At 67.5% G+C, this 57,109-nt stretch carries 51 protein-coding genes and 2 pseudogenes (2 of these 53 cut by a window edge); 16 read left to right on the top strand and 37 right to left on the bottom strand.

Features of this window, described 5'->3' with window-relative positions; all coding sequences use genetic code 11:
• The 4 genes from ACT2FV_RS10610 to ACT2FV_RS10595 form a co-directional block, all read right to left on the bottom strand.
• Positions 1-93 carry the 5' portion of a YbdD/YjiX family protein gene (locus ACT2FV_RS10610; RefSeq protein ID WP_444503818.1) on the bottom strand. The gene continues 114 nt to the left of window position 1, outside the view, so the window shows 93 of its 207 coding nt (coding positions 1-93); it begins with the start codon at positions 91-93; the stop codon falls past the left edge of the window.
• A 12-nt stretch (positions 94-105) separates the two neighbouring features.
• Entirely contained in the window at positions 106-2,184 is a 2,079-nt protein-coding gene (locus tag ACT2FV_RS10605) for a carbon starvation CstA family protein (protein WP_151050533.1), read from the bottom strand.
• 282 nt (positions 2,185-2,466) lie between these two features.
• The gene (locus tag ACT2FV_RS10600) at positions 2,467-2,895 is read right to left on the bottom strand and encodes a PRC-barrel domain-containing protein (RefSeq protein ID WP_059598897.1); all 429 of its coding nucleotides are present in this window, start codon (positions 2,893-2,895) and stop codon (positions 2,467-2,469) included.
• Positions 2,896-3,187: 292 nt separating this feature from the next.
• On the bottom strand, positions 3,188-3,865 hold the full coding sequence (locus ACT2FV_RS10595) for a response regulator transcription factor (RefSeq protein WP_311768934.1): 678 nt from the start codon (positions 3,863-3,865) through the stop codon (positions 3,188-3,190).
• A 464-nt stretch (positions 3,866-4,329) separates the two neighbouring features.
• Between ACT2FV_RS10595 and ACT2FV_RS10590 the strand changes: the two genes are divergently transcribed.
• Together ACT2FV_RS10590 and ACT2FV_RS10585 are read left to right on the top strand one after the other, a co-directional pair.
• Entirely contained in the window at positions 4,330-4,800 is a 471-nt protein-coding gene (locus ACT2FV_RS10590; RefSeq protein WP_444503817.1) for a transporter substrate-binding domain-containing protein, read from the top strand.
• A gap of 109 nt (positions 4,801-4,909) precedes the next feature.
• Positions 4,910-5,113 carry an ATP-binding protein gene (locus ACT2FV_RS10585; RefSeq protein ID WP_059598894.1) on the top strand — a complete coding sequence of 68 codons (204 nt, stop codon included), beginning with the start codon at positions 4,910-4,912 and terminating at the stop codon, positions 5,111-5,113.
• Here ACT2FV_RS10585 and ACT2FV_RS10580 read toward each other — a convergent pair.
• From ACT2FV_RS10580 to ACT2FV_RS10570, 3 genes are all read right to left on the bottom strand, one after another.
• Entirely contained in the window at positions 5,088-7,466 is a 2,379-nt protein-coding gene (locus ACT2FV_RS10580; RefSeq protein ID WP_444503816.1) for an ATP-binding protein, read from the bottom strand. The two genes, ACT2FV_RS10585 and ACT2FV_RS10580, sit on opposite strands and share 26 nt — an antisense overlap.
• A 493-nt stretch (positions 7,467-7,959) precedes the next feature.
• Positions 7,960-9,090, bottom strand: coding sequence for a 3-deoxy-7-phosphoheptulonate synthase (locus tag ACT2FV_RS10575; RefSeq protein WP_059528867.1), 1,131 nt, complete (start codon positions 9,088-9,090; stop codon positions 7,960-7,962).
• 165 nt (positions 9,091-9,255) lie between these two features.
• Positions 9,256-10,563 (bottom strand): lipase family protein, encoded by a 1,308-nt coding sequence (locus tag ACT2FV_RS10570; protein ID WP_444503815.1) that lies wholly within the window; start codon positions 10,561-10,563, stop codon positions 9,256-9,258.
• A gap of 237 nt (positions 10,564-10,800) precedes the next feature.
• Here ACT2FV_RS10570 and ACT2FV_RS10565 point away from each other — a divergent pair.
• Positions 10,801-11,064, top strand: a pseudogene (locus tag ACT2FV_RS10565) (hypothetical protein); the annotation flags it as partial.
• 32 nt (positions 11,065-11,096) lie between these two features.
• Positions 11,097-11,519, top strand: coding sequence for a hypothetical protein (locus ACT2FV_RS10560; RefSeq protein ID WP_124901747.1), 423 nt, complete (start codon positions 11,097-11,099; stop codon positions 11,517-11,519).
• A gap of 81 nt (positions 11,520-11,600) precedes the next feature.
• Here ACT2FV_RS10560 and ACT2FV_RS10555 read toward each other — a convergent pair whose 3' ends face one another.
• A complete protein-coding gene (locus ACT2FV_RS10555; RefSeq protein ID WP_124901748.1) occupies positions 11,601-12,311 on the bottom strand; it encodes a YceH family protein in 711 nt (236 codons plus the stop codon).
• A 410-nt stretch (positions 12,312-12,721) separates the two neighbouring features.
• Between ACT2FV_RS10555 and ACT2FV_RS10550 the strand changes: the two genes are divergently transcribed.
• A complete protein-coding gene (locus tag ACT2FV_RS10550) occupies positions 12,722-13,486 on the top strand; it encodes an SDR family oxidoreductase (RefSeq protein ID WP_444503814.1) in 765 nt (254 codons plus the stop codon).
• 44 nt (positions 13,487-13,530) lie between these two features.
• Positions 13,531-14,268, top strand: a complete 738-nt coding sequence (gene hutC, locus ACT2FV_RS10545) for a histidine utilization repressor (protein WP_059604799.1) — start codon at positions 13,531-13,533, stop codon at positions 14,266-14,268.
• Between the two features lie 106 nt (positions 14,269-14,374).
• On the opposite strand, the gene ACT2FV_RS10540 is transcribed toward hutC, so the two are convergent.
• On the bottom strand, positions 14,375-15,223 hold the full coding sequence (locus ACT2FV_RS10540) for a phytanoyl-CoA dioxygenase family protein (protein ID WP_059604797.1): 849 nt from the start codon (positions 15,221-15,223) through the stop codon (positions 14,375-14,377).
• Positions 15,224-15,268: 45 nt separating this feature from the next.
• Complete coding sequence (locus ACT2FV_RS10535; protein ID WP_124901752.1) at positions 15,269-16,054, bottom strand: ABC transporter substrate-binding protein; 786 nt, start codon at positions 16,052-16,054, stop codon at positions 15,269-15,271.
• 592 nt (positions 16,055-16,646) lie between these two features.
• Between ACT2FV_RS10535 and ACT2FV_RS10530 the strand changes: the two genes are divergently transcribed.
• Positions 16,647-17,513: a LysR family transcriptional regulator gene (locus tag ACT2FV_RS10530; protein ID WP_059604793.1), complete on the top strand. Its 867-nt coding sequence runs from the start codon at positions 16,647-16,649 to the stop codon at positions 17,511-17,513.
• A gap of 59 nt (positions 17,514-17,572) precedes the next feature.
• Here the strand turns inward: ACT2FV_RS10530 and ACT2FV_RS10525 are convergent, their stop codons facing one another.
• The 3 genes from ACT2FV_RS10525 to ACT2FV_RS10515 all read right to left on the bottom strand — a co-directional run bounded on the left by ACT2FV_RS10525 (position 17,573) and on the right by ACT2FV_RS10515 (position 20,554).
• Positions 17,573-18,046 (bottom strand): nuclear transport factor 2 family protein, encoded by a 474-nt coding sequence (locus ACT2FV_RS10525; protein ID WP_151049881.1) that lies wholly within the window; start codon positions 18,044-18,046, stop codon positions 17,573-17,575.
• A gap of 67 nt (positions 18,047-18,113) precedes the next feature.
• The gene (locus ACT2FV_RS10520) at positions 18,114-19,298 is read right to left on the bottom strand and encodes an amidohydrolase family protein (RefSeq protein ID WP_444503813.1); all 1,185 of its coding nucleotides are present in this window, start codon (positions 19,296-19,298) and stop codon (positions 18,114-18,116) included.
• A gap of 68 nt (positions 19,299-19,366) precedes the next feature.
• Positions 19,367-20,554 (bottom strand): amidohydrolase family protein, encoded by a 1,188-nt coding sequence (locus tag ACT2FV_RS10515; protein ID WP_444503812.1) that lies wholly within the window; start codon positions 20,552-20,554, stop codon positions 19,367-19,369.
• Between the two features lie 430 nt (positions 20,555-20,984).
• Between ACT2FV_RS10515 and ACT2FV_RS10510 the strand changes: the two genes are divergently transcribed.
• Both ACT2FV_RS10510 and ACT2FV_RS10505 read left to right on the top strand, forming a co-directional pair.
• On the top strand, positions 20,985-21,599 hold the full coding sequence (locus ACT2FV_RS10510) for an outer membrane lipoprotein (RefSeq protein ID WP_059604781.1): 615 nt from the start codon (positions 20,985-20,987) through the stop codon (positions 21,597-21,599).
• A gap of 479 nt (positions 21,600-22,078) precedes the next feature.
• Positions 22,079-22,585, top strand: a complete 507-nt coding sequence (locus ACT2FV_RS10505; protein WP_124901758.1) for a GNAT family N-acetyltransferase — start codon at positions 22,079-22,081, stop codon at positions 22,583-22,585.
• Positions 22,586-22,644: 59 nt separating this feature from the next.
• Here ACT2FV_RS10505 and ACT2FV_RS10500 read toward each other — a convergent pair whose 3' ends face one another.
• Positions 22,645-22,824, bottom strand: a complete 180-nt coding sequence (locus ACT2FV_RS10500) for a twin-arginine translocation signal domain-containing protein (RefSeq protein WP_279608086.1) — start codon at positions 22,822-22,824, stop codon at positions 22,645-22,647.
• A 383-nt stretch (positions 22,825-23,207) separates the two neighbouring features.
• On the opposite strand from ACT2FV_RS10500, the gene ACT2FV_RS10495 reads away from it, so the two are divergent.
• Positions 23,208-24,566 carry an aspartate aminotransferase family protein gene (locus ACT2FV_RS10495; protein ID WP_151049876.1) on the top strand — a complete coding sequence of 453 codons (1,359 nt, stop codon included), beginning with the start codon at positions 23,208-23,210 and terminating at the stop codon, positions 24,564-24,566.
• Between the two features lie 57 nt (positions 24,567-24,623).
• Here the strand turns inward: ACT2FV_RS10495 and ACT2FV_RS10490 are convergent, their stop codons facing one another.
• The 5 genes from ACT2FV_RS10490 to ACT2FV_RS10470 form a co-directional block, all read right to left on the bottom strand.
• Entirely contained in the window at positions 24,624-25,841 is a 1,218-nt protein-coding gene (locus tag ACT2FV_RS10490; protein WP_444503811.1) for a serine hydrolase domain-containing protein, read from the bottom strand.
• 71 nt (positions 25,842-25,912) lie between these two features.
• Positions 25,913-27,109: a serine hydrolase domain-containing protein gene (locus ACT2FV_RS10485; RefSeq protein WP_444503810.1), complete on the bottom strand. Its 1,197-nt coding sequence runs from the start codon at positions 27,107-27,109 to the stop codon at positions 25,913-25,915.
• Positions 27,110-27,173: 64 nt separating this feature from the next.
• Positions 27,174-28,589 carry a dihydropyrimidinase gene (hydA, locus tag ACT2FV_RS10480; RefSeq protein ID WP_444503809.1) on the bottom strand — a complete coding sequence of 472 codons (1,416 nt, stop codon included), beginning with the start codon at positions 28,587-28,589 and terminating at the stop codon, positions 27,174-27,176.
• A 10-nt stretch (positions 28,590-28,599) separates the two neighbouring features.
• Entirely contained in the window at positions 28,600-29,328 is a 729-nt protein-coding gene (locus ACT2FV_RS10475; protein WP_444503808.1) for a maleate cis-trans isomerase family protein, read from the bottom strand.
• Positions 29,329-29,379: 51 nt separating this feature from the next.
• Entirely contained in the window at positions 29,380-30,678 is a 1,299-nt protein-coding gene (locus tag ACT2FV_RS10470; RefSeq protein ID WP_124624587.1) for an MFS transporter, read from the bottom strand.
• A 172-nt stretch (positions 30,679-30,850) separates the two neighbouring features.
• On the opposite strand from ACT2FV_RS10470, the gene ACT2FV_RS10465 reads away from it, so the two are divergent.
• Positions 30,851-31,564 carry a GntR family transcriptional regulator gene (locus ACT2FV_RS10465; protein ID WP_444503807.1) on the top strand — a complete coding sequence of 238 codons (714 nt, stop codon included), beginning with the start codon at positions 30,851-30,853 and terminating at the stop codon, positions 31,562-31,564.
• A gap of 103 nt (positions 31,565-31,667) precedes the next feature.
• Positions 31,668-31,790 (top strand): annotated as a pseudogene (locus tag ACT2FV_RS10460) (AsnC family transcriptional regulator); the annotation flags it as partial.
• A gap of 9 nt (positions 31,791-31,799) precedes the next feature.
• On the opposite strand, the gene ACT2FV_RS10455 reads toward ACT2FV_RS10460, so the two are convergent.
• The 16 genes from ACT2FV_RS10455 to ACT2FV_RS10380 all read right to left on the bottom strand — a co-directional run bounded on the left by ACT2FV_RS10455 (position 31,800) and on the right by ACT2FV_RS10380 (position 51,988).
• Positions 31,800-32,417, bottom strand: a complete 618-nt coding sequence (locus tag ACT2FV_RS10455; protein ID WP_059604755.1) for a 3'-5' exonuclease — start codon at positions 32,415-32,417, stop codon at positions 31,800-31,802.
• A gap of 227 nt (positions 32,418-32,644) precedes the next feature.
• Positions 32,645-34,369 (bottom strand): tannase/feruloyl esterase family alpha/beta hydrolase, encoded by a 1,725-nt coding sequence (locus ACT2FV_RS10450; RefSeq protein WP_444503806.1) that lies wholly within the window; start codon positions 34,367-34,369, stop codon positions 32,645-32,647.
• 28 nt (positions 34,370-34,397) lie between these two features.
• Positions 34,398-35,546, bottom strand: coding sequence for a porin (locus ACT2FV_RS10445; protein WP_059604750.1), 1,149 nt, complete (start codon positions 35,544-35,546; stop codon positions 34,398-34,400).
• A gap of 66 nt (positions 35,547-35,612) precedes the next feature.
• Positions 35,613-36,818, bottom strand: coding sequence for a 3-(3-hydroxy-phenyl)propionate transporter MhpT (gene mhpT / locus ACT2FV_RS10440; RefSeq protein ID WP_174920101.1), 1,206 nt, complete (start codon positions 36,816-36,818; stop codon positions 35,613-35,615).
• 142 nt (positions 36,819-36,960) lie between these two features.
• Positions 36,961-38,868: a feruloyl-CoA synthase gene (locus ACT2FV_RS10435; protein ID WP_444503805.1), complete on the bottom strand. Its 1,908-nt coding sequence runs from the start codon at positions 38,866-38,868 to the stop codon at positions 36,961-36,963.
• Positions 38,865-40,313, bottom strand: coding sequence for an aldehyde dehydrogenase (locus tag ACT2FV_RS10430; RefSeq protein ID WP_174920099.1), 1,449 nt, complete (start codon positions 40,311-40,313; stop codon positions 38,865-38,867). The genes ACT2FV_RS10435 and ACT2FV_RS10430 overlap by 4 nt, the downstream gene beginning before the upstream one ends.
• 47 nt (positions 40,314-40,360) lie before the next feature.
• Positions 40,361-41,191, bottom strand: a complete 831-nt coding sequence (locus ACT2FV_RS10425; protein WP_444503804.1) for a p-hydroxycinnamoyl CoA hydratase/lyase — start codon at positions 41,189-41,191, stop codon at positions 40,361-40,363.
• Between the two features lie 231 nt (positions 41,192-41,422).
• Entirely contained in the window at positions 41,423-41,926 is a 504-nt protein-coding gene (locus ACT2FV_RS10420) for a MarR family winged helix-turn-helix transcriptional regulator (protein ID WP_444503803.1), read from the bottom strand.
• Positions 41,927-42,097: 171 nt separating this feature from the next.
• On the bottom strand, positions 42,098-42,997 hold the full coding sequence (locus ACT2FV_RS10415; protein WP_444503802.1) for an SMP-30/gluconolactonase/LRE family protein: 900 nt from the start codon (positions 42,995-42,997) through the stop codon (positions 42,098-42,100).
• Positions 42,998-43,048: 51 nt separating this feature from the next.
• Positions 43,049-44,068 carry an L-arabinose ABC transporter permease AraH gene (gene araH, locus ACT2FV_RS10410; protein ID WP_059604732.1) on the bottom strand — a complete coding sequence of 340 codons (1,020 nt, stop codon included), beginning with the start codon at positions 44,066-44,068 and terminating at the stop codon, positions 43,049-43,051.
• A 32-nt stretch (positions 44,069-44,100) separates the two neighbouring features.
• The gene (gene araG / locus ACT2FV_RS10405; RefSeq protein ID WP_444503801.1) at positions 44,101-45,642 is read right to left on the bottom strand and encodes an L-arabinose ABC transporter ATP-binding protein AraG; all 1,542 of its coding nucleotides are present in this window, start codon (positions 45,640-45,642) and stop codon (positions 44,101-44,103) included.
• A gap of 20 nt (positions 45,643-45,662) precedes the next feature.
• Positions 45,663-46,676 carry an arabinose ABC transporter substrate-binding protein gene (locus tag ACT2FV_RS10400; protein WP_059604729.1) on the bottom strand — a complete coding sequence of 338 codons (1,014 nt, stop codon included), beginning with the start codon at positions 46,674-46,676 and terminating at the stop codon, positions 45,663-45,665.
• An 83-nt stretch (positions 46,677-46,759) separates the two neighbouring features.
• On the bottom strand, positions 46,760-47,689 hold the full coding sequence (locus ACT2FV_RS10395; protein WP_059604726.1) for a Gfo/Idh/MocA family protein: 930 nt from the start codon (positions 47,687-47,689) through the stop codon (positions 46,760-46,762).
• 24 nt (positions 47,690-47,713) lie between these two features.
• Complete coding sequence (locus ACT2FV_RS10390) at positions 47,714-48,643, bottom strand: dihydrodipicolinate synthase family protein (protein WP_444503800.1); 930 nt, start codon at positions 48,641-48,643, stop codon at positions 47,714-47,716.
• A gap of 50 nt (positions 48,644-48,693) precedes the next feature.
• Complete coding sequence (locus ACT2FV_RS10385; protein ID WP_059604721.1) at positions 48,694-50,052, bottom strand: MFS transporter; 1,359 nt, start codon at positions 50,050-50,052, stop codon at positions 48,694-48,696.
• Between the two features lie 184 nt (positions 50,053-50,236).
• A complete protein-coding gene (locus ACT2FV_RS10380) occupies positions 50,237-51,988 on the bottom strand; it encodes an IlvD/Edd family dehydratase (protein WP_059604718.1) in 1,752 nt (583 codons plus the stop codon).
• 114 nt (positions 51,989-52,102) lie between these two features.
• Between ACT2FV_RS10380 and ACT2FV_RS10375 the strand changes: the two genes are divergently transcribed.
• Positions 52,103-53,053, top strand: coding sequence for a LysR family transcriptional regulator (locus ACT2FV_RS10375; protein WP_059604715.1), 951 nt, complete (start codon positions 52,103-52,105; stop codon positions 53,051-53,053).
• A gap of 117 nt (positions 53,054-53,170) precedes the next feature.
• Here ACT2FV_RS10375 and ACT2FV_RS10370 read toward each other — a convergent pair whose 3' ends face one another.
• Complete coding sequence (locus tag ACT2FV_RS10370) at positions 53,171-53,647, bottom strand: OsmC family protein (protein ID WP_444503799.1); 477 nt, start codon at positions 53,645-53,647, stop codon at positions 53,171-53,173.
• 135 nt (positions 53,648-53,782) lie between these two features.
• On the opposite strand from ACT2FV_RS10370, the gene ACT2FV_RS10365 reads away from it, so the two are divergent.
• Positions 53,783-54,424 (top strand): GntR family transcriptional regulator, encoded by a 642-nt coding sequence (locus ACT2FV_RS10365; protein ID WP_151049206.1) that lies wholly within the window; start codon positions 53,783-53,785, stop codon positions 54,422-54,424.
• A 105-nt stretch (positions 54,425-54,529) separates the two neighbouring features.
• On the opposite strand, the gene ACT2FV_RS10360 is transcribed toward ACT2FV_RS10365, so the two are convergent.
• Complete coding sequence (locus ACT2FV_RS10360) at positions 54,530-55,564, bottom strand: LacI family DNA-binding transcriptional regulator (protein WP_059604706.1); 1,035 nt, start codon at positions 55,562-55,564, stop codon at positions 54,530-54,532.
• Positions 55,565-55,755: 191 nt separating this feature from the next.
• On the opposite strand from ACT2FV_RS10360, the gene ACT2FV_RS10355 reads away from it, so the two are divergent.
• Together ACT2FV_RS10355 and ACT2FV_RS10350 are read left to right on the top strand one after the other, a co-directional pair.
• Complete coding sequence (locus ACT2FV_RS10355; RefSeq protein WP_124901773.1) at positions 55,756-56,904, top strand: ABC transporter ATP-binding protein; 1,149 nt, start codon at positions 55,756-55,758, stop codon at positions 56,902-56,904.
• 9 nt (positions 56,905-56,913) lie between these two features.
• Positions 56,914-57,109 carry the start of a beta-galactosidase gene (locus ACT2FV_RS10350; protein WP_444503798.1) on the top strand. Its footprint extends 1,796 nt past the window's final position, so only the first 196 of its 1,992 coding nucleotides appear in the window; its start codon is at positions 56,914-56,916; its stop codon lies off the right edge, out of view.

Raw genomic sequence — 57,109 nt, 5'->3', positions numbered from 1 at the left:
GGTGTCGTAGTCGGGCAGGCCGACCATCATCCGCAACGCCTGCCCGAGGTAACGCCCCGCACTGCGCAGGTCGCTGCCGAGATCGGTGAACATCGCGGCCTCCCGTTATCGCCCGCTGCCGAGCGCCTGCGCGGCCGGCATCGCTTCGTACGGCGTCTCGCGCACGGTCGGCTTCGACTCGCGACGCGCGCGCTGCACGGCGAGCAGGCCGTACCCCGCGATCGCCACGACGACGAAGATGAACAGGCCGGCCAGCGCCGCATCGATGTAGTCGTTGAAGATGATCCGCTGCATCTGCGCGATCGACTTCGCCGGCGCGAGCACCTTGCCTTCGTCCACCGCGGCCTGCAGCTTCGCCGCGTGCGCGAGGAAGCTGACCTTCGGATTCGAATCGAAGATCTTCTGCCAGCCGGCCGTCAGCGTGCAGATCAAGAGCCATGCGGTCGGCACGATCGTCACCCATGCGTAGCGCTCGCGCTTCATCTTGAACAGCACGACGGTGCCGAGCACCAGCGCGATCGCGGCGAGCATCTGGTTCGAGATCCCGAACAACGGCCACAGCGTGTTGATGCCGCCGAGCGGATCGACCACGCCCTGATACAGGAAATAGCCCCACGCGGCCACGCACAGCGCCGTGGCGACGAGGTTTGCCGGCAGCGACTCGGTGCGCTTGAGCGCCGGGTGGAACGTGCCGAGCAGGTCCTGCAGCATGAAGCGGCCCGCGCGCGTGCCGGCGTCGACGGCCGTCAGGATGAACAGCGCCTCGAACAGGATCGCGAAGTGATACCAGAACGCCATCATCGCTTCGCCGCCGATCACCTGGTGCAGGATGTGCGCCATGCCGACGGCCAGCGTCGGTGCGCCGCCCGCGCGCGCGATGATCGTCGTTTCGCCGACGGCCTTCGCGGTCTGCGTCAGCATGTCGGGCGTCAGCACGAAGCCCCATTGCGTGACCGTGTTCGCGACAGCTTCGGGCGTCGAGCCGAGCACGGCGGCCGGCGCGTTCATCGCGAAGTAGATGCCCGGCTCGATCACGCACGCGGCCACCAGCGCCATGATCGCGACGAACGATTCCATCAGCATCGCGCCGTAACCGATGAAGCGCGCGTTGGTTTCGTTGTCGATCAGCTTCGGCGTCGTGCCCGACGAGATCAGCGCGTGGAAGCCCGACACCGCGCCGCATGCGATCGTGATGAACAGGAACGGGAACAGGTTGCCCGACCACACAGGGCCCGTGCCGTCGACGAACTTCGTCAGCGCGGGCATCTTCAGTTCCGGCGCGACGACCAGGATGCCGATCGCGAGGCCGAGGATCGTGCCGATCTTCAGGAACGTCGACAGGTAGTCGCGCGGCGCGAGCAGCAGCCACACCGGCAGCACCGATGCGACGAAGCCGTAGCCGATCAGGATCCACGTAAGCTGCGTGCCGCTGAACGTGAACCATGCGGCGAGCGCGGGCGAATCGTGCACGGTCTGGCCGAACGCGATCGACGCCATCAGCAGCACGAAGCCGATGATCGACACTTCGCCGATGCGGCCCGGACGGATGTAGCGCGTGTAGACGCCCATGAACAGCGCGATCGGAATCGTCGCGGCGACGGTGAACGTGCCCCACGGCGAATTCGTCAGCGCCTTCACGACGATCAGCGCGAGTACCGCGAGGATGATCACCATGATCAGGAATGCGCCGAACAGCGCGATCACGCCGGGCACCGTGCCGAGCTCCATCTTGACGAGGTCGCCGAGCGAGCGGCCGTCGCGGCGCGTCGAGATGAACAGCACGATGAAGTCCTGCACCGCGCCGGCGAACACGACGCCGGCCAGGATCCACAGCATGCCGGGCGTGTAGCCCATCTGCGCGGCGAGCACCGGTCCGACGAGCGGCCCGGCGCCGGCGATCGCGGCGAAGTGATGGCCGAACAGAACGTACTTGTTGGTCGGCACGTAGTCGAGGCCGTCGTTGTGCCGGACGGCCGGCGTCATCCGCAGCCCGTCGAGCTGCATGACCTTGCTGGCGATGAAACGGCTGTAGAAGCGATATGCGATCAGATATACGCAGACTGCGGCGATCACGATCCAGAGCGCGCTGACGCGTTCGCCGTGCGCAAGTGCGATCGTCCCGAACGCGAACGCGCCGAGCAGCGCGACCGCAATCCAGAGCAGGGTACTGGAAGCCCGATTCATGGCGTCTCCTGGTCTCCAATGTGTTTTTGAGTGGATCCGGCGAGGCGCCGGACCCGCGTGACGTCGATGCGTCGTGCCGCGTCTCGCGGAAGACACGGCGGTGGGCCGTAGTATTCCGCGCGACGGGGGAGGCTTACAAGCGCACAACTACGTATGCGTGGCTACGTAGAATTACGTAGCCGTGGGGCGAGAACTCGGGTTGAGGCCGTGATTGACCGACGCGCGACCGAACACGCCCCTCGGTTGGCCATGCCCGGTGCATTGCGCGCCGGGCCGCATGCATCAGTGCTTGTCGTCGAGCTTCTTCGGCTTCGGCGGCGACGGTACCTTCGCGTACTGGAACGCCGGCGTCGCCTTCAGCGCGGCCTTCGTCGCGCCCGGCAGGTAGATGTTGCCATTGCGCACGTCGAGCGATGCGATCGGCACCGCGACGTCATGCGCCGCGACGCCCAGGAAACCGCCAGCCGACACGATCGCGGCCGACACCGAGCCGTCAGGCGCGACGATCAGGTCGCGCACCGTGCCGACTTTCTGGTTCTGGTCGTTGTACACGGCCTTGCCGAGCACGCTCTTCTTCACGCTCCAGCCTTCGAGCAGCGCCTGCGATTGCTCGACGGTGACGCTGAGTGGCTGGGCGCCCGCGATCTGCGCATGAACGTTGATGCTCGATACGAGAACGGCGGCTGCGACGATTGTCTTGGTGAAAGCCATGCTGATTGCACTCCGGTTAGGTTGTAGTTGGTGCCGGGAGCGAAGCGGCGCAGGTGCGGTGGTGAATCGGTGAGCACCCCGCGCTTCGTCGATGCAGCAGCGGCCGGCCGCGCCACCGCTGCGTGTGCGCGCAACGGGCCCGGACGGGCGCGTCGGGTAACGCAACACGGGTCATGGTAGCGCCAGTCGAGAAGTGCTGCCATCAGGCTGCACTACACAGCGGCGTGCGGAAATGAACGAAGATCAATGTCGGCGTAGAAAATGCCGAGCGAGATTCGGAATCAGACGACGTTCACTGCTTCTCGAGCAGCTTGCGGGACGCGAACAATTCGGCATCGCTGCGGATGCCGAGCTTGCGATACGCCGATTGCTTTTGCGCGCTGATCGTCTTGCGGCTGCGGGAAAATTTCAATGCGATATCGGATACCGACATGCCCGCCAGATAACAGCGCAGCACCTCGTGCTCGCGCGGGCTCAGGCGCAGGTCGGCGGATGATTCCGATTCGGCCGCCGGTGCGTCCTCGCTGACCGCCGGTTTCGGTGCCGCCACACTCTGGACAGGCGTCGCACTCGCCATCACCCTGCCTGCCAATTCGGTGCTGATATACGAGCGTCCCTCTGCGACCACACGGATTGCATGTACCAGTTCGCGAAGATTTTCGCTCTTGCCGAAGAAACCGAGCGCGCCTGCGCGCATGGTCATGTTGACGGTTGCGGGCGTATCGCTGCTCGACGTCATCAGGATCCTGCAATCCGGGAAGCGCGTACTCACCAGCTTGACGAGATTGAGGCCGTCGATCTCGTCTGGGCCCAGCGTGTAGTCGAGCAGCACGACGTCCGCGTGATTCGACTCGAGCCAGCTGATCAGGTCGCGCGACCTTGCAAAGCTCGCCGCCACTTCGATGCCGGTCCTCTCCGTCAAATAACTGGCGATCCCGTGCTGAACGACGGCATGGTCGTCCAGGATCACGACGCGGATCGGTTGGAGCTCTGGTCTCATTGCTACCCCTTTTCTTTCTGGCGATACGGCCATCAACGGTTGGCGCATTCTTGCCATCGCAAACCGGAGCGGATTATTCGAATTAGCTTACCGGCTTTCTGGATAATTTTTAACCCCGCCAGCTAAACAGCCTATGTGCGAGCAGTCGTGGCGGGCACCATGCAATCTGATTCGGCATTCGCGGTAGCGATAGCATGGGGAACGGCCCGCGCGCCCCGTCTCCGCCGCCAGAACGGCGTATGGCGCCGGGCGCTGGCCCGACCCGCAACGAATCGCCTGGACCTTGGCGCTCGCGTCGTCGAAAGGCACTGTTGACGCCGTTGCTCTCGTCCGCACCGCGTTGCGTCGACGCAACAGACCATCTGTGATGACGCCCTCGCTCTGCATTTCTCACGCCACTGCATCGCCTGATACAGATCATCCCACGTGCAAAGTTGACGCCTGAGGAGAAAGCATGGATCGCCGCGCATCCGGTCGTGCACACCTATGCCGACACGCATTGGCGTCCGTTCGAATTTCGCAAACGGGGGAAGGTCGTTGGCGTCGTGCCGTCATGTCTCGATGCGATTTCGCGAATCAGCGGACTGCGCTTCGAGTATGTCGACAACGTATCACGGGCCAATTCATACCAGGCTCTCATGTCGGGGAAGATCGACACGGCGCCGGGCGCGTCAAGAAGCGCCGACATCTCGCAATACCGCAGCGGCACCATTTGCCAGCCTGCCGTACTTCGTCGACACATTGGTCGTGGCCACACCGGAACGCTTGACTCCCTTTCCAGCAACGCGATCCGCACGCTGATCGTACGATCCGGTCGCCGCTCGAGCTGCTGCAGCGCTCGCAATTGCCACCGAAACAGGCTGGCCGTGCGGATGCGGCGGTTGCTGCTTCGGAATCGCTGCTGATGCTGCTCGACGACGTCCTCGAATATTAACGTCTCGAGTCTCGAAACGTGACGCTCGCGCCCGAGTCTGACGGCACATCCACGCATGGACGTAGCGCAGCGCCGACATAGTGCGCTGGCGCGTCGACGAGAAAAACCTGAGCCTGGCGCTCCAACTCGCGTGCCAGACCGAGCTGTGCGTGCTGATCGATCCGGTGCGCACGCGGCAGATCGTGCTGAACCTGCTTGTCAACGCCATCAAGTCCACGTCCGCCGGCTCGCCACCGCGTGAACGGCAGTGGACTGGGTCTATTGATCTGTCGCGAACGGGTTGACTTGATGAACGCCGTGGAGTTCGCGAAGCCGCGTTTCGGCTTGCAACGCGACATCGGCGATATCGCCCAGTTTGGTCAGATTCGATGCCCCCGCAATCCGGTGCGCGGCCCGTGCGGCTGCGGCGAAATCGCGCGATAGCAATCCGTTGACAAGGGCATCGAGATCCTTCGCCACTTCGCGGTCATAGACCGCGCTGAGATCGGCGGCATGCGGCGCCGCCGGTTTGGTCTCGGCATACGCTGGGCACCACATTGCGATCAACTCCCGCAATGTTTCGAGCCGCAGCGGCTTGCCCAGCACGCCGTCCATGCCGCTGTCGAAGCAGCGCTCGCGATGCGCGTCGCCGGACACCGCCGAAATCGCGATGATCGGAACATGTCTGGCTTCGCGTGCCGACTCATCCTGACGGATCATCTTCGCGAGCGCATAACCGTCGAAGTCCGGCAGATCGCCGTCGAGCAGCACGAGGTCGACACGGTCGTGCGCCAGTTGACGCAGCGCGTCCTCGCCGGTGCCGGCGACGATGCCGACGCAGCCGAGCTCGTCGCATTGCTGCTGCAGCGCCAACTGCACGGTTTCGTGATCGTCGACAATCAGGATGCGCGGCGAGTCGGGATGAGCGTGTCCAGGCTGTGCGTCGACCGGCACGGGCATCGACGCGGCAGGCCGCACCGGCAACGGCTCGTCCACTGCCGTGACGGGCAATCGCACCGTCATCGTCGTTTCGACGTGCGGGAGGCTTTGGACGGTGATCGTGCCATGCATCAATGCGACCAGTTCACGGCAGATCGCGAGGCCAAGCCCGCTGCCGTTGACGTCCTGGTGAAGCGAGGCAGGCCCCTGCCAGTATGCGTCGAAGATGTGCTCGAGCCGCTCGGGCGCAATGCCGATGCCGGTATCGCGCACTTCGAGGGTCAGCGTGCCATTTTGCCCGTGGCGGCTCGACACATACTCGACGCGCAGCGTCACCGAGCCTGCGGATGTGAATTTGATTGCGTTGACGAGCAGATTCAGCACGATCTGGCGCACACGGACCGGATCAATTGAAACACGCACCGCCGGCGGACAAGCAAAGTCGAGCACCAGCCCCACCATCTTCTCGTCGGCGCGCCAGCGCACCATGTCGACCGTATGTCGCGCCCACGACTCAAGCTCGACTGCCTGCGTGGCAAGCTGGACCTTGCGCGATTCGAGGCGAGAATATTCGAGGATATCGTCGAGCAGCGTCAGAAGCGTCTCGGATGCCGAAATCGCGGCATCCGCGCGATTCGCCTGTTGCTCGGTCAACCGGGAGCGCTGCAGCAATTCCAGTGACGACAGGATCGTGTGCATCGGCGTGCGGATTTCGTGACTGACGAACGCGAGAAACGTCGCCTTGTCGCGCTCGCTACGGATCGCGGCCAGGCGCGACTTCCACGACAGGAATGCGAGCATCGCGAACGCCAGCAGCGCGGCGACAATCGCGACCACCTGGGGTGCCCGGTAATGCAGGATCGAACGGATCGTCGGCTTGCCGTAATCGGCCATCTCGACCCAGTCGCGGGTGAGCTCCGCCGTCTTGCTCACGGGAATGGCCGCGAGAGACTTGTCGATGATCGATGCGAGTATCGGCAGGTCTGCCCGCGTGAGCATCGCCAGCGATACGGGGCGGTCTGCAAGCATCCCCGACATGTAAAGCTGCCCGGGAAACTGCCGCTGCACGATCGGCAGAACCGTGACGTCGACGCCGAGCGCGGCATCGGCCTCGCCGTTGGCAACCGCGGCGAGCGCGAGTTCCTCGGTGTCGAACGTAAGCACGTCGAGCATCACGCCGCTGTTGCGCGTGAAATACTCGACCGCGCCTCGCCCCTTGATCGCGACGCGCCGGCCTTCGAGCCGCTTCAGGTTGAAGATCATCGCGGAGTCGTTGCGCGTGACGGCGGTCAGCCGCCCGACCAGGTAGGGCGCACTGACGAGAGCACCGGTGCCGGCGCGGTCCGGCACCAGTTCGCGCCACACGCCCGGCAGCAGATCGACCTTGTGCGCCGCAAGCGCAGCGTACGCGTGACCCCATTCCGTGCCCGGCACTGTCTCGAACGTCAGCCCGGTCATTTTCGAGATTGCGTTCAGGTACCCCGCGACAAGGCCGGCATGGTTGCCGTTGCGCATGTATTCGATCGGATGCCAGTTCGCCTCGACTGCGATATTGACAACCGGGTGCGCGCGCATCCACTGCAGCTCCTCGTCAGTGAAAGTGGGCTTCCAGCAGGCGGTCGCGCCGTTCGCAGGGAGCGACGAGGCAACGAGCAAAAGGAACATTGCGCGCAGGAGCAGGCGCGGTGCGGTGCGATACGCGATAGGACGTCCTTCCATGTACGATGGGGCGGCCGGAGCAGGTGCATCGGAGACCATGCACGGCATGCGCCGTCGGTTGAGGTTTGCAGATGTGTCGACTCTATCCGACGATTCGCAAATCAACCGTCCATCCAATCCTATTTCAGACAGATGCCTTAAGAATTGGCCTAAATTTTGCCGGCGGCAATCGGGTTCGTATCAGCAGGATCGCCCACAGCGCGGCCGCACGCGGCACGGCGGCTCGGGGACACGCGCCTGGCAATTTGCGCCGCGCCGGTGAGCGGTCGGCGCAACGGTCACGGCACGACTGGACGTATGTCTCGCCGGCGTCGCCGCGATTCAAGTAGTTCGGATGGATACCGCCGATATGCGACGTGCCGCGGGCAGAACACGCGCGCGCGAGGTTTACGCGTGGCGCGGCACACGGGAAAAATGAAACAACTTGCTCGGCACCCGTCTTCGTCGATGGGCCAACTATGACGGCGGCAGGCATCAACCCGCCGCCGTCACCTCACGCGTTGCGCGAGTACACGCGCCGATGCCGCACCGCTTCCGCCAGCACGTCCAGCACCGGCTCCGTCTGCGTCCAGCTCAAACATGCATCCGTAATCGACACGCCATACTGCAACGGCACGCCGGGCTTCAGATCCTGACGCCCGGCCTCGAGATGACTCTCCACCATCACGCCGACGATCCGGTGCTCGCCCTGCGACAGTTGCCGCGCAAGATCCTGCGCGACTTCGATCTGCCGCTCATGCGACTTGTTCGAGTTCGCGTGCGAGCAATCGACCATCACCTGCTCGCGCAACCCGCTCTTGCGCAGCACCGCGCAGCTCGCCTCGACGTGCTCCGCATCGTAGTTCGGCCCGTTCTTGCCACCGCGCAGGATCACGTGCGCGTCGTCGTTGCCGCGCGTCTCGAAGATCGCGGCCATGCCCATCTTCGTCATCCCCATGAACGCGTGGCTCGCGCGCGCGGCGACGATCGCGTCCGACGCGACCTGCACGCCGCCGTCGGTGCCGTTCTTGAAGCCGATCGGGCAGCTGAGCCCCGACGCGAGCTGGCGATGACTCTGGCTCTCGGTCGTGCGCGCGCCGATCGCGCCCCACGCGATCAGGTCCGCGATGTACTGCGGGCTCAGCAGGTCGAGGAATTCGGTCGACGCGGGGAGGCCGAGCGCATTGATGTCGAGCAGCAGTTGCCGCGCCGCGCGCAGCCCTTCGTTGATGCGGAAGCTGCCGTCCAGGCGCGGATCGTTGATGTAGCCCTTCCAGCCGACGGTCGTGCGCGGCTTCTCGAAGTACACGCGCATCGTGATCAGCAGGTCGTCCTTCAGCGCATCGGCGGCGGCCTTCAGGCGACGTGCGTAGTCGAGCGCCTGGTCGTGGTCGTGGATCGAGCACGGGCCGACGACGAGCAGCAGCCGGTCGTCGCGGCCGTGCAGGATGTCGCCGATCGCGCGGCGCGTGTCCTCGACGAGCGTCTGCGTGGCGGCCGGCACCGGCAGTTCATCCTGCAGCAGCGCGGGCGAGATCAGCGGGCGCACGGCGCCGATGCGGACGTCGTCGATGCGCGTGGTGTCCTGCGTCGCGTCGGCGCTGCCCACCTCGCGATCGTGGGAAGGATTGTCGAGGTTCTGCATGGGGATTCTCCGGGGACGTCTGGAATGATGTGCAGGCTCGATTATGGCACTCGCGCGTGGCGGCAGCGAGGCGCGGCGGGGGACGGCGACCGGCGTCAAGGCGCCGGATGAAAAAAGGCGATCCGCGAAGGATCGCCCGGCGATTGATGTCGATGCGCGTGGCGGCTAGTGCAGCGTCTCGGGCGCGAGCGAATTGCTCGGCAACAATGCCGTCAGCGCGCAATTGCTCGGCGCGGCCTTGCCGCCGAAGCGGTCGTAGAGCCAGGGCAGCATCCCGGCCACCCAAGGCGCGATCGCGCCCGCATGTTCGAGCGGATATTCGGTGTACACGACCGGTACGCCGCTGGCACAGAATTTCTGCGCCAGCGCGCGCACATCGTACGCGAGCATCACGCCGTCGCCCACCTGGCTGCCGAAGGTGCCGTCGAGCACACCGGCCGTGCCCTGACCGATATACATCGGAATCGTCGGCGACGCGGCCAGCCCGGCATTCACCTTGTTCGCGTAGGTCACGTACGCCGGAATGCTGTTGATGTCGTTCGCGTATCGCGGCTTGAACAGCGTCGCCCAATGCAGCCCCGTATACTTCGGCAGGATATAGGCGAGCGACTGGTTCTGGATGTCGCTGAACACGGCGATGCCGCTGTCGCTCAGATACGGCGTCAGATCGAAGCCGAAGCCGCGCGACAGCCCGGCGAGCGCAGCCGCCGCGACGCCGCCCCAGACGATGCTGCCGTCGACGTAGCGCAGGTTGTGCGCGGGATCGACCAGCACGCCGCCCTCGGCCGCGCCGACGAGTTGCTTGTTGATGTCCGGCGCATAGCTCGGCGCGAGTTGCGCGGCCCAGTTCGTCGCAATCGCACCGCCGGAATAGCCGATCATCGCGACCTTGCTGGTCGGCGCGAGGCCCGTCGACGGTGTGTTGAGCGCCGCGCGGATCGAATCGAGCGTCGTCATCCCGTATTCGGGGCCGGCGGCGAAGTCCGCCGTCTGGCCTTCCGTATCGGGCACGATCACGTTGTAGCCGAGCAGCAGCAGCGTCGACAGCGGGATCGATTCCGCGCTGTAGAGCAAGGTGCCGACGTTGATGATCTTCGTGACGTCGCGATCGCCGGCGATCACCTGCGACGGTTCGTCGTAAGGATTCAACGAGTCGTAGGCCGACTGGTACGAGATCGCCCGGCCGTTGCTGACCGGGCTCCGGATCACCGACGTCACGTTGACGACCGGCCGGTTCTGCGCGTCGTTGGTGCGATAAAGCAACTGCTGGGCGGTCAACGCCGTCGGCATTCCGGCCACGTGATAGGTGACGGTTCGCGTGTTGAGCACCGTGCCGGGTGCAATCGATTTCAACGGCGTGGCGCCCTTATACGTGTAGAACGGGTCCGTCACGGTGGCCGCGCCGGCGTGAACCGACGACGTGGTGACGGCCAGCACGGCGGCCGCGATCGTCATCAAACGTTTGGAGAACATCGAAGTTGCCCCTGGGGATAACCTGCTTTTCATCGAGGAAGTTCGCTGTGTTGCGACTTGTCCGGATTGCGGCGTCAAGACGGGTTTCTGGCCATCGTCTGTCTCCTTTGAGTGAATTGTCCGTTCTGTTTTCGATATGTAATTTAGTAGGACTGCGAACCGGATGAATTGAAGCACAGCGAGAACGGAATTGATGCGGATTTCCGTTTGTTTGAAGGTAAACGCCTAAACTCCATCGCGACGATCGAAGCCGGCGGTCCCGACGAAGTCGCGGTCACCAACGTGTTCAAGGCATGGTTCTTCGCGCGGTTCGACGCCGACGACGAAGGCGTGCCGGCGGAAGACGGTTTGCACGGTATCGTTCACTATCTGTCCGAACCGGCGCGCACGGAGCAGGGATGCCGCGTGAACGCGGATCTCGGTCCGGCGCCGGAGGCGGCCGTCGAGGATCTGCCGTTCCGGCTCGTCGACGCGGGCGCGACGCGGATCACCGTCGGCTGAATCGCCGTTCCATCCACGACTCACACGCAAACATGAAAAAGACACTTGCCGCGTTGCTGCTGTGCATCGCATTGCCTGCGTCGGCCGAAGTCAGCATCGAGGTGCTGTGCTTCAGGACGACCGGCGACAAACCCGTGCGCTTCGAGTTGCGCACGTATTACGACGACGTGGCGAAGTGGCAAGGTGGTGTCGTCCGCTACGCGAAATCGAAGGCGGCGATTCCGCTGCTGTTCAAGCACGTGGATCAGGAAGAACTCGCGGAAGGCCGCCCGTACCAGTTCACGACGACGTGGTGGGAAATGGTCGACGGCAAGATCAACGGTGAATACGAAATGATGAGCCAGGGTGCGATCGTCTATTCGATGACGTACACCAATGCGCGCACCGGCAAGAAGACCGACTTCGCGTGGGCGCAGGACGTCGATGCGTCCGAGAAGACGGGGTGCCGCTGGTAGCGCGGATTCGAGCGATGCCGGGAGGCGCGTTCGTCACCCGGCGCGCCCTCGGCCGCGCCGGTGTCGAGTTGGCTCGGGCGGTCAGCCGGCGTCGCCTGGGGTGTCGACGTCGATCCCGAGTTCGGTCGCCATGCGCTGAACGAGCGCGTTCAGCCGCGCCACCTCATCCGCAAGCCGCTTCTGTTCGGCCTTCAGCGCCTCGAACTCGGACGGCGGAACGGAGTCCGCGCCGGCGCCCGCATCCGAACCGGCGAATTCGGCGATGTTCACCTCGCCGCACATCAGGTGCATCCAGCGATTCTCGCGCGCACCGGGCGCGCGCGGCAGCCGGATGACGAGCGGCTGCGCACGCGCCGCCAGTTCGTCGAGGAACGCCTCGACCGACGAGATGTCCGCGAAGCCATGCAGGCGTGCGCTGTTCAGGCGCAGTTCGGCGGCCGTCTGCGGGCCGCGCAGCAGCAGGATCGTCAGCAGCGCGATCGCCTGGCTCGGAATCCCGAGCACACGGTTCATGTTGTGCTCGAAACGCGGCACGCGGCTGCTGCTCCCTTCCATCACGAGGCTCAGATGCTTGAGCCCGTCGAGCGCGGTCGTGACTTCGTCCTCGCTGACGTTCATCACCGGCGAGCGCGCGGTTTTCTGGTTGCAGCCCGAGGTCAGCGCATTCAGCGAGAGCGGATAGGTGTCGGGCACGGTGTGCTGCTTCTCGACGAGCACCCCGAGAATGCGGGCCTCGAGAGGCGTAAGTTCGCGCAGGGCGCGTGGCGTGGGCATGTCCGGCGTGGTGTTCATGGATGCGTCGCAGCGTGCAGCAAGTGAAGGGAAACGGTCGCGCCCCGTCCGGCGTCGCGAACGGGCGAGCCATATGATAGCTCGCGACGTGGGGCCCGGCGCCACTCGCGGCCATGGCGTGCGGACTTGCCGCAGCCCGCTTTCGTCCAACGTATCGGCCACGCGACGGTGCGCGGCGGCGCATGCGTTCGACGTCGCGAATCCACGCACCGCGCCTGCGCGCGGCGTCGCCCCGCGTTTGCGCGTCGCGCGGGCCGGCGGTACGATACGCGTTCACTTGGGGATGCGGTGCCGCACGCCGCCAAATTCGCACGCCACGCCAGCACCGCGCATCGCCCGTCCCGCACGCCGTGCCGCCGCGCATGCGCGCCACGCGTCAACACGGTTCATCCGTTCACTCGTTCACCGCCATGACTGCATCCATCTCAGCGCCGACCGTGCGCGCCATCGTCACCGGACACACGCGCGGCCTCGGCGCGTCGCTCGCCGAACAATTGCTGCAGGAAGGCATTGCCGTGCTCGGTGTGTCGCGCAGCCGTCATCCGTCGCTCGCCGCGCAGGCCGGCGGCCGTTTCGCCGAAATCGAGCTCGACCTGTCGGACACGTCGGCCATCGCGACGTGGCTCGCCGGCGACACGCTGCGCCGCTTCGTCGACGGCGCGTCGATCGTGCTGCTCTTCAACAACGCGGGCATCGTCGATCCGATCGGCCCGCTCGCCGCGCAGGACCCGGCGCTCGTCGCGCGCGCGGTCGGCGTGAACGTCGCGGCGCCGCTGATGCTGTCGGCCGCGCTCGTGCAGGCGGCAGCGGCGCCGACCGAATGCCGGATCCTGCACGTGTCGAGCGGCGCCGCGCGCAACGCGTATGCGGGCTGGAGCGTCTACTGCGCGACCAAGGCGGCGCTCGATCATCACGCGCGCGCCGTCGCGCTCGACGCGAACCGCGCGCTGCGGATCTGCAGCGTCGCGCCGGGCGTCGTCGATACGGGCATGCAGGCGACGATCCGCTCGACCAGCGAAGCGAACTTCCCGATGCGCGAGAAATTCGACCAGTTGAAGTCGAGCGGCGCGCTGTCGACGCCCGAAGCGGCCGCGCGGCAATTGATCGGCCATGCACTGAGCGACGCGTTCGGTTCGGCGCCGACGGCCGACGTTCGCGAACTGTCCGCGACCTGATCCGGGATAGAATTTCGCGGTTGCCTTTCCCCGAGGATCCCCCGATGGTCACGAAGACCACCGCACCGTTCCAGCAGATCAAGACGCTCGTCCGCCAGCATGTCGATGCAGGCGACTGGCGCCCGGGGGACCGCATTCCGTCCGAACTCGATCTTGCCGCGCAGTTCGGCGTCGCGCGCATGACGGTCAACCGCGCGCTGCGCGAGCTGACCGAGGAAGGCGTGCTGAAGCGCATCGCGGGCGTCGGCACCTTCGTCGCCGAGGTGAAGCCGCAGTCGAACTTGCTGATGATCGCGCATATCCGCGACGAGATCCGCGCGCGCGGCCACGAGTACCGCTGCCGCGTGCTCAGCCAGTCGCGCGAGCCTGCATCATTCGACGTCGCGGCCGCGTTCGGGCTCGCGGTCAACACGCCGGTCTTTCACGTGGTGTGCGTGCACGAGGAAAACGGCCGCCCGATCCAGCTCGAGGATCGCTACGTGAACCCGGCCGCCGCGCCCGAATTCATCGATCAGGATTTCCAGGCCGAGCCGCCGTCCGAATACCTGTTCAACAACGTGTCGCACTACGAACTGGAAATCGAGCACGTGGTCGACGCGTCGCTGCCGACCGGCGAACAGGCGCGGCTGCTCGACATGCGCGCCGACGAGCCGTGCCTCACGCTCACGCGCCGCACCTGGACGAACGGACTGCCAGTCACGTTCGTGCACTTCCTGCATCCGGGCAACCGCTACCGGCTCGGCTCGCGCTTCAAGCCGGGCGCCGGGCGGCACCAGACCTGAACCTTCCCCGACACTCGAAAACGACCACGCGCGGCGGCCGCTTCATCGCAAAACGGACGCCGCACGCGTGATCTCACCCTATGGCGTCGCTCTGCGTCGCTCACGCTCAGATCGCCCCGACCTGCCCCGCGCCACGCGACCACACGACCGGAAACAGCGCATGCTCGAGCGGCGCGCCGTCCGGCAGTTCGTCCGCGAGCCCCGGGAAGTCGGGCGACGTCTTCCAGCGGCGCGGCGCGTGACGGATGTCGTCGCCGACGAAGCGGATCGAGAACGCGCGCCGGCGATTCTGCGTGCCGCCCGACGCATGCAGCGTGAGCATCCGGAAGCACACCATGTCGCCCGGCTCGAGCGCCCAATGGCGGATCGGGAACGCCGCGCGGTCGGCTTCGATGTCGGGCAGGTCGGCGAGGCTGCCTTCCGGGAACCACTTCGCCTCCTTGTCCATGAACGTGCGCGGCATCAGCCACGGCCCCTGGTGCGAACCCGCGACGAATTCCAGCGTCGATTCGAGCGGCACTGGATCGACCGGAATCCACATGCTGACGTTGTCGTCGCCTTCGATGTTGTAGTACGGCTGGTCCTGGTGCCACGGCGTGCGCTGCCGCGTGCCGGGCTCCTTCACGAGCAGGTGGTCGTGATGCAGCCGCACCGTCTGCGTGCCCATCAGCGCCGCGGCCACCGACGGCGCGGGCGAGCGCACGATGAAGTCGCGGTACGCGTCGTTGTGCTGCCAGTTGCAGAAGTCCTCGAAGAACCAGCCCGGGTCGTCGGGCCGGCTCGCGACCTTCGCGCGCGCGCTGGGCTGCGCGAGGTTCGCGTCGATGCCGGCACGCAGCGCGGCCACTTCGTCGGGCGAGAAGATGCCCTTGATGCAGACCGCGCCTTCCTCACGGAAGGCGGCGATCAGCTCGGGCGTCACGGCTTGCGCGACGCGCTCCTGGATACTCGTCATGGTTTGCCTGTCGATGGAATGAATCACGGAGTCACGGTGCGACGCTCACTGCTTCGCGCCGTAGATGTCGAAGTCGAAGTATTTCGCGGCGATCTTCTGGTACGTGCCGTTCGCGCGGATCGCGACGATCGCGTCGTTCAGCCGCTTCTTCATCTCGGCGTCGCCCTTGCGCACGCCCATCGCGACGCCGTAGCCGGTGATGCGCACGTCGGTCACGTCGGGGCCCGCGAACGCATAGCCCTTGCCGCGCGGCGTCTTCAGGAACGAGTAGCCGGCCTGCGTCTTGTCCTGGAAGGTCGCGTCGAGGCGGCCGTTCACCAGATCCTGATACACCTGGTCCTGGTTCTGGTACGACACGATCGTCACGCCCTTGGTCGCCCATTCGGCCTTCGCGTACGCCTCCTGCGTCGTGCCTTGGTCGATCCCGATGCGCTTGCCGGCGAGCGACGCGGCGGTCGGCAGCAGCTTCGAACCGGCCGGCGCGACGAGCGCACCCGGCGACGCGTACAGCTTGTTCGAGAAGTCGATTTGCTTGAGTCGCTCGTCGGTGGCCGTCATCGCGGACATGATCACGTCGAACTTGCGCGCGCGCAGCGCCGGAATCATCCCGTCGAAGCCCTGCTCGACCCACACGCATTTCGCGCGCAACTGCTCGCAGATCGCGTTGCGCAGGTCGATGTCGAAACCGGCGAGCGAGCCGTCGGGCTGCTTCGCCTCGAACGGCGGATACGTGGGATCGATGCCCCAGCGGATCGTCGCCGTGTCCTGCGCGAACGCGACGAGCGGCGCGAACGCCAGCGCGGAAACGACGAGCTTTGCAGTGCGGTTCATGGTGTGTCCTTGTGGTCTCGACGCGGCGGGCGAGCGCCGGGCGTCCGTTGGGGAGCGTCGTGCCGGCAGGCCCGGCGCGGTGCGCGAAAGACTGGGACTTCGATGAAACTGCGATGCAGTCTAGACTGCTCAATTTTGGAGCGCAAGCCGAGCGAATGAACGTGGAGCCCACGGGCGGGAATTGCGTGGAGAATTCGCGCCGGAAGAGCGATTTAACACGCAAAATATAAAAATTTACCGGATATTCACGGGTGTTCAGGCGTTTACCCGGTAATGCGCACAGTCGGCGGAGAGTGTATTTGATTGAATATCCACAAGCCGGGACGATCGGGAATCACCCCTCGCGATTTACCCGGACCGGGTTCTGACCTATACCGCGTTGATATTACGGTCGAACCGATTCATGTGATCGGCGTTCATGTCCGCGCGCGCCGCCTCCACATGATTGCCGTGCACCGCGATCGGCCGCGCCGCGCGGCAGCGCCTCCGGCGCCGGGTCCGGCGAAACCGCGATTGCCCACGGGCTCGGGCCATGTTAAAAGTCGTCGCATGTATTTATAAATGAAATGCTCGACGCCAGAAAAGTGCAGAAATGAATAGACCTTTGTTCGACCTCGACCTGTTGCGCGCGCTCGTGATGGTCGCCGACTGCGGCAGCTTCACGACCGCGTCCGCGCGCCTGCATTCAACGCAGTCGACGGTCAGCCAGAAGGTGCGGCGGCTGGAGGAGATCGCCGGGCATCGCCTGCTCGACCGCGGCACGCGCGACGTGCGGCCGACCGACGCTGGCGTGACGGTGCTCAGCTACGCACGGCGCATGATCGCGCTGAACGACGAGATGCTGGAAGCGCTGTCGGGCGCGACCGTCGCGCTGACGATCCGGCTCGGCGTGCCCGACGATTTCGCGGCGGGCCGCACGACCCATGCGCTCGCTGCCTTCAAGCGCGATCATCCGCAGGTGAAGCTTGAGGTGATGTGCGGGTTGAGCCGCGACATCTGCGCGGCCTACGATCGCGGCGAGCTCGATCTGGTGCTGATCAAGCAACGGCGCGACAGTCGCGAGGCGGTGGTGCGCTGGCCGGAGAAGCTGCGCTGGATCGACAGCGCACAACATCCGACGATCGAGCTCGATCCGGTGCCGATCGTCGTGTTCCCGCCGCGCGGGCTCTATCGCGACGACATGATCAAGGCGATCGAGGAACGCGGCCGCCGCTGGCGGATCAGCTTCACGACGTCGAGCCTGAGCGGCATCCAGGCGGCCGTCGCGGACGGGCTCGGCATCAGCGTGCTGCCCGCGCGCGTGGTGACCGACGAGCACGTGGTGCTGACCGAGGAACACGGCGGCTTCGCGCCGATCGAGAACATGGACATCGCGATCCTGCATCGGCCGACGGCCGATCCGATGGTCAGCGAACTGACGAAGGCGCTCGCGGCGATGCTGGAGCAGGAGGAGGAATGAGCGCGGCGATGCCGGTCGGCATCAGCCGAGCAACCGCGTGACCGGGGAAGGCACGCGCGTCAGAACATCGTGTTCCCGTTCGCCGCCTGCTCCGGCACCGGCTGGTTCACGTCCCAGTGCTCGACGATCTTGCCGTTCTCGAGCTTGAAGATGTCCATGATCGCGCTGCCGCGTGTGCCGGGTTCGCGCACCGCATGCACGTGCAGGATCACGTAGTCGCCGTCGACGAACGAGCGCTTGATCTCGCTGTGCGACTGCGGATATTTGTCACGCAGGAATGCAATGAATTGGCGAAAGCCGTCGCGGCCGTCGGCCGCGTTCGGGTTGTGCTGCACGTAACGATCGCCGACGTACGCGAGCGCGGCGTCCGCATCTTTCTCGTTCAGGCCTTTTTCGTAGAAGGCGAGCACCGTCCGCCGGTTGGCTTCCTGCTGCGCGTCGGTCGGGCCGGCCGCCACCGCATGCGCGGCGCTCGCGGCGACCAGAGCCGCCGTCATCCATCGTGCGGCCCGTGCCGCTGTCGTGCGTCGCATCGTCGTCTCCCGGGAAATCCGGCTGAAAACCGGATCATACCGGGGCGACGCTGCGCTCACGCTTCACTCAGACCAGCGCGCCGTTGCGCGCGACGATCTTCCCCGACGACACGACAAGCCGCCGCGTCGGCCGCGCGACGACGGCCTCGGCGAACGTCAGCGCATCGACGAGCACGACGTCCGCACGCTTGCCCACCTCCAGACCGTAGTCGGCGAAGCCGCAACCGCGTGCCGCGCCGTGCGTCACGCAATCGAGCGCGACTTCGAGTGCGTCGTCACGGCGGAAATCGTTGCGCATGCCGATCAGCATCGCGCGTTCGAGCATGTCGGGCGACCCGTACGGCGTCCACGTATCGCGCACGCCGTCGTTGCCGCCGATCACGGTCACGCCGGCCGCACGGCACGCGGCGACCGGCGGCACCGGCACCGCGGCCGGCGCGGTCGTGACGATCGCGACGCCGAGTTCGGCCATCCGCGCGAGCAACGCATCGCGCTCGCGCTCGGCGATGTCGCCGAGGCAAAAGCCGTGACTGATCGTGACCTTGCCCTGCATGCCAAGCGCGGCAGTGCGCTGCAGGATGAGGTCGAGCGAGTACGCGCCCATCGACCCGCGCTCGTGCAGGTGCAGGTCGAGCCCGCGACCGTGACGCTCGGCGATCCCGAACAGCACGTTCACCGCCTCGACCGGATCGCCTTCGATCGCGCACGGGTCGAGGCCGCCGAGCAGATCGGCACCGGCGGCGAGGGCCTCGGACAACAGCGCATCGGTGCCCGGCCGCTTCAGCACGCCCGACTGCGGAAACGCGACGATCTGGATCTCCACCTGGCCGCGCAGCGTCTCGCGCGTCGCGAGCACGCCGTGCAGATGCCGCAGCCCGGCCTCGGTGTCGACATCCACGTGCGTCCGGATACGCGTCGTGCCGGCCGTGAGGAACGCGCGCGACAGCGCGAGCGACGCGGCGCCTGCATCGTGGCCGCTCGTCGCGCGGTAGTTGCGTTCGTTCTCGATGCGGTCGACCAGGCGCGGCCCCACCGCGTTGCGATACCACGGCATCCCCCAGTGGGTCTTGTCGAGGTGCGTGTGGCCTTCGACGAGGCCGGGCAGCGCGAGCGCGCCTGCACCGTCCTCGATCGCGCAGCCGGCGGGCGCGTCGAGCGACGGGCCGACGCGCGCGATGCGCTCGCCTTCGATCAGGATGTCGAGCGCTTCGTCTGCATGCGTGCGGACGTTGCGGATCAGCAGGTTCGTCATGTCGGTTCCTGTTTGGTCGGTCAGTGCAGGGCCTTCACGATGCACGCACCGCGTCGGCGGTCAGGTCGTTATCGCGTGAAACGTTGTGCCGGCGCGAACGGCGCACCGGTATCGCTTTCGCCGCGGCGGAACACCCAGCGTTCGGCCGGCACGCCGGCGACGGCGGCGGCCGCATTCGGCGCGCGCACCGCGACGAAGCTCGCTTCGCAGCCAACCGCGATGCCGTAGTCGGCCTTGCCGATCGCGCGCGCGCCGGCATGCGTCGCCATGTCGAGCGCGTCGTCGGTGTAGAAACCCGAGCGGTAGCCGACCATCATCGCGCGCTGCAGCATGTCGCCGTTGCCGTACGGCCACCACGCATCGCGAATGTTGTCGTTGCCGGCGAACACGTGCACGCCCGCGTCGCGCAGCTGCCGCACCGGCGGGAATGCGCAGTCGCCCGGCGCATTGGTCAGGATCGACACGCCGGCGCCGGCGAGTGCTGCGGCCGCACGCGCGACCTCGCCATGATCGACCTGGCCGAGCGCATACGCGTGGCTCACGTTCACGCGGCCACCGAGGCCCGCCGCGCGCGTGCGCGCCGCGATCCGCAACAGTTGCGCGATGCCGGTCTCGCCCGGTTCGTGCAGGTGGATGTCGATCTTCGCGCCGCGCTTCTCGGCGATGCCGAACACGATGTCGAGTTGGCCGTCCGCGTCGCCGTCGAGCGTCGTCGGGTCGATCCCGCCGACCACGTCGGCGCCTTCGCGCACGGCCGCATCGAGGATCTCGGCGGTGCCCGGGCACGTCACCACGCCGGCCTGCGGGAACGCGACCAGTTCGATGTCGACGACCCCGCGCCATTGTTCGCGCGCGGCCATCACGGCCTGCAGGTTCGACAGGCCGGTCGTCGCGTCGACGTCGACATGGCTGCGCATCGCGATCGTGCCGAACGCGGCGGCCTGCGCGATCAGCGCATTCGCGCGCTCGACGATCGGCGGAGCGGCCGCGAGCTGGCGCTTCTCGACCGCGAGCCGCTCGCGCAGCGAGCCGACCGGTTCGTGCGGCACCCAGCGGTCGCCGACGAAGCTCTTGTCGAGATGGATGTGGCCGTCGACGAAGCCGGGCAGCACGACGCGCCCGCCGAGGTCGATCGTTTCCGCGCCGGGCGCGGCGGTGCAATCGGCCCCGATCGCGACGAAGCGGCCGTCATGGACGGCGAGGTTGACGGGCTGGCCGCCGGCATCGACGGCGTTGGTGAAGAAGCGATCGGTCATGACTCGGAACGTGTGGGGCGGTCGCTGCGCGACGCCGGCTCGGATGGCCGAAAGGACCGCGGCCGGCACGGCCCGGCCGTTGGCAGGGAATGCGGTCACGATATCGGACGCGATGGCCAGTGGCCAATTAAATGTCGCGATGCCGCGCATTCGATTTCGCGATATACGGACGGGCCGCCCCGTCGCGCCTGGCGCGGCGATCGGGTGCGATCGCCAGGACGGTGCCCGCATTGCCGACAAGTGTGCATCGGCACGGTCGCGGCCGGGCGTCGCGCGCCGCCGCGCCCGGCCGCGATTTGCGCGGCAACAGACTTTACACGTTGTTACCCGGCCGCACCGGACGCGCATCCGCCCTTTCCTTATACTCACGCCGAGTTCGCCACCCGTCCCGGAATTCGTCGGCGAACACGTTGCCGATGCAGGAAACATCATGATGCGCATGCCTTCCACGAAGACCGTTCTGTTCGCCTCGCTCGTCGCCGTGGCGGCGCTTCCGCTGACCGCCTGTGTCGCGCCGGGATACTACGGCGCGCAACCGGGCTATCCGCAGCAACAGTACGCGACGCCCGGTTACGCGCAGCCCGCGTATTCGCAACCCGGCTACGTGCAGTCGCAGCAGCCGGCATATCCGAGCCAGGCCCCGCAGTACGACCAATACGGCAACCCGCAGCCTTACGCCGGGCAATACGGCAACGGCTACGGCACGCAATACGGCACCGTCACGAACATCCAGCCGGTCAGCGGCTCGATCGGCACGTCGGGCGTCGCCGGCACCGTCGTCGGTGCGCTGGTCGGCGGCCTGGTGGGCAACCAGTTCGGCCGTGGCCACGGCCGCGATGCTGCCACCGTGATCGGCGCGCTCGGCGGCGCCGTCGCCGGCAACCAGATCGGCCAGCAGATGGGCGCGGCCCAACCGCCGAGCAGCTACCGGATCGACGTGCAGGTCAGCGACGGCTCGACGCGCTCGTTCGACGTGCAGTCGCCAGGCAACCTGCGCCCGGGCGATCGCGTCCAGATCAACGGCAATCAGCTGTCGCGTTATTGATCTGGGTCGCGTGCACCTGAGCTGATCGGGTGCATCGAGGACACCTCACGTCGCGTCCGCATTTCACGCGTCCGACGCCGTGCGCCGCTTCGGCGCAACGCACGGGCGCGCATTGCTTCATCCCCGCTCCTTCCATCAGCGCGGCACGCTTGTCGCGTACGGCACTGCGCCGTCACGCGCCTCACGTCGCGCACCGGCCGCGGTCGGGCTCGCATCGAACGCTGCGGCCGGCATGTCCGCATCCGGTTCGTTTCCGCTTGCATCCCTTCGACGCCGAGTGCGCGATTGCCCGCAGACATCGCGAACGCTCATCCATTCTCCACGCGTCATCTCCATCGCCCTTCGCGCATCGGCGCCCTTCATCTCGCGTGCCGATCGGGCAAACGAGTGCGTGCGTTTCCGCTTAGCATTGTCGATGCCCTGCCGCGCATTGCGCCGCAGATTCCGATATCACGGCACACCAACGACAATCCCGACCGATGATCACGATCCGCCTGCTCGATGCCGCCGACGCGGCGCAATTCCAGTCCGTCCGCCTCCGCGCGGTCGACACGTCGCCGACCTCGTTCCTGCCGACCCGCGACGAAGAAGCACGCGTCCCGCTCGATGAATTCGCGACGCGCATCACCCCAACCCACGAGCGCGCCGTGTTCGGCGCGTTCGACGACGCAACGCTCGTCGGCATCACGGGCGTGCGCCGCGATGCGCGTGCCAAGGTCGCGCACAAGGCGACGATCTGGGGCGTGTTCGTCGACCCCGCGTATCGCGGGCGCGGCATCGCGCAATCGCTGCTCGACAACGCGACCGCGCACGCAGCGCAAGCGTGGCAGTGCATGCAACTGGTCCTGTGCGTGAATGAAATCAACGGCGCCGCGGAACGGGTGTACGCGTCGCGGGGGTTCGTCCGGTTCGGCACGGAACCGCGTTCGCTGTTCGTCGACGGCCGCTTCTACGACGAACACCACATGGTCAAAACGCTGGCATGACGCGTCGCGTTCGCGCGCCCTTGGCCGGTCGCACGCGAATGCCTCTCCACGCCGTTACGTCATCGCTTGTCGATGATCGCCGTGTTGACAGCCTGCCCGGCGATCGTCACGTTCGTCAGGTCAACCGCCGCGTTGGGCACGGTGCCGGCAGCAAATGCTCGTGTGGCCGCGAACAGTCCGCCGAGCACAGCACCGCCTGCGAGTGCGCCGGTCCAGCCGATGAAATCGCGGCGCGACACCTCTGCTGCGGCGAAGGCGATCGGACGGACGAAGGCGAACGGCAGCGGTTTGCGGCCGTGGGCATTCCTTCAATGGTTGGGGTATCAACACGCCAGGCGGCGGCCCTCCATTCATACGTCGTCGCACCACAAGGCAAAGCCTCGCCGTGATCGAAATCGAGGATGCATCTGTCGCTTACCTCATTTCAAAGCTGCCTTCGCCAGAATGTGTGCGCACACTCACTTCTCAGTGACAGAGAAAAGACATATGTCGTCGTATCTTTATGCGCAGAAACTCGACGTCTGATGGGTACGCGGTCAGGCCCGAATCGACCGCGCGCATGGAATATGACAAGCTCTCGAAGGCATCACCCGTCCATGCAAACCCGTCACAGGAGCCTCAATTGCAGACCCGCCACGGAGTCGACCTCATCCGCGCCCGCGCGCTGTTCGATCGCGAGCGCCGTGCATTCACCGAAGCCATGCCGATCTCCCGCGCGTTGTCCGCGGAAGCGTCCGAGCATTTGCTGTTCGGCGTGCCGTTGCACTGGATGCAGGACTGGTCGACGCCGTTCTCGCTGGTCGTGAAGGAAGCGCGCGGCGCGACGTTCACCGACGTCGACGGTCATCGCTACGCGGACTTCTGTCTTGGCGACACCGGCGCGATGTTCGGCCATGCGCCCGAGCCGGTCGCGCGTGCACTTGCCGAACAGGCGACGCGCGGCTACACGACGATGCTGCCGAGCGAGGACGCCGCGTGGGTCTCGCGAGAACTCGCGCGCCGCTTCAAGCTACCCGTCTGGCAATTCGCGTTGAGCGCGAGCGACGCGAACCGCTTCGTGCTGCGCTGGGCGCGCGCGGCCACCGGCCGCAACACGATCGTCGTGTTCAACGGCTGCTATCACGGCACGGTCGACGACGTGTTCGTCGACCTCGTGGACGGCCGCCCGGTGCAGCGCGACAGCCTGCTCGGGCAGTCCTACGATCTGCTCGCGAACACGCGCGTCGTCGAGTTCAACGATCTCGACGCGCTCGAGGCGGCGCTGAAGAACGGCGACGTCGCGTGCGTGCTCGCCGAGCCGGCGATGACGAACATCGGGATGGTGCTGCCCGATCCGGGCTTCTGGGAAGCCGCACGCGCACTGACGCGCCGCTACGGCACGCTGCTCGTGATCGACGAAACGCACACGATCAGCAGCGGCCCCGGCGGCTACGCGGCCGCGCACGGTCTCGAACCGGACGCGCTGGTGGTCGGCAAGCCGATCGCGGGCGGCGTGCCGTGCGCGGTCTACGGGTTCAGCGCCGAATTCGCGGAGCGCGCGAAAGAGGCGAAGCTGAACGCGCCGCCCGGCCATTCCGGGATCGGCACGACGCTCACCGCGAACATGCTGGCCATGCACGCGATGCGCGCGACGCTCGCCGAAGTCGCGACCGATGCCGCGTATGCGCACATGTTCGAACTGGCCGCGCGGCTCGCGACCGGGCTCGAACGGGCGATCGCGAAACACGGGCTGCCATGGTGCGTGACGCGCATCGGCGCGCGCACCGAGTTCCAGTTCACGCCCGTGCCGCCGCGCAACGGCACGATCGCGGGCGAGCAGCTCGACAGCGAGCTCGAGCACATCGTGCATCTGTACCTGCTGAACCGCGGCGTGCTCATCACGCCGTTCCACAACATGATGCTCGTGTGCCCGCAGACGACGACCGACGACGTCGATACGCTCGTCGCGCGGTTCGACGCATGCCTGGGCGAACTGGCGTGACGTGATGCGGCGGCCGCTCGGCTCGCCCGCAGCGGCAAGCCGAACGCGCGCCCGGCGCTACTTCGGCAAATCCGTCGGATCGACCTGCGTGCCGGGCACGCCTGCGGTGCGCGCGCTCGCTGCAAGCTCGTCGCGCAGCGCCGCACGCGGATCGCCGCCGCCGACCCGCTGCCCCGACGCGGCGGCGCCATCGAGCGCCGGCAGGATGTAGCCGCTCACCATCCGCCGGAACAGCTTCACGTTCTCCGCGTCGCGCAGGCCGCCGTCCACCGGCAGCACGCCGGTCATCACGATCACCGTGTTGCGCTTCGGCAGCACCGTGATGAATTGCCCCTTGAAGCCCATCGCGTCGAATTCGGGCTCGCGCTCGACGATGTTGTTGATCCACCAGTAGTAGCCGAAATGCGGCGACACGCGCGGCGACGTCATCTGCGCGATCCACGCCTGCGGCACGACCTGGCGCCCCTGCCAGCGCCCGCCGTCGAGCACGAGCATGCCGATCTTCGCCATGTCGACCGCGCGCAGCCGCAACCCCCAGCCGGCCGATACGAGCCCCGTGCGGTCCGCGCGCTCCCATGCGGCGCGCTTCATGTCGAGCGGGCCGAACAGGTTCGCCTGCGCATAGCGCTCGACGGGCTCGCCGGCCGCCGCGCTCAACATCGCCGATGCGAGGATCGGATTCACGTCGGTGTACTCGAACGCGGCGCCGGGCGCCACCTTCGGCGCGGCCGACGCGGCGAGCTTCAGCCGGTCCGGCGCGGTGTAGTAGATCGGATCGTCCTTCGGGCTGAAGTCGTAATGCAGGCCGCTCGACATCGACAGCACGTGCTTCAGCTCGATGCCGCGCTTGTCCGCGAGCGCGTCGCCGAGATCGGGGCGCCACGCGGCGAGCCGCGCGGCCACCGGCTCGTCGAGATGCACGGCACCGCGATCGACCAGGATGCCCGCGACGAGCGACGTCACGGCCTTCGTCACCGAATACAGCTCGTAGGTCGAATCGCGCGACGCGTTCGCACCGTAGCGCTCGAAGATCAGCTTGCCGTCCTTCACGACGAGCAGGCTGTACACGTCGAGCTTCTGCTCGCGGATCCAGCGCGACAGCTCGACGAGCTTGCGCGAATCCACGCCGACGTCTTCCGGCGCAGCCGCCGCGATGCCGGTTTCATGCAGCGGCGGCAGCGCATCGGCCGCGTGCGCCACGGATGGCACCGGCGCCGACGCCAGCGCGCCGCCGCCGATCAGCAACGCCGCAACCCGCGCGAGCAGCCGTCGCATGAAAGGCGCCGCCGGGCGCCGCCCATCGCGACGCCACATGGACAAACGGTCAATGAAATTTGCAATCCTCATCAAATCTCCGGCGCATCGTTGAACGCGGCGGCGGTCCCGGGCACGCCTTTCGTGCGACGGCTGCGCGCGAGTTCGTCGCGCAGCGCCTGCGTGGTTTCCGCGCGCTCGACCGGCGGCTGCGCGGGCGCAAGCGCCGGCAGGATGTAGTCGCCGACCATCCGCCGATACAGGTTCAGATAGGTCGCGTCGCGCAAGCCGCCGTCGGTCGGCAGCAGGCTCGTCATCACGATGACCGCACGCTGCGCGGGCAGCACCGTGATGAACTGCCCCTTGAAGCCCATCGCACCGAATTCCGGCGTGCCGTGTTCGACGACGTGGCTGATCCAGCAGTAATAGCCGTAGTCGGCCGCGGCCGGCGACGGCGTGGTCATCTGCCGGACCCAGCCGGCCGGCACGATCTGCTTGCCGTTCCAGCGGCCGTTGTCGAGCAGCAGCATGCCGATCTTCGCCATGTCGACGGCGCGCAGCCGCAGGCCCCAGCCGCCCGCCACCGCGCCGGTGCCGTCGGCGCCGCTCCAGCGGTAATGCGCGAAGCCGAGCGGCTCGAACAGCCGCTTGCGCGCGAAGTCGTCCTCGCGCTCCCGCGCGGCGATCGACACGGCGGTGCCGACCAGCACCGGGTTCACGTCGATGTAGTCGAAATGCGTGCCGGGCGGCTGTGTGGCCCGGCTCGTCACCGCGACGCGCAACCGGTCGGGCGCGTCGTAATACAGCGGATCGGTGCCTTCGCGCGTCGTGTAGCGCAAGCCGCTCGACATCGACATCAGATGCCGCAGCTCGATGTCCTGCTTGTCCGCGAGTTCGCTCGCGAGATCGGGCCGCGCGGCCGCGATCAGCGGCGCGACCTTGGTCGACGGGTCGAGCTTGCCCTCGCCGTCGAGGATGCCGGCGAGCAGCGCGGTGATCGTCTTCGTCACCGAATACAGCTCGTAGTTGTTGTCGCGCGTGAGGCCGTCGCCGTAGCGCTCGAACACGATCTTGCCGTCCTTCACGACGACGAGGCTGCGCACGTCCATCCGGTCGCGGCGCAGCCATTCGGACATCCGCACGAGCGGCGCTGAATCGACGCCGGCCGCTTCGGGCACGACGCTCGGCAGGTCCTGCGGCACGCCGCCCGCGGCCAGCGCCGGGCCGCCGCACGAGCCGGCGACGATCGCGGCGGCCGCGATGCCGCGCATTGCGTGGGAAATGCTCATGCTTGCTCCTGTGGAAATGCGCATCCGCCGTTGCCGGCGGAGCGTCACATCAAATGCCGTGAAGTCAGTCGAGACACGGTTTGCCGGCCGGCAGGAACTGCCCGCGCCCCGGCTCTGCGGCGAGCAGCCGGCCATCCTCGACGAGCAGTTCGCCGCGCGACAGGCAATGACGCGGCCAGCCCGTCACCTCGATCCCTTCATAAGGCGTGTAGTCGACAGCATGATGCAGCGACGCATTCGCGATCCGCACGCGCTTGTCCGGGTCCCACACGACGATATCCGCATCGGCGCCGACCGCGATCGTCCCCTTGCGCGGATACAGCCCGTACAGCTTCGCGGGCCGCAGCGACGTCAGCTCGACGAACTGGTGCAGCGACAGGTGCCCCTTGCGCACGCCGTCGAACAGCAGCGGCAAGCGCGTCTCGAGCCCCGGAATTCCGTTCGGGATATGGTCGAACGACACGGTATGTCCACCCGGATGCTTGCCGCACGGATCGTCGTAGTTGAACGGCGCGTGATCGGACGAGAATACCGAGAACACGCCCTGCTTCAACGCCTTCCACACCGCCTGCTGGTTCGCCGGATCGCGCGGCGGCGGGCTGCACACGCACTTCGCGCCTTCGTACCCGTCGTGACCGCCATGGCCGAGATCGGCTGCCGTCAGGTACAGGTACTGCGGGCAGGTTTCGGCCAGGATCGGCAATCCGCGCGATTGCCCCCAGCGGATCTGCTCGATCGCCTCGGCACCCGACACATGCACGATCAGGATCGGCACGTCGACGAGTTCCGCGAACGCGATCGCACGATGCGTCGCCTCGCGCTCGACCACCGCCGGCCGCGCATGCGCGTGGAAATGCGGCGCGACGTGGCCGTCGCCGAGCAGCCGCTCGGTCAGCCAGCCGATGCAGTCCGAGTTCTCCGCATGCACCATCACGAGCGCGCCATGCTCGCGCGCGACCGACAGCACGTCGAGCATCTGCCGGTCGTTCAGCTTCAGGTCGTCGTAGGTCATGTACACCTTGAACGACGTGTAGCCGTTCGCGATCAGCCGCGGCAGTTCCTCGGCCAGCACGTGCGGCGTCGGATCGGCGACGATCAGGTGAAAGCCGTAGTCGATCAGCGCGCGCCCTTCCGCGCGCCGGTGATAGTCGTCGACGGCCGCCTGCAGCGACTGCCCCTTCGCCTGCGCGGCGAACGGCACCACGGTGGTCGTGCCACCGCACAGCGCGGAGCGCGTGCCGGACAGGAAGTCGTCGGCCATCTTCAGCCCGTCGGGCATCGGCTGGTCGAGATGGCAGTGCCCATCGACGCCGCCCGGCATCACCAGCATCCCGGTCGCGTCGAGCTCGCGCGGCGCGCGCGGGAGCCCGTGGCCGAGCATGGCCACGCGCCCCGCGCGGATGCCGATGTCGCACGAGAACCGGTCCGCCGCCGTCACGACGTCCGCGTGACGGATCACGAAATCGAGATCGTTCGACATGGCGCGCGCCTCAGATCACTTCGCTGAAGAGACGCCCCCAGCCCTTCACCTGCCGCGTGTCGTAGTCGGCGAGCTGCAGTGACTTCCACACGACGGTCGAGATCGTGTCGTAGATCGGAATGCCCGTCTCTTCCTCGAGCGCCGGCACCAGGTGCGCGGCGTTCAGGTTCGTGCAGAAGATCGAGATCGCGCGCGGGCCGGCCTTCGCGACTTCGCGCACCATCCCGCCGATCTGGTCGCCGGTCACTTCGGAGAACGAGAAATTGACCTTGAGATTCAGGTGGCGCTCGGCGATGCAGTTCAGCCCCGAGCGGCGGTAGTTGTCGACGATCTTCGTCTGCACGTCGTCGAGGTACGGCGTAACGAGGCCGAACTCGTGCGCGTGGGTCTTCTTCAGGATCTCGTTGAGCGCGAGCACGGAGGTCGTGGCGGGAATCCCCGTCGCCTCGGTGATGCGCTGGCACAGCCGCTCGTCGGCCTCGAAGCCGAGCCAGCCGGACGACGTGCCGTTCCACGCGATCACGTCGACCTTCGCGTCGGCGAGCAGCATCGCGGCCTGGATGATCTTGTCGTCGTCGAACTGGCCGAGCGCCTGGCCCGTCAGCGAGATCTCGGTGACCGGGAAGCGCGCGAAGTGCGCGGACACGCCCGGCAGGCCGGCGACCATCGCGCTCGTCAGCGGTTCGAGCGACGTGTTGGACGACGGGGTGAGCATGCCGAGCAGGGTACGTTTCTTCATGATGGATTTCTCTCTACCAGTGAATGCAGTCGATGCAGTGAAAGTGGTCGGTCAGACCGGGAGCTTGTTTTCGTAGTCGATCGCGCTGGAGCACACGAGCAGGCCGACGCCGGCCGCCGCGAACACCATCAGCGCAAGGAAATAGGAACCGGTGAACTGCACGATCGTGCCGACGACGATCGGCACGGTGATGCCGCCGATGTTGCCGCCGAGGTTCATGAAGCCGCCGAGGAAGCCGATCTTGTTGCGCGTGCCGAGCGACGACGGAATGCACCAGTACAGCCCGCACCAACGCAGGAAGAACAGGGTCGACGACAGCAGCGCGACGCACACGACCGGGCTCTTCACGTAGGCGACCGAAAAGATCGACACGGTCGCGATCACGGCCGCGATGCCGAACAGCGTGCGCATCACGACGTTCGGACGGCCGCCCGCGGCCTTCCACTTGTCGGCGATCCAGCCGCCGAGCAGCTCGCCGACGAAGCCGCAGAAAAAGATGATGAAGGTCGAGCCGCCCATCTGCTTGATGTCGAAGCCGTGCACCTTGTGCAGGTAGTTCGGCATCCACGTGAGCAGCCCGTAGAACACGCTGTTGAAGCACATCCAGCCGAAGAACATGCACCACACCGAGCGGTACTTGAAGAAATCGCGCGAGCGGCCCGACGCATTGGCCGGCTCGGCCGCGAGATCACTCGCGTGCGACGCCTCGATGTAGTCGGCTTCGAGATCGTTGACGCCCGGATGCTCGCGCGGCGTATTGCGGATGTAGTACCACGCAAGGAAACCGGCCAGCACGGTGCCGACACCGGCGACCGCAAACGCGAGCCGCCACGAGCCGAGCAGCGCGATCAGCCCGGCGATCAGCACCGCGCCCAGGGCCGCGCCGAGCGGCGCGCCGCCGTCGAGCAGCGTGGCGCCGCGACCGCGCTCGGTTTGCGTCATCCAGATCGCGTTGAGCTTGCCGCCGGCCGGATAGATCGGCGCTTCGGACGCGCCGAGGCCGAGGCGCGTGAGCAACAGCGACGGCGCGTTCGTGCACAGCGCGGCGATCGCCTGGAAGAAGCCCCAGAACACGGTTGCCGTCGCGATCACGATGCGCGGCTTGAACCGGTCGGCCAGCATCCCGCCCGGGATCTGCATCACCGCATAGGTCCAGAAGAACGAACTGAGGATCAGACCCTCCATCGCCGGCCCGATGTTGAACTCTTGCGAGATGTAAGGCATGGCGACGGACAGCGACGCGCGATCGACGTAGTTGATCGCGATGAGGCTCAGCATGACGACGAATATCTTCCAGCGGACGGCGGATTTGCCGACCGTCATGGCGGCGACACCGGAGGTTGAAGACATGGACGGACTCCAGGAGTGAACGAGGATGGTCAGGACGTCGCGCAACGTGGAGCCGAGTATAGGATTAGAAATTTATAATTACCGTTAGCGTAAACACTTGGTTTAATTGAATTTGTTGTATCGCTAAGATGGTGCAGGGTAAGCCCCGATATCGTGATAAGCTTGCCCCATCATGAGCCAGACACCCCGCAATCCCCTGCTTCTGCGCACCCGCGGCATGGCCGCGGAGATCGCCGCGCGCCTGCGCGTGATGATCGACGAAGGCGAATTGCCGCCCGGCGCGCGGATCGACGAAAAGGAACTGAGCCTCGCGTTCGACGTGTCGAAGACGCCGCTGCGCGAAGCGCTGAAGGTCCTCGTCGCGGAAGGCGCCGTCACGCATCGCCAGTACATCGGCTATCGCGTCGCACCGATCGACGTCGACGATCTCGTGTCGACGTTCGAGCTGCTGCACGGGCTCGAGGCGATGGCGGGAGAGTTGCTGCGCAAGCGCATCGCCGCGTCGACGCTCGCCGCGTTGCAGGCGAAGCACCGGCGGATGGTGGAGTGCCACGAGGCCGGCAAGCGCGTCGAATATTTCCGGCTGAACCAGCAGATTCATCAGATGATCGTCGACGCGGCGGGCAACCCGGTGATGTCGGGCATCTATGCGTCGCTGATGTCGAAGGTGCACCGCGCACGCGGCGCCGCGAACGCGGACACGCTGCGCTGGGCCGAATCGCTGCACGAGCACGAAGCCATCATGGCCGCGCTCGCCGATCCCGACCACACGCAGCTGCCGCAGGTGCTGCGCAGCCATTCGGAAAACACCGCGCGCGAAGTGCTGGCGATCCTCGATCGCACGAGCACGTCCGACGCGCCGGGCAAGCGGGCGGCCGAAGCGTAACCGCTTCGTGACAGCCGCCCTGCTCCGGCGGCCTGACGCCCGTTACACCGCCTTCAACGCGCGCCGCGCCACTTCCGCGAAATAGCGCGCACCGACCGGCCATCAGCACCACGCGCTCACGCGCGAGCTGTTCTTCGCGAACAACAACGTGAAGCGGTTCAAGACGCTGGTGAGCATGAGCCGCGTGAAGGTCGGGCTCGAGGTGCCGGTGGAGATCGGCGAGTGACGATCGACGTCAGCGCCGGTCTGCGGCCAATGATCCGAAAAACGTCGCGACCTTGGCCTTGCTCGTCGCCTGCAATCGCGACATGAGCCCGTGATCGACTTGTCGCAGCCCGTAAGTCTCGCCGATGTCGCGCTGCATCCGGCACCACAGATGGCTCGCGATCTCCGCGTCGACCATCGCGCGGTGCGCACGGCCTGCCTTCGGCAGCCGCAGCATGTCGGCGAGGCTCGACAGCCGGTGACTTTGCGCATGCGGGTAGATGCGCCGCGCGACGAGCATCGTGCACGCGAACGCATGCTCGGCCGCCATGCCGAGCATGCCCAGTTCGGCCTGCCAGAATCGCTTGTCGAAGCCGGCGTTGTGCGCGACGACGGGGTGGCTTCCGACGAATGCGGCGGCTTCCTTCATGACCTTCGACACCGGCGGCGCCGACGCAATCATCTCATTCGTGATTCCGGTGAGCGCGACGACGTCGGACGGAATGCGGCGCCCCGCGTTCATCAGGCTCTGGTAGCGGTCGACGATCTCGCCGTCGCGCAGAAGAATCACGGCGATCTCGGTCGCCCTGTCTCCCATGTTCGGGGAAAGCCCGGTTGTTTCGAAGTCGAGTACCGCAACGGTTTGCATGGTCGAATCAGAGGAAGGATACCTGGCGAGCAACGTCGATCAGGACGCGTCGCGCCGATGGAAAAGCGCCATAGTATCCCCGGATGCGGCGTCCGGCGGCAAACGCCATCGTCGTGCGCGGCGCATCGCCGCTTCCGTTCAGGCCGGCACGATCGTCACGTCCCCTGCAAAACGACGGTGAATGCACCGATGCACCCGCGCATCGGTACATTCACACGCCCGCTACGTCAGCGACAACTGAAGCTCGCCGCCGAGTTCACGTCGCCCGACCCGTTGTAGCGCGCGACCTGCGGATACGGACACAGCGGACGCGTGCGCCCCGCTCCCCACGACGTCGGCACGTCCGCATTCGGCACCGCGTTCGTCGTGTCGCGCGCCGTGGCGACGATCGCCTTGGGCGCCTGCCCCTGCTCGACCCACGCGACGAGCGGCGTCAGCATGTCGAACTGGTCGGCTGCCGGCCCGCCCGAGCAGTGGTTCATGCCCGGCACGGGATAGAAGCGCGCGAAGTCCGACGCGTCGCCGCCGTTCACCTGCGCGAGCCGCCCGTACCAGTCGCTCGTGTCGTTGTACGAGAAGACCGGGTCGCCGGTGCCGTGATAGACCAGCAGCTTCGCGCCACGCGACTTCAGCGCGGACAGGTTGGTCTCGTCGGGCGGTGTCATGAACGACCACGCGGATTGCGTGTATGGGCCGTTCGTCGCGAAGATCGCCGGCGCGTCGTTGTCCATGTCGAAGCCGAGCGCGAAGCCGGCGAGGTTCGCGAGCGTCGCGGCGGTTTTCGGTGGCGTCATGAACGTGAACGCCATCGCGGCCGGGTCGAGCGTGATCGAATTCGACTGCTTCCACGCGGCCCAGCCGCCGCCGGCAATGCCCGGATCGTACGGAAAGCTCGCATAGAGCGCCGTGCCCGCGCTGTTGCGCGCGCCCGCGAACACGTTCTCGAGCGCGCTCTTCTGCGCGATCGTCAGGCAGGTGCCGGTACGCGTGCCGTTCGCGCAGGTCGGGATGTCCGTCTCGACGCTGAAATGCGCCTGGCATGCGGCGACGTCCTGCACCATCCCGTCGGCCACGCCGTCGAGCGCATCGCACCTGTCGAGAATCGTCGCGCCGACGAACCGGCGCTCCGCGTCGTTGAAGCCGCTACGGATGTCCGGCAGCCCGTTCGAGCCGGTCGCCGACGCGATCTTCGCGAACTGCTGCGCGCCGTACATCTCGCCGATCGCCGCCTTCGGCAGATGGAAGCCCGGGTCGCCCGCGATGATGCCGTCGTAGTCGGCCGGGTTGCGCACCGCCGTGACCATCGCATGACGGCCGCCGTTCGAGCAGCCGCCGAAATAGCTGCGGTCGGGCGCCTTGCCGTATGCAAGCCGGATCACCTGCTTCGCCATCGGCGTGAGCGCGTCGACCGCGCCGTAGCCGTAGTCGATGCGCGCCTGCGGGTCGACGCCGAACAGCGGGTTCTGCGCGGCGCTGTGCCCGGAATCCGAGCTGATCACCGCGAAGCCCATGTTCAGGGCGTCGGTCAGCGGTCCGCCGCCGCCGATCTCGCCGGTCGCGGTCACGACGTTGCCGTCGAGCCCGCCGTTCGCCTGGTAGAAGAAGCGGCCGTTCCACGCTTTCGGCAAGCGCATTTCGAAGCCGATCGCATAGGTCTTGCCGTCGACCGCGCTCACGCGCTCGTTCATCTTCCCGTCGATCACGCAGTGCTCGGCGATCGGCTTGCCGGCCACCGTCAGCGCGCCGGCGGCCGCGGTCGTCACCGACGTGAACGACGTGTTCGCATACGACAGCTTCGCGGCAAGCGCGTCGCAGGTCTGCGTCATCGCGGCCGGCGTCGCGGCGCTCAGGTGCGTCGGCGTGACGCTGACCGAATCGTCGCCGCCGCACCCGGCGAGCATGGCCGCCGCCGACAGCGGTGCAATGCAAAGGAATGCAGATTTTCTGCTCAAGATAGCTCCCGTTCGTCAGGCTGCCGGATCAGAACATGTGCCGCACGCCGACCATCGCGCCGAGCTGCCCCATCCCCGCGCCGGGCGTCGTGCCGGGCCCGCCGCCGCTGACCGCGTAGCGTGCATGCGCGCTGTTCCACAGATACGACGATTGCGCGTAGACAGCCGTGCGCTTGGTCAGCAGATAGGTCGCGCGCAGCGTGGCCATCGTCGCGCGCGTGTCGTGGGCGCTGTTGACGATCCGGTAGCCTTCGCCGTCGACGACGAAGTCGGGCTTGATCGCATACGACGCACCGACGAAGAACAGGTCCGAATGCGCGCCGGGCGCGGCCGGCGAACCGGTCGACACGCGCCGCCCGATCCAGCCCGCGCCGATCTTCGCGCCGGCCGCCTGCGCATACGCGCTCACGTGCGTGCGCGCGTCCTTGCCGCCGCTGCTGGTGAAGGGGACGGGCGCCACGCCGTCGAAGAAATTCGCGGCCGCGCCGGTGCCGCCGCGCTGCTCCTCGTACGACGCCGCCGCACCGAAATACGCGCTGTCGTACTTGAGCATCACCGACCAGTTGCGGCACTGGACGGCATCACCCGGCACCTGCCCCGCGCACGTGCCCTGCCCCGGCGAGTTGCCGGTGCCGGCGCCGTCGCGGCCGAACGAATACGCGGCGCCGAGCGTCACGCCGCGATACGTGCCGACGTAGGTCACCGCGTTGTCGGCGCGGCCGTTCGGCACGTATGCGTCGAACGAGCCGAGCCCGTAGATGTCGGGGCCGATGATGTCCGCGCCCTGCAGCGCGAGATAGGTCATCGTGTACTGGCGGCCGAACGCGAGCGTGCCGAAGCCGCTCTTCAGCCCGACGAACGCCTGCCGCCCGAACAGCCTGCCGCCCTGCCCGAGATCGCCGCCGCGCACGTTGAAGCCGCTTTCGAGCGTGAATACCGCCTGGTAGCCGCCGCCGAGATCCTCGGTGCCGCGCAGGCCCCAGCGCGACGGCAGCTCGCCCGTCACGCCCGGCATGCGCACGACGTGGTCGCCGGCGGCGTTTGCGTGCGACACGAACTCGACGCCGGTGTCGATGATCCCGTACAGCGTCACGCTCGACTGCGCGTGCGCAACCGGCGCGGCCAGCGCGCAGCACGCGCCGGCGGCCAGCAGGCCGTTCCTTGTCTTCGTCTTCATTTCGTTGCGTCTCCAGACCTTGATGAATTGCGCGCTCTGACGGCGCGCATGGATAAAAACGAAACGTCAGTCGCTCGCTTGCGGGCGGCGAATCAGCGCCAGCGCGGCGACGGCCGCGACGAGCGTGACGGGGATGCTCGCGCCGATCACGACGGGCGCGCTGCGGCCGGCGGCCAGCAGCGTCGCGGCCGCGAGCGGCCCGACGACGGAACCGAGCCGGCCGACTGCCACCGCCGCGCCGACGCCGGTGCCGCGCATCGCGGTCGGGTAATAGATCGCCGCGAGCGCATACAGCACCGACTGCCCGCCGACCACGAACATCCCCGCCGCGAACGCGGCCGCCGCGAGCGACGCGAAACCGGGCGCGGCCGCGAGCGCGGTGAGCGACAGCACGATCCCGACATACATGCCGCCGACCACGCGCGACGCGCGCATCCGGTCGAGCGCCGCGCCGATGCCGAGCGCGCCGAGCCCCGCGCCGACGTTGAACGCGATCTGCACGAGGCCGACGTGCGCGCGATCGAGCCCGCGCGAGGCCATCAGCGACGGCAGCCAGTTCAACAGGAAGTAGAGGACGATCAGCGTGCAGAAGTAGCTGACCCACAGCGCGACCGTCGATGTCGTGCGGCCGTCGCCGAACAGCGTGCGCGCGACGCTGGTGCGCGCGGCCGGCGTGCCGGCGACGTCGAGATACGCGCGCGATTCCGGCAGGAACAACGCCAGCAGCGGCACGAGCAGCAGCGGCCCCACGCCGCCGACGTAGAAGATGTGCCGCCATTCGGTATCGCCGGCGAGCAGCACGCCGATCAGCGACGCGATCACGCCGCCGAACGGGATGCCGCAGTACATCGTCGCCACCGCGCTGCTGCGCGAGCGCGGCTCGACCGCCTCGGACGACAACGCGATCAGGTTCGGCATCGCGCCGCCAAGGCCGATGCCGGTCAGCACGCGCACGACGACGAGCATCGCGAAGGTCGATACCTGCGCGGTGGCGATCGACAGCAGTCCGAACAGCACGGTCGACGCGATCAGCACGCGCTTGCGTCCGATCCGGTCGGCGAGCCACCCGCCGAGCATCGCGCCCGGCAGCAGCCCGAAGGTGCCCGCGCTGAACGCGATGCCCATCTCCGACACGGAAAGCCCGAATTCGCGCGCCATGCGGGGCGCGGCGACGCCGACCGACTGCAGGTCGAGCCCTTCGAGGAGTGCGATCGCGAAACACAGCGCGAGCGTGGTCGCGACCGTGGGTTTTTCGGCAACGTAAGTGTTCATCGTGTCTCCAGTCCCATGTCTTGTAGTCGGTCGGCCCGTACCGGCCGACCTTATCAGGCAGCCTGATTCACTGGCCGCAAGAATGCCTGCCGGTATCGTGGCCGGCAGGTCGTTGTTCCTGCTTGCTTCGGTTTGCTTCTGCTTACGCGTAGATCACGTCGGGATCGCGTCGCGCCGGGTCGTACAGCGCGTCGATCGTCGCCGCGCGATGCTTCTGCACGGCCGCCTGGTTCAGCGAACCCTTGTCGGTCACTTCACCGAGATCGAGCGACGGCGGCGTGTCGATCAGCCGGATGCGCGCGACGAACGTCGAACCGCCGCTTGCATGCCGGTTCAGCCCGGTGAGCCATGCTGCGAACGCCGCGCGCACGGCCGGCGCGCGCAGCACGTCGGAAACCGATGCATCGGCTGCGAGCCCCGCCAGCGCACGGCACGCGTCGATGCGCGGAAACACCAGCAGCCCGATGTCGTCGCGATTGATCCCGGTGACGACCACGTCCTGCACGTACGGCGCGCCGCTCGACACCGCGTTCGCCCGCAACGGCCCGACGCTGACGAACGTGCCGCTGCTCAGCTTGAAATCCTCGGTCAGCCGGCCGTCGAACAGCAGCCCGAGTTCAGGCCGCGCCGGATCGGCAAAGACGCCCGCGTCGCCGCTGCGGTAATACCCCTCGTCGTCGAACACGTCGCGCGGATCGACGTCGGCATGCCAGTAGCCGCGCATCACGTTCGGCCCCTTGAAGCGCAGTTCGAGCTTGCCGCCGCACGGCACGAGCTTCGCGTCGCAGCCGGGCGCGGGCAGGCCGATATAGCCAGCGCGCATCAGCGGCCCGGTCGTGAACAGGCACGACGGCGACGCCTCCGTCATCCCGAGGCCGGCCATGATCCGGATGCGCTCGCCGCAATGCGCGTCGGTCACGCGGTCGAGCCGGTCCCACGCGGCCTGCGACAGCCCCGCGCCGCCGAAGAAATACAGCTTCACGCGCGAGAAAAACGTGTCGCGCAGCACGGCATCGCGCTCGAGCGCGGCCGTCAACTCTTCCCAGCCCTTCGGCACGTTGAAGTAGATCGTCGGCGCGATCTCGCGCAGGTTGCGCACGGTTTCGTCGAAGCGGCCCGGCATCGGGCGGCCGTCGTCGATGTACAGCGTGCCGCCGTTGTACAGCGCGATGCCGAGATTGTGACTGCCGCCGAACGTGTGATTCCACGGCAGCCAGTCGACCAGCACCGGCGGTTCGCGCGTCAGCTCGGGCATCGTCTGGCGCAGCATCTGCTGGTTGCTGCACAGCATCCGGTGCGTGGTCGGCACCGCCTTCGGCAGCTTCGTCGAACCCGACGTGAACAGGATCTTCGCGAGATGATCGGGGCCGATCGCTTCATGGATCGCGTCGATCGTACGCGGGACGGTCGCGAGCAGGCGCGACAGCGGCACGACACCGCCCGCCGCGCCGGTTTCCGCATCCGCATCGTTCGCGACGATCAGCGCCGCATCGGCCGGCAGCGTCGCGTCGAGCGCACGCGCAAACGGCGCGCGTTCGGCGACGAACACCGCGCCCGGCCGCAGCACGCCGAGCGTGTGACGCAGCTTGCCGTAGTCGGTCGACACCAGCGAATACGCGGGCGAGATCGGCGCATAGGGCACGCCGGCCAGCATCGCCGCGAACATCAGCTGCAGATGCTCGAGATCGTTGCCGGACAGCACCGCGAGCGGCCGCTCGACCGACAGCCCGAGATCGACGAGGCCCTGGCCGAGCGCGCGGGCGCGTTCGAGCATCTGCGCGTAAGTGATCTCGATCCAGCGGCCGTCGGCGCCGCGCCGCGCGGCGAGCACGCGGTCGGGATGCGCGTGCGCGCCGCGTACGAGGCAGTCGGTCAGGCGCGTCGGGTAGTCGCCGAGTGTTTCGCGCGAGCGCAGGTACCACGTGCCGTTTTCCGCGCGACGAATTTCGGCCGAGCCGACCGCGACGGCCGCCGCGCGATAGCGCACGCCGCCCGTGTCGTTCGCCGGCCCGCTCGCGGGCGTCGCAACATTCATCGTCGGCTCGCTCATATCGGGTAGTGACGCGGTGTGGTCTGCACGGTGATCCAGCGCAGCTCGGTGAATTCGGCGATCGACGCGCGGCTGCCGAAGCGGCCGTAGCCGCTCGCCTTCGTGCCGCCGAACGGCATCTGCGCCTCGTCGTGCACGGTCGGCCCGTTGACGTGGCAGATCCCCGATTCGATCCGGCGCGCGACCGTCATCGCGCGTGCGATATCGCGGCTGAACACGCTCGCCGACAGCCCGAACTCGCTGTCGTTCGCGAGCGCGACCGCTTCGTCGTCGCTGTCCGCGCGCAGGATCGCTACCACCGGCGCGAACGATTCCTCGCGATAAAGCCGCATGTCGCGCGTGACGCCGTCGACGATCGCGGGCTGCATCGTCGCGCCCTCGATCCGGCAGCCGAGCGGCAGGCGCGCGCCGTGCGCACGCGCATCCTCGACGAGCGACGCGGCACGCGCGGCCGCGGCCGCATCGACCATCGCGCCGAGCGCATGGCCCGCCAGCGGATCGCCGGCGACCAGCGTGCGCGCCTTGTCGGTCAGCCGTTCGACGAGCGCATCGGCCACCGGCCGCGCGGCGATCACGCGCTCGGTCGACATGCAGATCTGCCCCTGGTTGAAGAACGCGCCGAACGCGATCGCGTCGACGGCCGCGTCGAGATCGGCATCGTCGAGCACGAGCACCGGCGCCTTGCCGCCGAGTTCGAGCAGCACGGGTTTCAGGTGCGCGGCCGCATGGCGCGCGATGATGCGCCCGACGTGCGTGGACCCGGTGAAGTTGATTCGCTTCACGTGCGGATGCGCAATCAGCCGCTCGACGAGTTCGGGTGCGTCGGCCGCCGCGTGCGTGATCACGTTGACCACACCCGCGCCGAGCCCGGCGTCATCCAGCACGGCGCCGATCAGCGCGTGCACGCCCGGGCACGCTTCGGACGCCTTCAGCACGACCGTATTGCCGCACGCGAGCGGCATCGCCAGCGCGCGTGTGCCGAGGATCACCGGCGCGTTCCACGGCGCGATGCCGAGCACGACGCCGCACGGCACGCGCATCGCGAGCGCGAGATTGCCGGGCACGTCGGACGGAATCACGTCGCCGTCGATCTGCGTCGTCATCGACGCGGCCTCGCGCAGCATGTTCGCCGCGAGCGTCACGTTGAAGCCGAGCCAGCCGGGTGTCGCGCCGGTTTCGGCCACGCCGGTCGCGATGAACGCGTCGATGCGCGCGTCCATCAGGTCGGCCGCCTTCAGCAGCCGGCGGCGCCGCTCGGTCGGCGCGAGCGCCGCCCATGCGGGGAACGCGCGGTGCGCGGCATCGATCGCCGCGTCGGCGTCGGCCACGCCGGACGCCGGCGCGCGCGACGCGAGCGCGCCCGTCGCGGGGTTGAATCGGTCGAAGGTTCGGCCGTCGCGGGCGGTACACCACTCGCCGGCGATCAGCATCCGTCTGTCGGTCATGTCGTCTCCTGCCTTGCCTGTCTCTGTCGATTGCGTCGGCGCTTGTATCAGCGCTTGTATGCCTGCAGGCCCGGCTTGATCGTCTTGTCGTCGAGGAACTGCTTCAGCCCCTGCTCGCGGCCGCGCTCCGGATCGCGCAGCTGCGCCTGGTCGAGCTTCGCATACAGGTAATCCTCGCACTGCTCCCACGTGAGTTCGCGCGAACGCTTGAAGCCGTGCTTCGCCGCGCGCAGCACGACCGGGTTCTTGTCCATCAGCCGCGCGGCGAGGGCGATCGTCGCGTCGCGCAGGCCGACCAGCGGCACGCTGCTGTTCACGAGGCCCATTTCAGCGGCCTCCGCACCGGTGAACGTGTCGCCGGTCATGATGTAGTGCAGCGCGCGGCGATGCCCGACCGTGTCCGCCATCGCCTTGCTGACGAGGTTGCCCGGCGGGATGCCCCAGTTGATTTCCGACAGGCCGAACACCGCTTCGTCCGCCGCGATCGCAAGGTCGCACGCGACGAGCGGCGAGAATCCGCCGCCGAAGCACCAGCCGTTCACCATCGCGATCGTCGGCTTGTTGTACATCCGCAGGCGGCGCCATTGCCATTCCGACGCGTCGCGCCGCACCTTTTCCTGCAGCGCGTCGGAGCCGCCGTCGATCTCGCGGAAATATTCCTTCAGATCCATGCCGGCCGTCCACGCGGCGCCCGCGCCGGTCAGCACCAGCACCTTTGCCTCGTCGTCGAATTCGACCGCGTCGAGGACTTCCAGCATCTCCCGGTTCAGCGTCGGGCTCATTGCGTTGCGCTTCTCGGGGCGGTTCAGCGTGACCCACGCGATGCCGGCCTCCACCTTCACTTCAACGGTCTGCCAGCGGTTGTCGTACTTGCTCATGTCGGTTCCTGTCGTTCGTTCCTGTGCGATTCGGTGCGCAGCATTCCTGCTGCGGACGGCTTCATTTAATATCAGGCTACCTGATATTGCAAGCGGCACGAGCGCCGGTGTAAACCCGGAGCGGAAAGCGGCGGCAACGATGGAATCGGGGAACGGTCAGGCGACCGGCGAGCAGGCGGGAAAGCGAACACGGGCCGCACGGGCCCGTGTCGTGGAAGTTCGGGGAAAGGGTCAGCCGCGCAGGTTGCGTGCGAACAGTTCGAGCGCGCGCTGCACGTGCGTGGCGTCGTCGATGGAGACGTCGCCGAGCATTCGCGTCTCGAGCGGACGCAGCACGGCTTCGCATTCGCGCAGCATCGCCGCGCCTTCGTCGGTCAGCGTCAGCAGGATGATGCGGCCATGCGACGGGTCGGCTTCGCGCGTGACGAAACCGCGGGCGGCCATCACGCTCATGACCTCGTTCGCCGATTGCGGCGTGATGAACGAGCGCTCCGCCAGCTGCGCGTTCGACGACGCACCGCGCGCCTCGAGCACCGACAGCGCCGTGTATTGCGCGAGCGTGATGCCGAGCGGCGCGAGCGCGTCGGTCATGTGGCGGCGCAGCAGCCGTTCGAGACTGCCGACCACGTAGGTCAGGCGCTGCGGCACGCGGGCCTTCGGCTTGTCGCCCGTCGCACGGGCGGCGTTCTTCGCGGCGTTTTTCGGGTTCGCGGGCTTGGTCGGTGCGGAACTCATGGTGCGGGCGGGATGGAATTGCGGGCCATCTTACCAGCACGTCGGGGCGCGAACGGCGTGCTCCGGCAAGCCGGACTGCCACCGTGCGCTCGCGCATGCGCGGCAGACCGCGCGCCTGATCGCCTGGCTCGCCGCGTCAGACGCATCCCATGAACGGGATCCGATACGCGGTCAGCCGCGCGGCGCCCCCGCGAATCGCGCCGTCGGCAGCCCCATGTAGCGCGTCCGGGCGACGAATACGCCGCCGGCGTGCGCATCGCTCGCCAGCGCGTCATCGCTCAACCCGACATGGGCGCTCGTCACATAAAGCCGGCCTTCGGCGTCGAGCGTCACGCAGCTCGGCTGCGCTGTCGGCACGGTAACGCGGTCCGTCTCGACGCCGTCCGGCCCGTAGCGCACCACCCGCCGGCCGCCCCACTGCGCGTTCCACAGGCCGCCGTCGCGATCCATCGTCGAGCCGTCCGGGTCGCCGTCCGCATCGGTCAGTCGCGCGAACGGCCGCACATTGGCCACGTCGCCGCCCGCGCCGTAATCGCAGACGCGAATCTCGCGCACCATCGAATCGCAGAAGGTCATCTTCGTGCCGTCCGGCGAGAACGCGATGCTGTTCGCGATCGCCGCCGCCGGCAACGCAAGCCGGTCGAGCGTGAGGTCCGGATTGAGCCGGTAGAAGCCGCCGACCGCGCGCGGCGGGTCGCCGCCTTCGTCCTTCATCCCGAACACGAACGCGCCGAACGGATCGCAGCGGCCGTCGTTCAGGCGCGTCGGCAGATCGGGTTCGACGTCGACGATCCGCGTGAATTCGCCGCTGCGCAGATCGAAGAACGCAAGATGCGTCGCGAGCCCGACGAGCAGCACATTCGGCTCGTTCGTCAGCGCGAAGCACGCGAGCCGTTCAGGTATCGGCCACTGCGCGAGGTCCGAGCCGTCCGCGCGGCAGCGCCACAGCCGCGCGCCTTCGATGTCCGTCCAGTACAGCGCGTGCGTCGCGTCGCACCACGTCGCGCCTTCGCCGAGCGTATTGCGGCTGTCGACCAGCAGCGCCGCCGCGCCCGGATGAATCTGTTGCATGCCGTCTCCCGATGTCTGTCGCCTTCGCGGGCGGCCGCGCGTTCGTCAGGGTCAGATCTTCATCGCGCGCCGCTGGTTGCGACGATACTGGTCGAACAGCACCGCGAGCAACAGAATTCCGCCGCGTATCAGATATTGGTAAAAGGTCGGCACGTTCAGCAGGCTCATCGCGTCCTGCACGGAACCCATGATCAGCACGCCGACCAGCACGCCGGAAATCGTCGCGACGCCGCCCGTCAGCGACACGCCGCCGAGCACGCACGCGGAGATCACGCCGAGCTCGAGGCCGACGGACGTTTTCGGATCGCCGAGGCTCATCCGCGACGCAAGCATCACGCCGGCGAAGCCGGTCACGAGCCCCTGCAGCACGAACACCGCGATCTTGATGCGCATCACCGGCAGCCCCGCGAGCAGCGCGGCCTCGCCGTTGCCGCCGACGGCCAGCACGTTCTTGCCGAACACCGTCTTGCGCAAGAGGAAGCCGAACACGACGAAGCCGACGATATTGCTCCAGATCGGATACGAGATGCCGAGGAACGACCCGCCGCCGAGCTCGAAGAAGCGCTCCTCCGAAATCATCACCGCGTCGCCGTTCGACGTGATGAACGCGAGCCCGCGCACGACTTCCATCATCGCGAGCGTGACGATCAGGGAATTGATCCGCCAGCGCGCGATCAGCACGCCGTTGACGAGCCCGACCGCACCGCCCGCGAGCACGCCGGCCGCGATGCCGAGCACGACGCTGTGCGTCGCGGTGATCAGCGTCGACGCGACGACGCCCGAGAACGCGACGATGGACGCGACCGACAGGTCGACCTCGCCGAGCGCGAGCACGAACATCATCGTCACCGCGATCGAGCCGATCAGCGTGACCGACAGCAGCAGGCCCTGGATGTTGCGCGGCGTGAAGAAGTCCGGCACGGTCAGCGACAGCGTCGCGAACAGCACGAAAAACACCATCACGATGCCGGAACGGTTGATCAGCTGCCACACGCCGCCGCGCGCGCGTGCGGGCACGGCGGCGGCATCGGGGGACGGGGAAGTGCGTTGGGGTTGCATTGCCTGGCTCATTTCATTTGCATCCGGTTGATCGTTGCGGGGCGCTAGCGCGGCAGCGCGAGCTTGATCAGCGCGTCGGGCGTCGCCTGCGCCTTCGCGACCTCGCCCGCGATCCGTCCTTCCTTCATCACGACGATCCGGTCCGACACGCCGATCACCTCGGCCAGGTCGCTCGACACGATGATCACCGTGCGGCCCGCTTCCGCGAGCTCGTAGAACAGGTTGTAGATTTCCGCGCGCGCGCCGACATCGATGCCGCGCGTCGGCTCGTCCATCAGGAACACGTCGATGCGCTCGGCCAGCCAGCGCGCGAGCACGACTTTCTGCTGGTTGCCGCCCGACAGCGCGCCGATCGGCGTCTCGCCGTCGCGGGTCTTGATCGCCAGCCGCTCGATGTAGCGTTGCGCGAGCTCGCGCTCACGCCGTGCGTCGAGCAGCACGCGCGCCGGGCTGAAATGCCGGCGCGCGCTGATGTTCAGGTTGTCGGCCACCGACGCGATCGCGACGATGCCTTCCTGCTTGCGGTCTTCCGGGCACAGCGCGATGCCGGCACGCACCGCGTCGCGCGGGCTCCCGAACGCGACGCGACGCCCGTTCAGCTCGACGTGCCCCGCACTCGGGCGCGCGGCGCCGTACAGCAGCTTCATCAGCTCCGAACGGCCCGCGCCGACGAGCCCGAAGAAGCCGACGATCTCGCCGCGCCGCGCGGCGAACGACACGGGCTCGGATAACCCGGGCCCCGCCAGCCCTTTCGCCTCGATCAGCACGTCGCCGGCGGTGCGCGGCCGGTAGCCGTACACGTCCTCGATCGAGCGGCCGACCATGCAGCCGATCAGCCGGTCGCGATCGAGATCGGCGACGGATTCGAACGTGTCGATGCGGCGGCCGTCGCGAAACACGGTCACGCGGTCGCACAGTTCATACACTTCCTCCATCCGGTGCGTGACGTAGATGATCGCGCGGCCTTCCGCGCGCAGCGCGCGGATGATGCGGAACAGCTGCTTGGTTTCGCGCGCGGACAGCGAGCTGGTCGGTTCGTCGAACGCGATCACGCGCGCGTCGCGCATCAGTGCCTTGCCGATCTCGATCATCTGGCGCTGGCCGATCGACAGATACTTCACCGGAATGCCCGGATCGATGTGCTCGCCGAGCCGCTCCAGCGCATCGAGCGCGCGCACGGCAAGCGCACGTTCGTCGACCACGCCGAGCCGGCTCGGCAACTGACCGAGCATCAGGTTCTCCGCGACCGTCAGCTCGGGCACCAGATGCAGCTCCTGGTAGATGATCGCGATGCCGGCCTCGAGCGCCGCGCGCGTCGACGCGAAGTGCTGCACCGTGCCGTTCAGCGTCAGCGTGCCGGCCTGCGGCTGGTTCACGCCGGACAGCACCTTCAGCAGCGTCGACTTGCCCGCGCCGTTCTCGCCCATCAGCCCGTGCACTTCGCCCGCGCGCACCGACAGCGACACGCCATCGAGCGCGCGCACGCCCGGGAACGTCACCGTGATGCCGTCGAGCGCGAGCAGCGCGCCGCCGGAGGTGGCCGCGTCGTCGTTGTCGGACACGGCCGTCATCGTCTGCATCGTCATCGCGTCGTCGCCCCGCACGCTCAGATGCCGAGCTCGGCGCGCACGGCCTTCCAGTTCGCGCGCGTCATCAGCTTGCCGCTCGTCTGCGTGTCGGCGGGCGGCGTCTTGCCGTTACGGATCCAGTCGACGAGGTTCTGCGTGCTGTCCTTGCCGTGGTTCGTCGAGCTGACCGCGATCGTCCCGTAGAAGCCGGTCGGTTCCTTCTTCTGGAATTCGGCGAATGCCTCGCCCGCGCCGTTGATGCCGACGCCGATCACGTCGGCCGCCGGGATGTGCAGCTGTTCGGTCGCGCGCACCGCGCCGAGCACGGTTTCCTCGTTCAGCGCGAAGACCACCCACTTCTTCACGTTCGGATGGCGTGAGAGCACCGGGAAGGCCGCTTCGAGGCCGCCGCTGTCGTCGGTCGTCTTCTGCGGCGCGTCGAAGATGTTCTCCTTGCGGAAGCCGTTCGCGAGCAACGCCTGCGTCGCACCGTCGGTGCGCAGCTTCGCCGTCGGCAGTTCGTAGTTGGTGATGCGCAACGCGCCGACTTCCTCAGGCTTCCAGCCGCGTCGCTTCATCTCGTCGGCGATCGCCTGGCCGACCTGGTTGCCGATCTTGGTCGCCGACATCCCGAGGTGCGGCACGTTCGTGAGCGGCTTGCCGGTCGAGTCGACGAGCTGGTCGTCAACCGTCACGAACTTCATGTTGTAGCGCTTCGCGCGCGCGGCGATCGCCGGCCCGAGGCGCACGTCGGGTGCGCAGATCACGAAACCCTGCGCGCCTTGCGAGTTGAGGTTGTCGATCGCGGCCAGCACCTTCTCGCCATCCGGCGTGCCGATCTTCACGACCGAGAAGTTTTCCTTCTGGCCCAGCGCGGACGCCGCGTTCTGCTCGTTGATGAACCATGCCTGCTCGGGCATCTTCACCAGGAAGCCGATCTTCAGCGGCGCGTCGGCATGCGCGGCGCCGTGCATGCCGAGCGGCGCGATGCAAAGCGCGGCCAGCAGCGCGCGCAGGGTGTGCCGGCGAATCGTTCGGTTGGTTCGGTTCATGCGGTGTCTCCTTGTCTATTGGCTGGGGTCTTCAATACTCATCGCGCCGGGTCGCGCTCGCTGTGGCGTGCGCCGGCACGGTGTCAGCGGCCGAACGCGTCGGTCCCGACGCGCCGCCCGAACAGAAACGCGTCGGCGACGAGCCGCAACGGCCGTACGTCGACGTCGCTTTCGCCGCGCGCGATCAGCGCGCGGAAATGCGCATACAGCGCCGGATACTCGCGCTCCGGCCCGATCTCGACCGGCGCGCCGTCGATCGACAACTGCGCGCCGCCGCGGCTGATCGCGAGCACGCCGTCCGACGTGTCGACCGCGATCTCCCACTGCTCGACCGGGCCGTGGCGCCAGTCGAATTCCGCACGCACCGGCACGCCGTCCGTATCCGCGCAATCGAGTTCGGCCGCGATCGGCATCTGCGCGTCGCTCGGCACATAGAGCGTCGCTTCGCGCAGCACCAGTTCGCGCGGCAGGATCCGCGTGACGATCGACAGCGCGTTGATGCCTGGATCGAACACACCGAGGCCGCCCGGCTCCCAGATCCACTGCTGCCCCGGATGCCAGCGTCGCACGTCTTCCTTCCAGCGCACCTGCACCGCGCGGATCGTGCGCGTCGCGAGCCATGCCCGCGCCGGCTCGACCGCGCTCGCACAGCGCGAATGCCAGGTCGCGAACAGCGTGAGGCCGCGTTCGCGCGCGAGCGCGTCCAGCGCAGCCACTTCGCCGAGCGTCGCGCCCGGCGGCTTCTCGAGCATCACGTGCTTGCCGGCTTCGAGCGCGGCGCGTGCCTGCGCGTAGCGCACCTGTGGCGGCGCGCACAGCGACACGGCGTCGAGCTCGCGCTCGGCGGCCAGCAGCGCGGTCAGATCCGGATAATTGCGTACCCCGTTGACCTCCGCGTGACGGCTCGCGCAGGCGGTCAACACGAAGCCCGGCTCGGCGGCGATCGCCGGCAGATGCTGGTCGCGCGCGATCTTGCCGATCCCTATCACGCCCAGCGAAATCACCTTGCTCATTTGCGTTTCTCCTTCGCCATTCGCTCAGCGCGCCCAGCGCAGCACGAGCGGATCGAGCCGGCGTGCGATCGCGATCAGCTCCGCACGCGTGTCAGGGTGCAGTTCCGGCATCGGATGCCGCGGCCGCTCGCACGCGATCACGCCGCCTTCGCGCATCAGCGCCTTCGCGGTCAGGATCCCGGACTGGCGGTTCTCGTGATTGATCAGCGGCAGCCACGCCTGGTAGCGCGCGAACGCATCGTCGTGTCGCCCTTCGCGGAACGCTTCGAGGATCGGCCGGATGCCGTCCGGAAACCCGCCGCCCGTCATTGCGCCGGTCGCGCCCGCATGCAGGTCGGCGAGCAGCGTGATCGCTTCCTCGCCGTCCCACGGCCCTTCGATCGTGTCGCCGCCGAGCCGGATCAGCTCGCGCAGCTTGTTCGCCGCACCGGGCGTCTCGATCTTGAAATACGCGACCTGCTCGATCTCGCGTGCCATCCGCGCAAGGAACGGCGCGGACAGCGCGGTGCCGCTCGCGGGCGCGTCCTGGATCATGATCGGGATGTCGATCGCATCCGACACGCGCGCATAGAAATCGAAGATCTGCGCTTCGGGCACGCGGAACGTCGCGCCGTGGTACGGCGGCATCGCCATCACCATCGCCGCGCCGAGCTGCTGTGCGCGCAGGCTGCGCGCCGCGCAGACCTGCGTGCTGTAATGCGATGTCGTGACGATCACCGGCACGCGGCCGGCGACGTGCTCGAGGATCGTGCGCGTGAGCACGTCGCGCTCGTCGTCGGTGACCGCGAATTGCTCGGAGAAGTTCGCGAGGATGCACAGGCCGTCCGAGCCGGCGTCGATCATGAAATCGACCGCGCGCTTCTGGCTCGCGAGGTCGAGCTCGCCGGTGTCGGTAAACGTCGTCGGGACGACGGGGAAGATGCCGCGATAGCGCGGTGTGCTGCTCGATGTCATGGTTCGGTCCTGCGTCAGTCGAAACGGCGTTCAGCCGGAAAACAATGCGTTCAGGATTCGCCGGCGAACGCGCCCGCGGCCGGCTCGGGCGTGCGCAGCGCGGCGCGGACCACGAACGTCATCAGCACCGCGAACAGCAGCGTGGCCGCGAGAAAATACAGGCCGGCCGCGAGGCTGCCGGTCGATGCCTTGATCAGCCCGATCCCGTAAGGTCCGAAGTAGCCGCCGAGATTCGCGAGCGAATTGATCGCCGCGATACCGACCGCCGCGCTCGTGCCGGTCAGGAATTCGCCGGGCAGCGCCCACACGACGGCCTGGATCGAATAGAGCGAGAACGCGGTCAGGCAGATGAACATGAACTGCAGCGCCGGTTGCCGCACCCACGCGCTCGCGGCCATCGTCACCGCGGCGGCAGCCGACACGACGACGATGTGCCAGTAGCGCTCGCGCTTGCGATCCGAATGGCGCGGCACGACGAGCAGGCCGACCACCGCGAACAGGTACGGCACCGCGGACAGCAGCCCGGTCGCCGCATCGCCGGTGCCGAATGCGTGGATGATCGTCGGCAGCCACAGCGAGAGCCCGTAGATGCACAGCGGAAACGGCAGGAACAGCGCGGCGAGCAGCAGCACGCGGCGGTCGCGCAATGCGGCGAGCGGATTGCCGTGCGAATCGGGGCGATACGTGTCGCGGTCGGCGGCGAGCTGCCGTGCGATCCAGCGGCGTTCGTCGTCGTTCAGCCAGCGCGCATGCGCGGGCGACTCCGGAAGCAACCGCAGCGTGGGCCATGCGAGCAGCACGGCCGGCAGGCCGCTCACGACGAACAGCGTCTGCCAGTCCGACAGGCCGAACAGCCCGTGCGTGGACAGCAGCCAGCCGGCGAGCGGGCCCGTCACGATGCCGGCGAGCGGCTGCGCGAGCACGAGCAGGCCGATCACGCGGGCACGGTCGCGCATCGGGAACCATTGCGTGAGGAAGTACAGGATGCCGGGATAGAGGCCGGCTTCGGCAGCACCAAGCAGAAAGCGCAGCACGTAGAAGCTGGTCGGCCCCTGCACGAGCGCCATCGCCATCGTGATCACGCCCCACGTCGCGAGGATGCGCGCGAACCACACGCGCGCGCCGAAGCGTCCGAGCGCGAGGTTGCTCGGCACCTCGCACAGGAAGTAGCCGATGAAGAACAGGCCGGCGCCGAGTCCGTACGCGGCATCGCCGAGGCCGATCGCCGCGTTCATGTGCAGCTTCGCGAAGCCGACGACGGTACGGTCGACGTAGGCGACCACGTAGATCAGCGCGAGGAACGGCACCAGTTTGCGCGTGAGCAGGCGCGTCAGTTGCCGTTCGTCGACGGCTGCCGGCGAATCGGACTGTTCCGCCGCGATGTGCGCGGGCGTGTACTGCGTCGTCATCTTGTCTCCTGTCGGTCTGCGTTAGCGCTCTGGCGCTTGCGTACGTCCCATGCTTCGCGGTCAGTCTGCGTTTGCGCCTTAGCCCTTACGCTGCGCCTTCCTGAGCGCTCGACCACATCCAGCGCATCACCCTGCTTCCCTCAGGCCCCGCCGCCGTCCGTGTCGGTATGCACCTGCCCGCCGCTCAATGCGAATGGCTCGGCACGTCCGCGCCGCGCGTGCCGACCAGGAAGTCGAGGTCGCACCCCTCGTCGGCCTGCAGCACGTGATCGATATACAGCCGTGCGTAACCGCCCTTGCCGAGCTGCCCCGCCACGCCCGGTGCCGCGGTCGGATCGACGTCCGACAGGCGGCGCTGCAGTTCGTCATCCGTAATATCCAGGTGCAGCGTGCCGGCCTCGCAGTCGAGCTCGATCCAGTCGCCGTTGCGCACGGCGGCGAGCGGCCCGCCGGCAGCCGCTTCCGGCGCCACGTGCAGCACGACCGTGCCGTACGCGGTGCCGCTCATCCGCGCATCCGAGATCCGCACCATGTCCTTCACGCCCTGGCGCAGCAGCTTCGGCGGCAGCCCCATGTTGCCGACCTCGGCCATCCCCGGATACCCGCGCGGCCCGCAGTTCTTCAGCACCATCACCGAGCTCGCATCGATGTCGAGCGCTTCGTCGTTGATCGTCGCCTTGTAGTGCTCGAGGTTCTCGAACACCACCGCGCGGCCGCGATGCTTCAGCAGCTCGGGGCTCGCCGCCGACGGCTTCAGCACCGCACCGCGCGGCGCGAGATTGCCGCGCAGGATGCAGATTCCGCCGTCCGCGATCAGCGGCCGGTCGAGCGGGCGGATCACTTCGTCGTCGTAGTTCGGCGCTTCGCGCACGTTGTCCCACAGCGACTTGCCGTTGACCGTCAGCGCGTCCGGATGCGGCAGCAGCCCGCCTTCGCCGAGCCGGCGCAGCACGGCCGGCAGCCCGCCCGCGTAATAGAACTCCTCCATCAGGAAGCGTCCCGACGGCATCAGGTCGACGATCGTCGGCGTGCCGCGGCCGATGCGCATCCAGTCTTCCAGTTCCAGCGGCACGCCGATGCGGCCCGCGATCGCCTTCAGGTGGATCACCGCGTTGGTCGAGCCGCCGATCGCCGCGTTCGCGCGGATCGCGTTCTCGAACGCGGCGCGCGTCAGCACCTTCGACAGCACGAGCCCTTCGAGGGCCATCTCGACGATGCGAATGCCGGACATGTGCGCGAGCACGTAGCGGCGCGAATCGACGGCCGGAATCGCCGCGTTGTGCGGCAGCGCGACGCCGAGCGCCTCGGCCATGCACGCCATCGTCGACGCGGTGCCCATCGTGTTGCAGGTGCCGGCCGAGCGCGACATGCCGGCTTCGGCCGACAGGAAGTGATGCAGGTCGATCTCGCCGGCCTTCAGCGCTTCATGCAGCTGCCACACGGCCGTGCCCGAGCCGATGTTCTTGCCTTCGAGCTTGCCGTTCAGCATCGGGCCGCCCGATACGACTATCGCCGGCACGTCGCAGCTCGCCGCGCCCATCAGCAGCGCCGGTGTCGTCTTGTCGCAGCCGGCGAGCAGCACGACTGCGTCGATCGGGTTGCCGCGGATCGCTTCCTCGACGTCCATCGAGGCAAGATTGCGCGTGAGCATCGCGGACGGCCGCAGGTTCGATTCGCCGTTCGAGAACACCGGGAACTCGACCGGGAAGCCACCGGCTTCCGAGATCCCGCGCTTCACGTGCTCGGCGAGCTTGCGAAAGTGTGCGTTGCACGGCGTCAGTTCGGACCACGTGTTGCAGATGCCGATGATCGGCCGGCCGTCGAATTCGTGATCGGGAATGCCCTGGTTCTTCATCCAGCTCCGGTACATGAAGCCGTTCTTGTCGTTCGTGCCGAACCATTGGGTGGAGCGCAGCCTGGGTTTTGTTGCCGACATCGTCAGTCCTGTGGTGACGGGATACCGGCGCAGTCTAGGCAGAATTTTGATAACTCGCTAATGACGTTTTAGGCGATTACGATATCGATTCCGATATCGATATAAACCCGTACGATGACCGAAGCCAGCCCGTGGGGAAACCGCAATCGCCTGAAGACGCGCCAGTTGCTGCTGGTCGTCGCGCTCGCCGACGAAGGCAGCATTCACCGCGCGGCGGCCGCGCTGAACATGACGCAGCCGGCCGCGTCGAAGCTGCTGCGCGAGCTCGAGGAGTCGATCGGCGCCGTGCTGTTCGAGCGGCTGCCGCGCGGGATGCGGCCGACGCTGTACGGCGACGCGCTGATCCGCCACGCGCGCGCGGCGCTCGGCAGCCTCGACCAGGCGCGCGAGGAACTGGCCGCGCTGAAGGCCGGCCATCTCGGGCACGTGGCGGTGGGCGCGATCACGTCGCCGGGATTGCGGCTCGTGCCGCCAGCCGTCGCAGCCGTGAAGGGGACGCATGCGAACGTGCGGGTGTCCGTCGCGATCGACACGAGCAACGCGCTGCTCGAACACCTCGCGCAGGACAAGCTCGACATCGTGCTCGGCCGGCTGTCCGCCGAACACGACAAGCTGCACCTGCGCTACGAGCCGCTGACCGGCGAGCCGGTCGCTGCGGTGGTGCGGCCCGGCCATCCGCTGCTCGCGCAGGCGCCGCTGTCGCTCGCCGACGTGCAGCGCGCCGCGTGGGTGATGCCGCCGGCCGGCAGCGTGCTGCGCCATCGGTTCGAGCTCGTGTTCCAGCGCGCGAGCCTCGCGCCGCCGGCGAACGTCGTCGAGACGGCCGCGCTGCTGTTCATCACGCAGTTGATCGAGCAGAGCGACATGATCGCGGTGCTCGCGGAGGATGTCGCGCGGTACTACGCGCGACACGGGATCGTCACGGTGCTGCCGCTGGAGATGGACTGCCGGATGGACGATTTCGGAATCATCACGCGCACCGACCGGCTGCATTCGCCGGCCGTCGAGGTGATGGCCGACGCGATTCGGGTGGCTGCGCGGGAGGTTTACGGCGTCGCGCTGTGACGCGGCGACGGGGTGTGTGGCCCGCCCGCGTTGACTTCTTCGAGCACGAAGTGCTGCGCCATGCGGTCATTGCTTGAGTCGTAGAAAAGCTTCATCGTGCTTTCCATCGCCAACGCGTCACGCGGCTGCAAACTCGATCACCGGTTCGCAGCGGATCGGGAAGTTGACCGAATTCGCGATATAGCACTTCGCGTGCGCATCGTGATGCAGGTGGTCCGCCCGCTCGCGATCGTCACCGGCCTGGATGGTCACGTGCGGGCGCAGCACGATTTCGGTGAAGCGCCCCTGCTCGGGGCTATCGAGCATCGTCCCTTCGGCGTCGTCGACATACGCGAGCACGCGGATGCCGGCCTCGGCGCACAGATGCAGATACCAGAGCTTGTGGCACGCCGATGCCGACGCCAGCAGCAGGTCTTCCGGGTTCCACCGCGACGCGTCGCCGCGGAAGGCTGCATCCGACGAACCGGGAATGTCGGGCTTCGAACCGGCGCGGATCACATGATCGCGGCCATATTCGCGATACCCCGACGTGCCGGTTCCTCGATTGCCCGTCCACTGCACTGCAACTCGATACTTGTGTTCGCCAGACGCCATCTCGCTCTCCAGTGATGTCGGTTGTTTGGACCAGGCCCGATTTCATTTCATGAAGCCCCCCAATGGCCGCCATTTTGGCACCGGAATTCCATTTGGTATACCATTATTCCAAAATGAAATGAGGAACACGCAGGCATGGAAGCCAAACTCGACTCCACGGCGGACGCGGTGGCCGCATCGCTGCGGGACATGATCGTCAACGGCGAGCTGGAAGCCGGCGAACGGCTCGTCGAACGCGACCTGGCCGACCGGTTCGGCATCAGCCGGATTCCGATGCGCGAGGCCATCCAGCGTCTGGAACGCGAAGGATTGCTGGATATCTTCAGGAATCGCGGCGCCGTCGTGCGCATGCTGAGCCCGTCGGACGTGCAGGAAATCTACGATCTGCGCGCGCTGCTCGAAGGCGATGCGATCTACCGGAGCGTAAAACGGCTCGACGACGAGACGCTCGCGCGCGCCGAACTCGTTCATCGCCTGCTCGGCGACGCGACCGTGCCGCGCCGGCAGGGAGAACTGAACCGCGAATTCCACGCGTTGCTGTATTCGTGCTGCGGCAACGCGCGGCAGTTGAAGTCGATCGGGGAGCTGCGCAGCCAGGTCGAACGCTACGAGCGCTTGCAGACCACGCTGCTCGCGGATACGCCGTCGTTCCAGGTCGAGCACGAGGAGATCCTGCAGGCGTGCCGCGCGCGCAATGCGCGCGCCGCCCGTTCGATGACGGTCGCGCACCTCGAATCGGCCAGAAGCATCGTGATGCGGCTCGTCGAAGGCGGTTGAGGCCAGCGCCGCGTCTGCCGTGTTCCACACCGCACGCGGCTGCGCGCCGGGCCGCGCTGCTTGGGGCGGCAAACTCGAAGTGCTCCGCGCCGCCCCGCGCGATATCTACCGCGTCGCGCTCTCACTCGATACACGGCCTGTCGTACCGCGCACCACCAGCCGCGGGGCCGACGCCGTTCGCACGCGCGACGCATCGTCGATCTGCCCGCCCGCCTCGCGCAACGCGTTGAGCAGTTCGACCGCGAGCCCCGCCGCCTCGCCCGTCGGGATCGCGACCGTCGTCAACGTAGGCCGCGTATCGCTCGCCAGATGAATATCGGTAATGCCGACGATCGACAGGTCGTCGGGCACGCGCCTGCCGCGATCGGCCGCTGCGTGCAGCGCGCCGATCGCGGGCAGATCGTTGGTCGCGACCAGCGCGGTCAGCCCGGGATGCGCGTCCAGCAACTGCCCCGCCGCGTGCACGCCGCCTTCGATCGAATCGTGCCCGGCGCCGACGCGTGACGCGTCCAGCCCGGCTTCGCGCATCACATCGACGAAGCCGTCGTAGCGCGCGGCCTGCACGCCGTTTGCCGACCCGCCGACGATCACGCCGATCTCGCGATGCCCGAGTTCGACCAGATGCCGCGTCGCGATCCGCCCCGCCTCGCGGAAATCCACCGCGACGCACGGCAACCCTTCCGGCGGCGCATCGGGCCGCTCCCACAGACACAGCACGACCGGCACGCCGCGCCGCGCAACGTCGGCGAGATCCGGCAGGTGCAGGTTCGCGTTCGTCACGAGGATGCCCTCGGAGATCGTACCGGCGATCTGGTCGAGATACGCGCGCCCCTGCAGCGGGTCTTCATTCGTATTGCAGACGATCAGGAACTGCCCGTTGCGGCGCACCGCGCGCTCGACCGCGAGCGCGAACTCCGGATAAAACGGGTTCGCGATGCTCGACACCATCAGCGCGACCGTCGGCGCGCGCCCTTCCGCCAGCGCCCGCGCGGCCAGATGCGGCCGATAGCCGAGCGCCTGCACCGCTTCGAGCACCCGCGCGCGGGTCTCATCGCCAACCCGCCCGCGATTGCGCAGCACGTTCGACACCGTCGCGGCCGTTACGCCGGCGCGGCGGGCCACTTCATCGAGTGTCGCCATCCATTGCTCACTATATGAGACGTTGATCCAGTATTTGCTTCGCTCATCGAAGCGGCGCATCATCGCCGCACACCTTGCCGCCCCCGCGACGGGCGCGACTCGGCCGCGATCGCTATCGGCTCTTTTTTTTGATCGCGATGATTAAGCGCTTAAGCATTGATGAAAGCGCATTAAAACATGGAGCGGAGACAATGGCGAGCATCTCGATGCGGCGCGTGCAGAAAGCCTATGGCGAGCACGCGCCGGTCATTCGCGACGTCGATCTGGAGATCGGCGCGCACGAGTTCTGCGTGTTCCTCGGTCCGTCTGGCTGCGGCAAGTCGACCCTGCTGCGGATGATCGCGGGCCTCGAGGACCTGAGCGACGGCGAGCTCTCGATCGACGGCCGCCGCGTCGACGACGTGCCGGCCGCCGAACGCGGCGTCGCGATGGTGTTCCAGAGCTACGCGCTGTTTCCGCACATGACGGTCTACGAGAACATGGCGTTCGGGCTGAAGCTCGCGCGCGTGCCGAAGGCCGAGATCGACCGGAAGGTGCGCGACGCCGCGCGGATCCTGCAGCTCGATACGCTGCTCGAGCGCAAGCCGAAGGCGCTGTCGGGCGGGCAGCGGCAGCGCGTCGCGATCGGCCGTGCAATCGTGCGCGAGCCCGGCGTGTTCCTGTTCGACGAGCCGCTGTCGAACCTCGACGCGGCGCTGCGCGGTCAGACCCGCGTCGAGATCGCGAAACTGCACCGGCAGTTCGAACGCGCGAGCGTCGTGTACGTGACGCACGACCAGACCGAAGCGATGACGCTCGCCGACAAGATCGTGCTGCTGCATGCCGGCGCGGACACCGCGCGGCACGGCAGCATCGCCCAGGTCGGCGCGCCGCTCGAGCTCTATCACCATCCGGTGAGCCGCTTCGTCGCCGGCTTCATCGGCTCGCCGCGAATGAACTTCCTGCCGGCCGTCGTCGCCGCATGCGACGCGCAGCGCACGACCGTCACCGTCGTGCCGTCCGGCGAAACCTTCACGCTGCCGCGCGACGGCTCCGCGCTCGCGCCCGGTGCCGCCGTCACGCTCGGCATCCGCCCCGAACACCTGACGCTCGGCGCCGCGCTCGACGCGACGACGCTCGCGCGCGACGTCGTGCTCGTCGAGCGCCTCGGCGAGCAGACCTACGTGCACCTCGATCAGCCCGGCGGCACGCCGCTCATCGCGAAAGTGCCCGGCGACGCGGCCGTGCGCAGCGGCGAGCGCGTGCACGCGCATGCGCCGGCCGCGGCCTGCCATCTCTTCACCGAAGACGGCCGCGCGGTGCCCGCGTGCGCCGAACTTCCCGTCCACCACTACGCATAAGGATCGGGCATGCGCCTTGGAGTCTGTTACTACCCGGAACACTGGCCGGAATCGATGTGGGCCGGCGACGCCCGCCGGATGAAGGCACTCGGCATCGCGCAGGTGCGGATCGCCGAATTCGCGTGGAGCCGCATCGAGCCGTCGCACGGCGAATACGACTGGGGCTGGCTCGATCGCGCGGTCGACGTGCTCGGCGCGGCCGGGC

The sequence above is a fragment of the Burkholderia sp. PR2 genome (assembly GCF_052372875.1).
Taxonomy (GTDB): Bacteria; Pseudomonadota; Gammaproteobacteria; order Burkholderiales; family Burkholderiaceae; genus Burkholderia; species Burkholderia diffusa.
This window is presented reverse-complemented; position numbering and strand designations above follow the sequence as displayed.

Coding starts and splice junctions, on each gene's coding strand:
- ACT2FV_RS10530 (WP_059604793.1), top strand. CDS start 16,647: ATGAATAGACCTTTGTTCGACCTCGACCTGTTGCGCGCGCTCGTGATG.
- araG (WP_444503801.1), bottom strand. CDS start 45,642: ATGACGATGCAGACGATGACGGCCGTGTCCGACAACGACGACGCGGCC.
- ACT2FV_RS10370 (WP_444503799.1), bottom strand. CDS start 53,647: ATGGCGTCTGGCGAACACAAGTATCGAGTTGCAGTGCAGTGGACGGGC.
- ACT2FV_RS10375 (WP_059604715.1), top strand. CDS start 52,103: ATGACCGAAGCCAGCCCGTGGGGAAACCGCAATCGCCTGAAGACGCGC.
- ACT2FV_RS10525 (WP_151049881.1), bottom strand. CDS start 18,046: ATGCGACGCACGACAGCGGCACGGGCCGCACGATGGATGACGGCGGCT.
- ACT2FV_RS10535 (WP_124901752.1), bottom strand. CDS start 16,054: ATGAACCGCACTGCAAAGCTCGTCGTTTCCGCGCTGGCGTTCGCGCCG.
- ACT2FV_RS10390 (WP_444503800.1), bottom strand. CDS start 48,643: ATGACATCGAGCAGCACACCGCGCTATCGCGGCATCTTCCCCGTCGTC.
- ACT2FV_RS10540 (WP_059604797.1), bottom strand. CDS start 15,223: ATGACGAGTATCCAGGAGCGCGTCGCGCAAGCCGTGACGCCCGAGCTG.
- ACT2FV_RS10520 (WP_444503813.1), bottom strand. CDS start 19,298: ATGACGAACCTGCTGATCCGCAACGTCCGCACGCATGCAGACGAAGCG.
- ACT2FV_RS10415 (WP_444503802.1), bottom strand. CDS start 42,997: ATGCAACAGATTCATCCGGGCGCGGCGGCGCTGCTGGTCGACAGCCGC.
- ACT2FV_RS10355 (WP_124901773.1), top strand. CDS start 55,756: ATGGCGAGCATCTCGATGCGGCGCGTGCAGAAAGCCTATGGCGAGCAC.
- ACT2FV_RS10400 (WP_059604729.1), bottom strand. CDS start 46,676: ATGAACCGAACCAACCGAACGATTCGCCGGCACACCCTGCGCGCGCTG.
- ACT2FV_RS10490 (WP_444503811.1), bottom strand. CDS start 25,841: ATGCGACGGCTGCTCGCGCGGGTTGCGGCGTTGCTGATCGGCGGCGGC.
- ACT2FV_RS10435 (WP_444503805.1), bottom strand. CDS start 38,868: ATGAGCGAGCCGACGATGAATGTTGCGACGCCCGCGAGCGGGCCGGCG.
- ACT2FV_RS10580 (WP_444503816.1), bottom strand. CDS start 7,466: ATGGAAGGACGTCCTATCGCGTATCGCACCGCACCGCGCCTGCTCCTG.
- mhpT (WP_174920101.1), bottom strand. CDS start 36,818: ATGAACACTTACGTTGCCGAAAAACCCACGGTCGCGACCACGCTCGCG.
- ACT2FV_RS10485 (WP_444503810.1), bottom strand. CDS start 27,109: ATGAGCATTTCCCACGCAATGCGCGGCATCGCGGCCGCCGCGATCGTC.
- hutC (WP_059604799.1), top strand. CDS start 13,531: ATGGTCACGAAGACCACCGCACCGTTCCAGCAGATCAAGACGCTCGTC.
- ACT2FV_RS10560 (WP_124901747.1), top strand. CDS start 11,097: ATGAAAAAGACACTTGCCGCGTTGCTGCTGTGCATCGCATTGCCTGCG.
- hydA (WP_444503809.1), bottom strand. CDS start 28,589: ATGTCGAACGATCTCGATTTCGTGATCCGTCACGCGGACGTCGTGACG.
- ACT2FV_RS10550 (WP_444503814.1), top strand. CDS start 12,722: ATGACTGCATCCATCTCAGCGCCGACCGTGCGCGCCATCGTCACCGGA.
- ACT2FV_RS10420 (WP_444503803.1), bottom strand. CDS start 41,926: ATGAGTTCCGCACCGACCAAGCCCGCGAACCCGAAAAACGCCGCGAAG.
- ACT2FV_RS10465 (WP_444503807.1), top strand. CDS start 30,851: ATGAGCCAGACACCCCGCAATCCCCTGCTTCTGCGCACCCGCGGCATG.
- ACT2FV_RS10365 (WP_151049206.1), top strand. CDS start 53,783: ATGGAAGCCAAACTCGACTCCACGGCGGACGCGGTGGCCGCATCGCTG.
- ACT2FV_RS10605 (WP_151050533.1), bottom strand. CDS start 2,184: ATGAATCGGGCTTCCAGTACCCTGCTCTGGATTGCGGTCGCGCTGCTC.
- araH (WP_059604732.1), bottom strand. CDS start 44,068: ATGAGCCAGGCAATGCAACCCCAACGCACTTCCCCGTCCCCCGATGCC.
- ACT2FV_RS10360 (WP_059604706.1), bottom strand. CDS start 55,564: ATGGCGACACTCGATGAAGTGGCCCGCCGCGCCGGCGTAACGGCCGCG.
- ACT2FV_RS10555 (WP_124901748.1), bottom strand. CDS start 12,311: ATGAACACCACGCCGGACATGCCCACGCCACGCGCCCTGCGCGAACTT.
- ACT2FV_RS10570 (WP_444503815.1), bottom strand. CDS start 10,563: ATGTTCTCCAAACGTTTGATGACGATCGCGGCCGCCGTGCTGGCCGTC.
- ACT2FV_RS10470 (WP_124624587.1), bottom strand. CDS start 30,678: ATGTCTTCAACCTCCGGTGTCGCCGCCATGACGGTCGGCAAATCCGCC.
- ACT2FV_RS10430 (WP_174920099.1), bottom strand. CDS start 40,313: ATGACCGACAGACGGATGCTGATCGCCGGCGAGTGGTGTACCGCCCGC.
- ACT2FV_RS10455 (WP_059604755.1), bottom strand. CDS start 32,417: ATGCAAACCGTTGCGGTACTCGACTTCGAAACAACCGGGCTTTCCCCG.
- ACT2FV_RS10475 (WP_444503808.1), bottom strand. CDS start 29,328: ATGAAGAAACGTACCCTGCTCGGCATGCTCACCCCGTCGTCCAACACG.
- ACT2FV_RS10575 (WP_059528867.1), bottom strand. CDS start 9,090: ATGCAGAACCTCGACAATCCTTCCCACGATCGCGAGGTGGGCAGCGCC.
- ACT2FV_RS10380 (WP_059604718.1), bottom strand. CDS start 51,988: ATGTCGGCAACAAAACCCAGGCTGCGCTCCACCCAATGGTTCGGCACG.
- ACT2FV_RS10505 (WP_124901758.1), top strand. CDS start 22,079: ATGATCACGATCCGCCTGCTCGATGCCGCCGACGCGGCGCAATTCCAG.
- ACT2FV_RS10515 (WP_444503812.1), bottom strand. CDS start 20,554: ATGACCGATCGCTTCTTCACCAACGCCGTCGATGCCGGCGGCCAGCCC.
- ACT2FV_RS10395 (WP_059604726.1), bottom strand. CDS start 47,689: ATGAGCAAGGTGATTTCGCTGGGCGTGATAGGGATCGGCAAGATCGCG.
- ACT2FV_RS10600 (WP_059598897.1), bottom strand. CDS start 2,895: ATGGCTTTCACCAAGACAATCGTCGCAGCCGCCGTTCTCGTATCGAGC.
- ACT2FV_RS10445 (WP_059604750.1), bottom strand. CDS start 35,546: ATGAAGACGAAGACAAGGAACGGCCTGCTGGCCGCCGGCGCGTGCTGC.
- ACT2FV_RS10425 (WP_444503804.1), bottom strand. CDS start 41,191: ATGAGCAAGTACGACAACCGCTGGCAGACCGTTGAAGTGAAGGTGGAG.
- ACT2FV_RS10385 (WP_059604721.1), bottom strand. CDS start 50,052: ATGACGACGCAGTACACGCCCGCGCACATCGCGGCGGAACAGTCCGAT.
- ACT2FV_RS10510 (WP_059604781.1), top strand. CDS start 20,985: ATGATGCGCATGCCTTCCACGAAGACCGTTCTGTTCGCCTCGCTCGTC.